General features: G+C 64.6%; 60 protein-coding genes, 2 pseudogenes and 1 riboswitch (2 of these 63 running past the window's edge). Of the genes and pseudogenes, 27 read left to right on the forward strand and 35 right to left on the reverse strand.

What is annotated here, in order from left to right:
- Both GGD65_RS09045 and GGD65_RS09050 read left to right on the forward strand, forming a co-directional pair.
- Positions 1–1,144: the 3' portion of a glycosyltransferase family 2 protein gene (locus tag GGD65_RS09045; protein WP_183235067.1), read on the forward strand. Its footprint begins 1,028 nt before the window's first position; 1,144 of the gene's 2,172 nt are visible here — the last part of the coding sequence; its start codon lies off the left edge, out of view; its stop codon occupies positions 1,142–1,144.
- Positions 1,145–1,408: 264 nt separating this feature from the next.
- Positions 1,409–3,238: a diguanylate cyclase domain-containing protein gene (locus GGD65_RS09050; protein WP_409362739.1), complete on the forward strand. Its 1,830-nt coding sequence runs from the start codon at positions 1,409–1,411 to the stop codon at positions 3,236–3,238.
- A gap of 30 nt (positions 3,239–3,268) precedes the next feature.
- On the opposite strand, the gene GGD65_RS09055 is transcribed toward GGD65_RS09050, so the two are convergent.
- Positions 3,269–4,492, reverse strand: a complete 1,224-nt coding sequence (locus tag GGD65_RS09055; RefSeq protein ID WP_092253594.1) for a polyhydroxyalkanoate depolymerase — start codon at positions 4,490–4,492, stop codon at positions 3,269–3,271.
- A gap of 158 nt (positions 4,493–4,650) precedes the next feature.
- On the opposite strand from GGD65_RS09055, the gene GGD65_RS09060 reads away from it, so the two are divergent.
- Positions 4,651–5,307, forward strand: a complete 657-nt coding sequence (locus GGD65_RS09060) for a glutathione S-transferase family protein (protein WP_183235069.1) — start codon at positions 4,651–4,653, stop codon at positions 5,305–5,307.
- Between the two features lie 279 nt (positions 5,308–5,586).
- Here GGD65_RS09060 and GGD65_RS09065 read toward each other — a convergent pair whose 3' ends face one another.
- A complete protein-coding gene (locus tag GGD65_RS09065; RefSeq protein WP_018318578.1) occupies positions 5,587–5,811 on the reverse strand; it encodes a hypothetical protein in 225 nt (74 codons plus the stop codon).
- A gap of 184 nt (positions 5,812–5,995) precedes the next feature.
- Between GGD65_RS09065 and GGD65_RS09070 the strand changes: the two genes are divergently transcribed.
- Complete coding sequence (locus GGD65_RS09070) at positions 5,996–6,349, forward strand: hypothetical protein (protein WP_183235070.1); 354 nt, start codon at positions 5,996–5,998, stop codon at positions 6,347–6,349.
- A 9-nt stretch (positions 6,350–6,358) separates the two neighbouring features.
- On the opposite strand, the gene GGD65_RS09075 is transcribed toward GGD65_RS09070, so the two are convergent.
- The gene (locus tag GGD65_RS09075; protein ID WP_183235071.1) at positions 6,359–7,462 is read right to left on the reverse strand and encodes a mandelate racemase/muconate lactonizing enzyme family protein; all 1,104 of its coding nucleotides are present in this window, start codon (positions 7,460–7,462) and stop codon (positions 6,359–6,361) included.
- Positions 7,463–7,634: 172 nt separating this feature from the next.
- On the opposite strand from GGD65_RS09075, the gene GGD65_RS09080 reads away from it, so the two are divergent.
- The 4 genes from GGD65_RS09080 (at position 7,635) to GGD65_RS09095 (ending at position 12,198) form a co-directional block, all read left to right on the forward strand.
- Positions 7,635–8,468 (forward strand): AraC family transcriptional regulator, encoded by an 834-nt coding sequence (locus tag GGD65_RS09080; RefSeq protein WP_183235072.1) that lies wholly within the window; start codon positions 7,635–7,637, stop codon positions 8,466–8,468.
- A 139-nt stretch (positions 8,469–8,607) separates the two neighbouring features.
- Positions 8,608–9,534 (forward strand): SMP-30/gluconolactonase/LRE family protein, encoded by a 927-nt coding sequence (locus GGD65_RS09085; RefSeq protein WP_018318582.1) that lies wholly within the window; start codon positions 8,608–8,610, stop codon positions 9,532–9,534.
- A 195-nt stretch (positions 9,535–9,729) separates the two neighbouring features.
- Positions 9,730–10,323 (forward strand): GNAT family N-acetyltransferase, encoded by a 594-nt coding sequence (locus GGD65_RS09090; protein WP_183235073.1) that lies wholly within the window; start codon positions 9,730–9,732, stop codon positions 10,321–10,323.
- Between the two features lie 228 nt (positions 10,324–10,551).
- Positions 10,552–12,198, forward strand: a complete 1,647-nt coding sequence (locus GGD65_RS09095) for a GMC family oxidoreductase (RefSeq protein ID WP_018318585.1) — start codon at positions 10,552–10,554, stop codon at positions 12,196–12,198.
- A gap of 843 nt (positions 12,199–13,041) precedes the next feature.
- On the opposite strand, the gene GGD65_RS09100 is transcribed toward GGD65_RS09095, so the two are convergent.
- Both GGD65_RS09100 and GGD65_RS09105 read right to left on the reverse strand, forming a co-directional pair.
- Positions 13,042–13,884 carry a MoxR family ATPase gene (locus tag GGD65_RS09100; RefSeq protein WP_018318586.1) on the reverse strand — a complete coding sequence of 281 codons (843 nt, stop codon included), beginning with the start codon at positions 13,882–13,884 and terminating at the stop codon, positions 13,042–13,044.
- A 108-nt stretch (positions 13,885–13,992) separates the two neighbouring features.
- Positions 13,993–14,238 carry a GlsB/YeaQ/YmgE family stress response membrane protein gene (locus GGD65_RS09105; protein ID WP_018318587.1) on the reverse strand — a complete coding sequence of 82 codons (246 nt, stop codon included), beginning with the start codon at positions 14,236–14,238 and terminating at the stop codon, positions 13,993–13,995.
- A gap of 123 nt (positions 14,239–14,361) precedes the next feature.
- Here GGD65_RS09105 and GGD65_RS09110 point away from each other — a divergent pair, with 123 nt between their 5' ends.
- The 3 genes from GGD65_RS09110 to sseA all read left to right on the forward strand — a co-directional run bounded on the left by GGD65_RS09110 (position 14,362) and on the right by sseA (position 17,266).
- Positions 14,362–15,537 (forward strand): VWA domain-containing protein, encoded by a 1,176-nt coding sequence (locus GGD65_RS09110; RefSeq protein WP_183235074.1) that lies wholly within the window; start codon positions 14,362–14,364, stop codon positions 15,535–15,537.
- A gap of 232 nt (positions 15,538–15,769) precedes the next feature.
- A complete protein-coding gene (locus GGD65_RS09115) occupies positions 15,770–16,183 on the forward strand; it encodes a rhodanese-like domain-containing protein (RefSeq protein ID WP_018318589.1) in 414 nt (137 codons plus the stop codon).
- A gap of 225 nt (positions 16,184–16,408) precedes the next feature.
- Positions 16,409–17,266, forward strand: a complete 858-nt coding sequence (gene sseA / locus GGD65_RS09120; RefSeq protein WP_183235075.1) for a 3-mercaptopyruvate sulfurtransferase — start codon at positions 16,409–16,411, stop codon at positions 17,264–17,266.
- 57 nt (positions 17,267–17,323) lie between these two features.
- Here sseA and GGD65_RS09125 read toward each other — a convergent pair whose 3' ends face one another.
- Positions 17,324–18,094, reverse strand: coding sequence for a hypothetical protein (locus GGD65_RS09125; protein WP_183235485.1), 771 nt, complete (start codon positions 18,092–18,094; stop codon positions 17,324–17,326).
- A 369-nt stretch (positions 18,095–18,463) separates the two neighbouring features.
- On the opposite strand from GGD65_RS09125, the gene GGD65_RS09130 reads away from it, so the two are divergent.
- On the forward strand, positions 18,464–19,669 hold the full coding sequence (locus GGD65_RS09130; protein WP_183235486.1) for a L,D-transpeptidase: 1,206 nt from the start codon (positions 18,464–18,466) through the stop codon (positions 19,667–19,669).
- 75 nt (positions 19,670–19,744) lie between these two features.
- On the opposite strand, the gene GGD65_RS09135 is transcribed toward GGD65_RS09130, so the two are convergent.
- A complete protein-coding gene (locus tag GGD65_RS09135; protein ID WP_183235076.1) occupies positions 19,745–20,707 on the reverse strand; it encodes a D-2-hydroxyacid dehydrogenase family protein in 963 nt (320 codons plus the stop codon).
- Positions 20,708–20,850: 143 nt separating this feature from the next.
- Positions 20,851–21,066, reverse strand: a complete 216-nt coding sequence (locus GGD65_RS09140; RefSeq protein WP_183235077.1) for a hypothetical protein — start codon at positions 21,064–21,066, stop codon at positions 20,851–20,853.
- A 234-nt stretch (positions 21,067–21,300) separates the two neighbouring features.
- On the opposite strand from GGD65_RS09140, the gene ettA reads away from it, so the two are divergent.
- Entirely contained in the window at positions 21,301–22,950 is a 1,650-nt protein-coding gene (gene ettA / locus GGD65_RS09145) for an energy-dependent translational throttle protein EttA (protein WP_018318595.1), read from the forward strand.
- Between the two features lie 7 nt (positions 22,951–22,957).
- The gene (locus GGD65_RS09150; protein ID WP_179736279.1) at positions 22,958–24,184 is read left to right on the forward strand and encodes a lytic murein transglycosylase; all 1,227 of its coding nucleotides are present in this window, start codon (positions 22,958–22,960) and stop codon (positions 24,182–24,184) included.
- Positions 24,185–24,263: 79 nt separating this feature from the next.
- Here GGD65_RS09150 and GGD65_RS09155 read toward each other — a convergent pair whose 3' ends face one another.
- Both GGD65_RS09155 and GGD65_RS09160 read right to left on the reverse strand, forming a co-directional pair.
- A complete protein-coding gene (locus tag GGD65_RS09155; protein WP_018318597.1) occupies positions 24,264–24,551 on the reverse strand; it encodes a hypothetical protein in 288 nt (95 codons plus the stop codon).
- A 238-nt stretch (positions 24,552–24,789) separates the two neighbouring features.
- A complete protein-coding gene (locus GGD65_RS09160; protein WP_018318599.1) occupies positions 24,790–25,113 on the reverse strand; it encodes a hypothetical protein in 324 nt (107 codons plus the stop codon).
- 134 nt (positions 25,114–25,247) lie between these two features.
- On the opposite strand from GGD65_RS09160, the gene GGD65_RS09165 reads away from it, so the two are divergent.
- From GGD65_RS09165 to bfr, 3 genes are all read left to right on the forward strand, one after another.
- Complete coding sequence (locus GGD65_RS09165) at positions 25,248–25,556, forward strand: hypothetical protein (protein ID WP_092253565.1); 309 nt, start codon at positions 25,248–25,250, stop codon at positions 25,554–25,556.
- 162 nt (positions 25,557–25,718) lie between these two features.
- A complete protein-coding gene (locus GGD65_RS09170; RefSeq protein ID WP_018318601.1) occupies positions 25,719–25,991 on the forward strand; it encodes a bacterioferritin-associated ferredoxin in 273 nt (90 codons plus the stop codon).
- Positions 25,992–26,124: 133 nt separating this feature from the next.
- Positions 26,125–26,613: a bacterioferritin gene (bfr, locus tag GGD65_RS09175; protein ID WP_008556076.1), complete on the forward strand. Its 489-nt coding sequence runs from the start codon at positions 26,125–26,127 to the stop codon at positions 26,611–26,613.
- A gap of 222 nt (positions 26,614–26,835) precedes the next feature.
- Here the strand turns inward: bfr and GGD65_RS09180 are convergent, their stop codons facing one another.
- A complete protein-coding gene (locus tag GGD65_RS09180; RefSeq protein WP_179736275.1) occupies positions 26,836–27,438 on the reverse strand; it encodes an MSMEG_1061 family FMN-dependent PPOX-type flavoprotein in 603 nt (200 codons plus the stop codon).
- A gap of 75 nt (positions 27,439–27,513) precedes the next feature.
- A pseudogene (locus GGD65_RS09185) lies at positions 27,514–28,188 on the reverse strand (alpha/beta fold hydrolase); the annotation flags it as partial.
- 129 nt (positions 28,189–28,317) lie between these two features.
- Between GGD65_RS09185 and GGD65_RS09190 the strand changes: the two are divergent.
- Complete coding sequence (locus GGD65_RS09190; protein ID WP_183235078.1) at positions 28,318–28,584, forward strand: DUF2277 domain-containing protein; 267 nt, start codon at positions 28,318–28,320, stop codon at positions 28,582–28,584.
- Positions 28,585–28,681: 97 nt separating this feature from the next.
- Entirely contained in the window at positions 28,682–28,900 is a 219-nt protein-coding gene (locus GGD65_RS09195) for a hypothetical protein (protein ID WP_183235079.1), read from the forward strand.
- Between the two features lie 159 nt (positions 28,901–29,059).
- Here GGD65_RS09195 and GGD65_RS09200 read toward each other — a convergent pair whose 3' ends face one another.
- Positions 29,060–29,575 (reverse strand): collagen-like protein, encoded by a 516-nt coding sequence (locus tag GGD65_RS09200; RefSeq protein WP_183235080.1) that lies wholly within the window; start codon positions 29,573–29,575, stop codon positions 29,060–29,062.
- Positions 29,576–29,732: 157 nt separating this feature from the next.
- Here GGD65_RS09200 and GGD65_RS09205 point away from each other — a divergent pair, with 157 nt between their 5' ends.
- Positions 29,733–29,975: a hypothetical protein gene (locus GGD65_RS09205; protein WP_026202046.1), complete on the forward strand. Its 243-nt coding sequence runs from the start codon at positions 29,733–29,735 to the stop codon at positions 29,973–29,975.
- Here GGD65_RS09205 and GGD65_RS09210 read toward each other — a convergent pair.
- Positions 29,972–30,220, reverse strand: a complete 249-nt coding sequence (locus GGD65_RS09210; RefSeq protein ID WP_018318607.1) for a helix-turn-helix domain-containing protein — start codon at positions 30,218–30,220, stop codon at positions 29,972–29,974. The genes GGD65_RS09205 and GGD65_RS09210 overlap by 4 nt on opposite strands.
- 286 nt (positions 30,221–30,506) lie before the next feature.
- Complete coding sequence (locus GGD65_RS09215; RefSeq protein ID WP_183235081.1) at positions 30,507–31,274, reverse strand: SDR family NAD(P)-dependent oxidoreductase; 768 nt, start codon at positions 31,272–31,274, stop codon at positions 30,507–30,509.
- Positions 31,275–31,385: 111 nt separating this feature from the next.
- Here GGD65_RS09215 and GGD65_RS09220 point away from each other — a divergent pair, with 111 nt between their 5' ends.
- Positions 31,386–31,883, forward strand: a complete 498-nt coding sequence (locus tag GGD65_RS09220; RefSeq protein ID WP_018318609.1) for a molecular chaperone DnaJ — start codon at positions 31,386–31,388, stop codon at positions 31,881–31,883.
- Positions 31,884–32,070: 187 nt separating this feature from the next.
- Here the strand turns inward: GGD65_RS09220 and GGD65_RS09225 are convergent, their stop codons facing one another.
- From GGD65_RS09225 to GGD65_RS09235, 3 genes are all read right to left on the reverse strand, one after another.
- A complete protein-coding gene (locus GGD65_RS09225; RefSeq protein WP_183235082.1) occupies positions 32,071–32,322 on the reverse strand; it encodes a hypothetical protein in 252 nt (83 codons plus the stop codon).
- A gap of 238 nt (positions 32,323–32,560) precedes the next feature.
- Complete coding sequence (locus GGD65_RS09230) at positions 32,561–32,821, reverse strand: hypothetical protein (protein WP_183235083.1); 261 nt, start codon at positions 32,819–32,821, stop codon at positions 32,561–32,563.
- 151 nt (positions 32,822–32,972) lie between these two features.
- A complete protein-coding gene (locus GGD65_RS09235) occupies positions 32,973–33,356 on the reverse strand; it encodes a RidA family protein (protein WP_018318612.1) in 384 nt (127 codons plus the stop codon).
- Between the two features lie 477 nt (positions 33,357–33,833).
- Here GGD65_RS09235 and GGD65_RS09240 point away from each other — a divergent pair, with 477 nt between their 5' ends.
- Positions 33,834–34,268 (forward strand): hypothetical protein, encoded by a 435-nt coding sequence (locus tag GGD65_RS09240; RefSeq protein WP_018318613.1) that lies wholly within the window; start codon positions 33,834–33,836, stop codon positions 34,266–34,268.
- 123 nt (positions 34,269–34,391) lie between these two features.
- Here GGD65_RS09240 and GGD65_RS09245 read toward each other — a convergent pair whose 3' ends face one another.
- A complete protein-coding gene (locus GGD65_RS09245; protein WP_183235084.1) occupies positions 34,392–35,087 on the reverse strand; it encodes a glutathione S-transferase family protein in 696 nt (231 codons plus the stop codon).
- Positions 35,088–35,329: 242 nt separating this feature from the next.
- Positions 35,330–35,976: pseudogene (locus GGD65_RS09250) on the reverse strand (glutathione S-transferase family protein).
- 334 nt (positions 35,977–36,310) lie between these two features.
- Between GGD65_RS09250 and GGD65_RS09255 the strand changes: the two are divergent.
- Complete coding sequence (locus GGD65_RS09255) at positions 36,311–36,748, forward strand: VOC family protein (protein ID WP_018318616.1); 438 nt, start codon at positions 36,311–36,313, stop codon at positions 36,746–36,748.
- Between the two features lie 332 nt (positions 36,749–37,080).
- Here GGD65_RS09255 and GGD65_RS09260 read toward each other — a convergent pair whose 3' ends face one another.
- Complete coding sequence (locus GGD65_RS09260) at positions 37,081–37,593, reverse strand: uracil-DNA glycosylase family protein (protein WP_018318617.1); 513 nt, start codon at positions 37,591–37,593, stop codon at positions 37,081–37,083.
- Between the two features lie 119 nt (positions 37,594–37,712).
- Between GGD65_RS09260 and GGD65_RS09265 the strand changes: the two genes are divergently transcribed.
- Positions 37,713–38,168: a hypothetical protein gene (locus tag GGD65_RS09265; RefSeq protein WP_018318618.1), complete on the forward strand. Its 456-nt coding sequence runs from the start codon at positions 37,713–37,715 to the stop codon at positions 38,166–38,168.
- A gap of 139 nt (positions 38,169–38,307) precedes the next feature.
- On the opposite strand, the gene thiC is transcribed toward GGD65_RS09265, so the two are convergent.
- The 6 genes from thiC to GGD65_RS09295 all read right to left on the reverse strand — a co-directional run bounded on the left by thiC (position 38,308) and on the right by GGD65_RS09295 (position 43,978).
- Positions 38,308–40,206: a phosphomethylpyrimidine synthase ThiC gene (thiC, locus tag GGD65_RS09270; protein ID WP_183235085.1), complete on the reverse strand. Its 1,899-nt coding sequence runs from the start codon at positions 40,204–40,206 to the stop codon at positions 38,308–38,310.
- A gap of 180 nt (positions 40,207–40,386) precedes the next feature.
- Positions 40,387–40,995, reverse strand: a complete 609-nt coding sequence (locus GGD65_RS09275) for a thiamine phosphate synthase (protein WP_183235086.1) — start codon at positions 40,993–40,995, stop codon at positions 40,387–40,389.
- Positions 40,982–41,764 (reverse strand): thiazole synthase, encoded by a 783-nt coding sequence (locus GGD65_RS09280; RefSeq protein WP_183235487.1) that lies wholly within the window; start codon positions 41,762–41,764, stop codon positions 40,982–40,984. Before GGD65_RS09280 ends, GGD65_RS09275 begins: the two co-directional genes overlap by 14 nt.
- Before the next feature lie 164 nt (positions 41,765–41,928).
- Complete coding sequence (gene thiS / locus GGD65_RS09285) at positions 41,929–42,126, reverse strand: sulfur carrier protein ThiS (protein WP_028145578.1); 198 nt, start codon at positions 42,124–42,126, stop codon at positions 41,929–41,931.
- A complete protein-coding gene (locus GGD65_RS09290) occupies positions 42,117–43,127 on the reverse strand; it encodes an FAD-dependent oxidoreductase (protein ID WP_183235087.1) in 1,011 nt (336 codons plus the stop codon). The genes thiS and GGD65_RS09290 overlap by 10 nt, the downstream gene beginning before the upstream one ends.
- Positions 43,115–43,243: riboswitch (TPP riboswitch) on the reverse strand. It overlaps the preceding gene by 13 nt.
- 177 nt (positions 43,244–43,420) lie before the next feature.
- The gene (locus tag GGD65_RS09295) at positions 43,421–43,978 is read right to left on the reverse strand and encodes a lytic transglycosylase domain-containing protein (RefSeq protein WP_092253535.1); all 558 of its coding nucleotides are present in this window, start codon (positions 43,976–43,978) and stop codon (positions 43,421–43,423) included.
- A 242-nt stretch (positions 43,979–44,220) separates the two neighbouring features.
- Between GGD65_RS09295 and GGD65_RS09300 the strand changes: the two genes are divergently transcribed.
- Positions 44,221–44,421 carry a hypothetical protein gene (locus GGD65_RS09300; RefSeq protein WP_018318626.1) on the forward strand — a complete coding sequence of 67 codons (201 nt, stop codon included), beginning with the start codon at positions 44,221–44,223 and terminating at the stop codon, positions 44,419–44,421.
- 1 nt (position 44,422) lies between these two features.
- Here the strand turns inward: GGD65_RS09300 and GGD65_RS09305 are convergent, their stop codons facing one another.
- Together GGD65_RS09305 and GGD65_RS09310 are read right to left on the reverse strand one after the other, a co-directional pair.
- Positions 44,423–45,745: an ATP-binding protein gene (locus GGD65_RS09305; RefSeq protein ID WP_183235088.1), complete on the reverse strand. Its 1,323-nt coding sequence runs from the start codon at positions 45,743–45,745 to the stop codon at positions 44,423–44,425.
- A 14-nt stretch (positions 45,746–45,759) separates the two neighbouring features.
- Complete coding sequence (locus GGD65_RS09310; protein ID WP_092253529.1) at positions 45,760–46,539, reverse strand: response regulator; 780 nt, start codon at positions 46,537–46,539, stop codon at positions 45,760–45,762.
- Between the two features lie 180 nt (positions 46,540–46,719).
- Between GGD65_RS09310 and GGD65_RS09315 the strand changes: the two genes are divergently transcribed.
- Together GGD65_RS09315 and GGD65_RS09320 are read left to right on the forward strand one after the other, a co-directional pair.
- Positions 46,720–47,292 carry a hypothetical protein gene (locus GGD65_RS09315; protein ID WP_018318629.1) on the forward strand — a complete coding sequence of 191 codons (573 nt, stop codon included), beginning with the start codon at positions 46,720–46,722 and terminating at the stop codon, positions 47,290–47,292.
- A 231-nt stretch (positions 47,293–47,523) separates the two neighbouring features.
- Positions 47,524–48,054 carry a PRC-barrel domain-containing protein gene (locus tag GGD65_RS09320; protein ID WP_179736250.1) on the forward strand — a complete coding sequence of 177 codons (531 nt, stop codon included), beginning with the start codon at positions 47,524–47,526 and terminating at the stop codon, positions 48,052–48,054.
- A gap of 105 nt (positions 48,055–48,159) precedes the next feature.
- Here GGD65_RS09320 and GGD65_RS09325 read toward each other — a convergent pair whose 3' ends face one another.
- The 6 genes from GGD65_RS09325 to GGD65_RS09350 all read right to left on the reverse strand — a co-directional run.
- The gene (locus GGD65_RS09325; protein ID WP_179736248.1) at positions 48,160–49,371 is read right to left on the reverse strand and encodes an ABC transporter substrate-binding protein; all 1,212 of its coding nucleotides are present in this window, start codon (positions 49,369–49,371) and stop codon (positions 48,160–48,162) included.
- A gap of 368 nt (positions 49,372–49,739) precedes the next feature.
- Positions 49,740–50,567 carry an ABC transporter permease gene (locus GGD65_RS09330; RefSeq protein ID WP_183235089.1) on the reverse strand — a complete coding sequence of 276 codons (828 nt, stop codon included), beginning with the start codon at positions 50,565–50,567 and terminating at the stop codon, positions 49,740–49,742.
- Positions 50,564–51,826: an ABC transporter permease gene (locus GGD65_RS09335; protein WP_183235090.1), complete on the reverse strand. Its 1,263-nt coding sequence runs from the start codon at positions 51,824–51,826 to the stop codon at positions 50,564–50,566. The genes GGD65_RS09330 and GGD65_RS09335 overlap by 4 nt, the downstream gene beginning before the upstream one ends.
- 22 nt (positions 51,827–51,848) lie before the next feature.
- Positions 51,849–52,907 (reverse strand): ABC transporter substrate-binding protein, encoded by a 1,059-nt coding sequence (locus GGD65_RS09340; protein ID WP_183235091.1) that lies wholly within the window; start codon positions 52,905–52,907, stop codon positions 51,849–51,851.
- Positions 52,908–52,949: 42 nt separating this feature from the next.
- Positions 52,950–54,059, reverse strand: a complete 1,110-nt coding sequence (locus tag GGD65_RS09345) for an ABC transporter ATP-binding protein (protein ID WP_183235092.1) — start codon at positions 54,057–54,059, stop codon at positions 52,950–52,952.
- Positions 54,060–54,195: 136 nt separating this feature from the next.
- Positions 54,196–54,251, reverse strand: partial view of a DUF4403 family protein gene (locus GGD65_RS09350; protein ID WP_183235093.1) — the 3' end only. Its footprint extends 1,510 nt past the window's final position; the window shows 56 of its 1,566 coding nt (coding positions 1,511–1,566); the start codon falls outside the window, past its right edge — the gene reads right to left on this strand; its stop codon occupies positions 54,196–54,198.

Raw genomic sequence — 54,251 nt, forward strand, 5'->3', positions numbered from 1 at the left:
GCGTGGCGCGATCCAGACTCTGTATCTCGCCGCCGGCCCGCTCGGCCCCGGACTGGGCTTGATGCATCGGCTTCTGTTCTTTCCGACTCATTGGCTCTCATTGGGCTTGCGAGCGCTCATGGTCGTGGTGGTTCCGATCGTGTTCATGTGGACCGGTCTAGCGCCTGTCGCCGACGTCACCCCCGAGGCGGTCTTCTTTTACTTGTTCCCCGCGATCCTGGCGCTCAACGGCGGCATCTCCTGGTTTGCGCCGCACGTGCACTTTCCGCTCGCCGCGCAGGTGTCGGCGACGATCCAGAGCTTCAAGATTCTGCCGACGGTGCTCGGGACTCTCGTCAAGCCGATGGGACATGCGTTCAAGGTGACGCCCAAGGGAGCTGCCGCGCGGTGCGCAAGCTACGCCGCGGAGATATTCTGGCCGTCGGCGGCGCTGATGGCGTTGACGGTTGTCGGCCTAGTTCTGAACACCATCCCGGAATGGCGGATGATCGATCATCCGGCCGCTTTACCGATGGTCGCCTTCTGGTCGGTGGTGAACGTCGTCGTGCTCTTCTTCGTCTGCATGACCTCGCTGCAAGCCCGGATGGGACGCGCCGAGGAGCGTTTCGACGTCGATGAATCGGTCTTGATCGAGACTGGGGCCGGCGAACGGCTTTCTGGTCGCGTGAGCAACATCTCCCTCTCTGGCGCTGGCGTTCTGCTCGGCTCCGGCATTGACTGTTCCGGCGCTGGAGAACCGCTGCGCGTGCACATCATGCAGGTGGGCTGGATCGACGCGATGATTGTGCAGCAACGAGGCCGGCTGGCCGGGATGCAGTTCCATTTGCCGCAATCGCTTGAACGAGACCTGCTGATTCGCAAGCTCTTTACCGTCGCCCGTCTGAAGGAGAACGGTGTCGTCGCATGCTCCGTGAACAGGGCGATGCTCAAGAACATCTGGTCAATGGCCGTGCCGTTGCCTCAAATTGTTACAACTGGCGCGAAGCCCACACCGCTTTCGCCGCCGCCGATGCGGTTGCCGGCAGAGAGCCTGGTCATTCGGCCTCAACCGCGGATCGACGATCTGGCACATCTTGCCGGAGTCCGAAGCCTGCATCCGGCCAGTTTCACTGAGCCTCACTTGGCCGAGTGGCCGGCACGCTGAGCGAGGCCGTCAAGTCGGGCTGATTGCTGTGGTGTCCTTCTCGCCCGACAGGTCGATGGGTTATCGATCGACGGTCAAGCCGCTCATCGATGCCGTCAGTCTTCCGAAGCCCTGCCAGAAACTCAACCGGAACGAGCAACTATCCCTGAGCCCAAGGCGTTTACGGGGCTGGGGTGGAGGGAACATCTCTTGATCGATCACCGTAGTGATGTTCGCCAGGGGCGTCTCACGTTCTGGGTCTCGGCATTCGTGGCGGTCGCCTGTATGGCGATTGTCGCGCTCAGCGGCTGGCGGGAATGGTCCTCGCGACTGGCGGTGCTGAAGGGTTCCGAAACGGACATGGCCAATCTGGCCCGGTCGCTGACGCAACACGCGGACGACACGTTCGAACTCGCGGACACCGTTCTGAACGTGCTGGTTGGTCAACTCGAACTGGAGGGAGCCGGGCCAGCGGCAATCGCCAAGATTCAGACCTTTTTGACCCGACGCAAAGCCGCGAACCGGATCCGCGCCGTATTCATCTACGACGAGACCGGCCGCTGGCTCGCAACCAGCGAGCCAGTGGATTTCGCCCGTCTCAACAACAGCGACCGGGATTATTTCCAGCATCATCGTGCCGTGGCGGACCGGGGGACCTTCATTGGGAATCCGGTGAAGAGTAGATCGGGCGGTCAATGGATCATCACCGCGTCACGGCGCTTCAATCATCCTGACGGCAGTTTTGCCGGAGTTGCCCTTACGACGATCGATGTCGACTATTTTCTGCAATTTTATCGCGGGTTCGACGTTGGCCGGAATGGTTCAATCGCTCTGGCGACCGCGGGAGGCATTGTCCTCGCGCGTACCCCGGACAACGGATACACGGGCCGCGATCTGTCGAGTGCTCCGCTTTTCAAGACTATTCGCGAGCGGCCGGCTGCGGGCGTCTACTACTTCACGTCGCCTCTCGACGGCGTTCGGCGTCTGAGCTTTTATCAACTCAGCAGCCGCTACCCCGTTCTCCTCGTTGCTACGGAATCAGAAGATGACGTCTTGGCCCCCTGGCGCAGAGCCGCGCTGACGCGCATTGCCGCAGTCCTGGCGCTGACAGGTGGGCTCGGTGTTGCCGGGCTCTTTCTGGTGCGCCAGTTGCACCTGCGGCAGAAGATGGCCGCTGCCCTGGTTGCCAAGGAGGCGGATTTTCGCCTCCTTGCAGAGCAGTCGGGAGACATGGTCATGCGCGTCGCAGTCGATGGACGGATCCTCTATGCGTCGCCGTCCACCGCTCGAATCCTTGGCTGGGCTCCGAACGAACTGGTGGATACATCAGCCCTCGCCGGCATCAATCCCGCGGATCTGGCCCGGGTTGAGCAAACGCTCTCCGCATTGATGAACGGCGAAGCCGAGGAGGCGAGAATCACGTATCGCACCCGTCATCGTGAGAAGGAAGAGATCTGGGTCGAAACTGCACTGCGCGTCACGAGGAGTGCGCAGAGTGGGCACATCAACGGCGTGGTGGCGATCTCGCGCGACATGACCGAACGCAAGGATCTGGAGGATAGGCTGGCGGCTCTCGCCAGTTCGGACGGCCTGACGGCCTTGGCAAATCGCAGACACTTCGACGAGCGGCTGGAGGCGGAATGGGACCGGGCCAGGCGGGAAGCAACGCCTCTGTCACTGCTGCTGATGGACGTCGATCATTTCAAGAACTTCAACGACCGGTACGGGCATCAAGCGGGCGATTCATGTCTCCGCTCAATCGCGGGGGTCCTGGCGCAGCAGGCCAGACGGCCGGCAGACGTGGCGGCCCGGTACGGTGGTGAGGAATTCGCCTTGCTGCTGCCGAATACCGACGCAGGAGGTTGCGAGCAGGTCGGTGAGCGAATCCGGCAGGCGATCGAGGACCTCGGCATCCTGCATGCGCTCAACCCGTCATCCAGGCAGGTCACCCTCAGTATTGGTGGCGCCACACATCATTCGTTCGGCGACAAGGCGGATTGCTCGTCGCTGATAGCGGCTGCGGATAAGGCGCTTTACGCCGCCAAGGAGGGCGGACGCAACCGCATGGTGATGTCAGGGCAAGTCGTCGCGTGGCCCGGCTCGATACGGGCTTGAAGAGCAATTCCAGCGCGCCGCGGCGTGGTGTCACGAATTCACGTGCACGAAATCCCGCAGCAGCGGATAGATCTCGTTATTCCAGCGCCGGCCTGAGAACACGCCGTAATGGCCAACGCCGGCCTGCATGTGGTGTACGCGCCGATAAGCGCGCACGCCGGTGCAGAGGTCCTGCGCGGCGAGCGTTTGGCCGATCGAGCAGATGTCGTCCTTCTCGCCCTCGACTGTCATCAGCCCCATGCGGCTGACGGCCTTGGTGTTCACCGGGCGGCCGCGATGCATCAGTCTGCCTTGCGGCAACAGGTGCTCCTGGAACACGTCGCGCACGGTCTCGATGTAGAACTCGGCCGGCAGGTCCATCACGGCGAAATATTCGTCGTAGAAAGTCTTGATGGTCGCGGCCTTGTCGTTCTCGCCCTTGGCGATGTGGTTGGCGAGATCCATGTGCTGCTTGATGTGGCGCTCGAGGTTCATCGAGACGAAGGCGGTGAGCTGCACGAAGCCGGGATAGACTTTCCGCAGCGCGCCGCGGCACTGCATCGGCACGTAGTTGATCAGGTTCCGCTCGAACCATTCGATCGGCTTGCTCTTGGCGAAGTCGTTGACCCTGGTCGGCTGGATGCGGGTGTCGATCGGCCCCGCCATCAGCGTCAGCGTCGCCGGGCGCGAGGGATGGTTGTCCTCGCACATAATCGCGGCGGCCGCGAGCGCCGACACCGACGGCTGGCAGATCGCCACCATGTGCGGGCGCGGGCCGAGCTGTCCGAGAAAATCGATCAGATGCTCGGTGTAGTCGTCGAGCCCGAAGCGGCCCTCGCTCCGCGGAATGTCGCGCGGATTGTGCCAGTCGGTGATGTAGACGTCGTGGTCCTGCAGCAGCGTCTGCACGGTGCCGCGCAGCAGCGTTGCGAAATGGCCGGACATCGGCGCCACCAGCAGCATGCGCGGCTGCTCCGTCACGCCGTCCTTCCTGAAGTGCAGCAGCGAGCCGAACGGTGTCGCGTAGGCGACCTCCTCGGTGACGGCGACTTCGCGATTGCCGACCATGACGCTGTCGATGCCGTAGGCCGGGCGATGATAGGTGAGGGTGGAGCGCGAGATCAGCTCCAGCGCCGCCGAGAGACGGCCGACGACCTGGTCCGACATGCCCTGCGGCACCAGATTGAGGAATTTGAGCGCGGACGAGGCCCCCGCCCGCCACGGCGCTGTCAGGTCCATCTGGTTCTGAAAGGCCTGATAATACATCGACATCATACTGAAGTGCCCACCTGTCCCCCCTTCGTGATGCAATATCGAAGCCAGATGGGAGCCGGACCGCCGGGAAAATTGGCACGTCGCTTGCTGCTCCTTGGGCGGGAAGGACGGGGCACGCACGCGCGGCAGTGCGCGCCCAGGCGTGAGGGAATGGCCATATGGCGAAGGCGACTCTGACCATCAGCAGCAAGAACTACTCGTCCTGGTCGCTGCGCGGCTGGCTGCTGACGAAATTCTCCGGGCTCGATTTCGAGGAAATCGTCACCGCGCCGGACGATCCGTCGGCGCGCGCCGAAATCCTCTTGCTGTCGTCGTCGATCCTGGTGCCGTGTCTGCGGCACGACGGTGCCGTGGTGTGGGATACGCTGGCGATCGCCGAATACCTCAACGAGGCGATGCCGTCAGCCGGCCTGCTACCTGATGACCGCGTGCAGCGCGCCCATTGCCGCTCGATCTCGGGCGAAATCCACTCCGGCTTCACCACGCTGCGCGCCTCGCTGCCGGTGAATCTGAAAGGACGTTTCCCCGGCTTCAAGATCTGGTCGCGCGCGCAGGCCGACATCGACCGGGTCTGGTCGATCTGGCGCGACTGCCTGGACAGGTCGGGCGGCCCGTTCCTGTTCGGCGAGCGGCGAACCATGGCGGATGCGATGTACGCGCCCGTGGTGACGCGCTTCGTCACCTATGACGTCAAGCTCGAGCCGCAGCTGAAGGCCTACGCCGACAGCATCATGGCGATGGATGAGATGAAGGAATGGATCGCGGCGGCGAGGGAAGAGCCGGCCGAGATCGAGGAGCTCGAGGTCGAATATTAGGCAGGCCTTGCCTGGCCCTGCCTGTTTCGGGGGCGGGGACCGACCACAGCGACTTGAGCGCTATGTCCTTGTCGCGATTAACCTTTGGCGCCCGTGCGAGGCGTGGGCCATCCACCGCGCTGCGCAGATATTGTACGCGCCGGCCAAGCCACGTCGACATCTAGCCGTGAACAGCTGCGTACGCGTCCATTCGGCTGATTCGGACGTGATTCGTTCGGGCCGCGTTCCGAAGGTTAAGACGGAGCGCGGCCCCGTTGCATTTTGGAACAAATATGGGCGTCAGGCGGCCCCGCGCTGCCTCACGCGCGGCAGGCGCCAGCCGATGACGGTCGCTTCGACCGCGATGCCGGCCTCGTGGTTCTGCCAGCGTCCCTCGACATAGCGGCAGGCGAACGGCAGTTGGTACGTTCCGCTGTGGTCCTCGCACAGCACTTCGAGCGCCAGGCCCGGCGGTGGTTCTCCGGCGCCGTCGAATTCCGCCAGTCGTCTATCGCGCGTTGCCATTCCAAAAATCTCCCCTAAACAAAGCCGCGGAACGAGCGCCCACTTCTTCCGCGTGCGGATCATCGTTCCCCGTCCAAGGGAACGATGCAAGCTCAACGCGAGAATGCGGTGCGAGTGTGGTAGCCTAGAGTGGCTGTGCGCAAACAGCGCACATTGCCGTGATCGATCGGCCGAGGAACTTTTCATGCTGCTTCGAAACGCCGGCATTTGTTTCGCGATATTGCTGCTCGCAACGCTGGCGAATGCGCAGGTGCACGCGCAGGACGTGCCCGGTATCGAGATCTGCACGGTCGAGAAGACCATGGAGCGGCGCACCAGCTGCCTGCAGAGCAATGTCGACTTCCTGCAGAAAACGATCACCAAGCTCGCGCTCGACAATCAGCAGAAGCTGGATGCAGCAAACCGCCAGATCGATGCGCTGAAGACGAACCTCGCCGGCCTGCAGAAGACGCTCGGCGATCTCCAGGCCGCCCAGGCGAAGACGGCCGATGATCTAAAGAAGAAGCAGGACGCGCCGGCAGCGAAGGACGCGAAATAAGCGCGCCGATCACGCCACGCGATATCGCTCCATCACGCCCCGATCGGGCTCATAGCCGAGCCCCACGCCGGCGGGCACCGCGACATGGCCGGTGGCATCGCTGTCCGCGCGGCCGCCCCAGAGGCAGGCTTCGCGCTTGAGATAGAACATTTCGACCAGCCCGTCGTCGCGTGTCGCCAGAAGGTGCAGCGTCGCGAGCAGGCCCGGACCGAAATACGGCGAGTGCGGAACGATCTTGACGCCGAGCTGATCTGCGAGCGCCGCGACCTTCAGAAATTCCGTGATGCCGCCAACCTTGGTCACCGACGGCTGGGCGTGGCTCACCGCGCCGGCCTGCATCATCTGGCGGAATTGATATTCCGTGCAGGCGTTCTCGCCGGCGGCAATCCCGAGCCCGCCTTTGCTGCGCACCTCGGCGAGCGCGGCGAAATCCTCCGGCGGCCAGACCGGCTCCTCCAGAAACATCGGCCGTGCGTCGCGGCATGTCGTGGCGAACGCGATCGCCTGCTCGGCCGTCAGCGGGCAGTTCATGTCGACCATCAGCGGAACGGTCGGCCCGATCGCCTCCCGGGCGGCGAACACCGCCGGCGCCGTGGTCTCGTGCAGCTTGATCGCGCCATAGCCGAGCGCGAGCGCCTTCCTGCATTCGGCCGCAATGTTGTCGGGCGAGCCGATCCGCAGCAGGCTCGCATAGGCGGGAATGGCCGTGCGCCTGGTCTCGCCGAGCAGGCGATGCAGGGGCACACCCTGCACCTTCGCCGCCAAATCCCACAGCGCGATGTCGAGCGCTGAGATCGCGAACATGGTGATGCCGTAGCGGCCGAACAGATGCAGATTGCGCTGGATCTGCTCCATGGCAGCGGGAATGCCGGCCGCATCGGGCACCTTCAGCCCGCGGGCCTGCGGTGCGATCATCTCCTCGACTGCGCTGCGCGCGGTGCGCGGGCAGACATAGGCAAAGGCGTCGCCCCAGCCGGTCAGCCCGGCATCGGTGATGACCTCGACCAGCACCATGTCGAGCGCGGTAATCGCGGACGCGCCCTGGCGAAAGCTCGCGACACCGGCGTCATAGGGGATGCGGATATGGTGTGCCCGCACATCGGTGATGTCCATGACGTGGGGTTCCTCTTTCTCGTGAGCGGTTCGAAACAGTCTAGCCGCGAACGCCGGGACGTTGCCAGTGGCTAATCCCGGACTATCCTCACGCGAGGACAGCAATGCCGATCAAGCGAAGCCGGCGCTGAGGGCGCATCATCGTCACGCTTCGAACGAGGGTTGAGCCGCTATGAACCCTGCCCAACGCGCGCTCTGGTATATCGAGAGCCATCTGGCCGAGCCGATGACGCTCGACGAGATCGCTGCGATCGCGGGCGTGTCGCGGTTCCACATCGTGCGCGCGTTTGCCGCAGCCACCGGACTTCCGGTGATGCGCTACGTCCGCGCGCGGCGGCTGACCGAGGCGGCGCGTCTTCTCGCGAACGGCGCGCCGAACATCCTCAGTGTCGCGCTGGAGGCCGACTACGGCTCGCACGAAGCTTTCACCCGCGCGTTCCGCGACCAATTCGGCACCACGCCCGAAGCGGTCAGGGCGGCGATGTGCGTCAATGACCTCAAGCTTCAGGAGCCGATCCTCATGGACTCCACCATGCTCGACCATCTCGCCCCGCCGCGTTTCGAGACCGCGCGGGCGTTGCTCGTCGCCGGTCCCGGCGAGCGCATCTCCTGCGACAACGGCGCAGTCATCCCCGGCCTCTGGCACCGCTTTCACCAGGAGGTCGCCGACATTCCATCGAGGGTCGGACAGGTCGCCTACGGCGTCTGCTGCAACGGTGACGATTCCGGCAATTTCGACTACATCGCGGGCGTCGAGGTCGCCGAGTTTTCGGACCTGCCGCGACGCTTCGCCCGCATCCGCATTTCCGAGCAGCGCTATGCGGTGTTCACGCATACCGAGCACGTCGCCTCGATCCGCCGCACCGTCAACACGATCTGGAATCGATGGCTGCCCGCCTCGGGATTGACCGCCGCGGACGCGCCGAGCTTCGAGCGCTACGACGAGGCCTTCGATCCCGCAACCGGGAATGGCAGCTTCGAGATCTGGCTGCCGGTGAAGCAGTAGGGCTTCCGCAACGCTGGCATACCATCCCGCTTGCTTGGCAAGCCGAGGCGACTTTGTCATAACCGCAGGCAAATCTTGCGTGTGGGGCCCGTGCCGGACATCCCGTGCAAGCCATAACAAGCAGCCGGGAGGGTCCCCAATGTCTGACGTCCGCGTTCTCGCCACCGACCTCGAATTTCCCGAAGGGCCGGTCGTGATGCCGGACGGTTCGGTGGTGCTGGTCGAGATCCGTGGCCAGCGCCTGACGCGCGTTTATCCCGACGGCCGCAAGGAGATCGTCGCGAAAATTCCGGGCGGCCCGAACGGTGCCGCGCTCGGCCCCGACGGCAAGATCTACATCTGCAACAATGGCGGCTTCTCCTGGATCCCGACCCGCAACATGATCATGCCGGGCCCGCAGCCGGACGATTACCTCGGCGGCTCGATCCAGCGTGTCGATCTGCAATCCGGCAAGGTCGAGACTGTCGTCACCAGATGCGGCGAGCACGATCTGCGCGGGCCGAACGATCTGGTGTTCGACAAGCAGGGCGGCCTGTGGTTCTCCGATCTCGGCAAGCGCCGCGCGCGCGAGATGGACGTCGGCGGCATGTACTACCTCAAGCCCGGGATGACCGAGCTCGTCGAGATCGTGCACGGCATATTGCCGGCCAACGGCATCGGGCTGTCGCCGGATGAGAATACCGTCTACATCGCGGAGACGCCGACCGGCCGGCTGTGGGCCTACGAGCTCTCCGCGCCCGGCACGCTGAAGCCGCGCGACGTGATCTATCGTGGCGAGCGCGGCAAGCCGATCTGCGGCCTCGGCGGCTACCAGATGTTCGACTCGCTCGCGGTGGAAGCCGGCGGCAATGTCTGCGTCGCCACCCTCGTCTCCGGCTGCATCTCGGTGATCGCACCCGATGGCACGCTGGTCGAGCAGGTCCCGACCGGCGACCGCGTCACCACCAACATCGCCTTCGGCGGCCCCGAGCTGAAGACGGCCTACATCACGCTGTCAGGCAAGGGCGAGCTGGTCGCCATGGACTGGCCGCGCAGCGGATTGCCGTTGAATTTTTTGAACAAGTGAGCCAAGCCGTCATTGTGCGGGAGGCGAGGTAACTCTCAGACCCTCACCCTGAGGAGCGCGCCCTTCGCGAGCGTCTCGAAGGGCGAGGCCACCAGCCGGGCCTTCATCCTTCGAGACGCGCGTTCCGCGCTCCTCAGGATGAGGATCTGGCACCCGGAATGCCTCGGCGCACAGTGACGTAAGGAGAGACCTCAAATGCCCTGGCCCGATCCCATCACCCTGCGTGGACAGCACGCCCGTCTCGAGCCGCTGTCGCATCAGCATCTCGACGGGCTGGTGACGGCCGTCAAGGACGGCGAGCTGTCAAAGCTCTGGTACACCGCGATCCCGCTGCCGGAGAACATGGCCAAGGAGATCGACCGGCGCCTCGGGCTGCAGGCCGCGGGCTCGATGTTGCCGTTCACCGTGTTCGACGCCGGCGGCAACGTCGTCGGCATGACCACCTACATGAACATCGATGCCGCCAACCGCCGCGTCGAGATCGGCTCGACCTGGTACGGCAAGAGCGCGCAGCGCGGCCCGCTCAACACGCAGTGCAAATTGCTGCTGCTGCGCCATGCTTTCGAGACGCTGAACTGCATCGCGGTCGAATTCCGCACGCATTTCTTCAACCACCAGAGCCGCCGCGCCATCGAGCGCCTCGGCGCCAAGCAGGACGGCATCCTGCGCAGCCACCAGGTCGCGCCGAACGGCACGCTGCGCGACACCGTGGTCTACAGCATCACCGCCGCCGAATGGCCGACGGTGAAGACGCATCTGGAATTTCAACTCAACGACAAGCCGCGCTAGCGATGAGCACGAGACTGAGTTCGATGTATCCGCGATCGAGCTGCGCTCCCTCTCCCGCTTGCGGGGGAGGGTTGGGGAGGGGGTGTCTCCGCGGTGGGACTCCCCGCGTGGAGAGAGCCCCAACCCGGCGCTTCGCGCCGACCTCCCCCGCAAGCGGGAGAGGTGGAGCGTGCTTGTGGCCAGCACCATTCGATCAATACTGATTGCGCGCTAAGGACGCGATTCATCATGGACAGATTTGATTATGTGATCGTCGGCGCGGGCTCTGCCGGTTGCGTGCTCACCAGCCGGCTGAGCGAAGACCCCAACACCAGCGTCTGCGTGCTGGAAGCCGGCCCGTCCGACTGGCATCCCTACATCCATCTGCCGGCGGGCTTCATCAAGACCTTCCACATGAAGAGCATCAACTGGGCCTACCAGCAAGAGCCGGGGCCCTGGACCGGTGGGCGCAGCATCTATGCGCCGCGCGGCAAGACGCTCGGCGGCTCGTCCTCGATCAACGGCCACATCTACAACCGCGGCCAGCGGATGGATTTCGACACCTGGGCGCAGATGGGCAATCGCGGCTGGGGCTATGCCGACGTGCTGCCCTACTTCCGCCGGCTGGAGAAACGCGTGGGCGAGGGCGAGGACACCTATCGCGGCCGCGAAGGCAGTCTCACCGTCACCACCATGGAGTGGCGCGACCCGCTGTGCGAAGCCTTCATGGAAGGCGCGGTCTCGCTCGGTATTCCCCGCAATCCCGACTACAATGGCAAGACCCAGGAAGGCGTCTCCTACTGCCAGCGCACCATCAACAACGGCCTGCGCGTCTCCGGCGCGACCGCGTTCCTCAAACCGGCGATGAAGCGGCCCAACGTGCATGTGCACACCCATGCGCACGCGACCGAGATCATCTTCGAGGGCAAGCGCGCCGTCGGCGTGCGCTACACCAAGGGCGGCCGCGGCGGCACGCCGGTGGAGGTGCGCGCCAACAAGGAAGTCATCCTCTCCGGCGGCACCTATAATTCGCCGCAGCTCTTGCAGCTCTCCGGGGTCGGCTCGCCCGATCTGCTGCAGCAGCACGGCATCGCGGTGCGTCACGCGCTGCCGGTCGGTGAGGGCCTGCAGGACCACTATGCCCCGCGCACGGTGGCGCGCGTCAAAGACATCAAGACCATCAACGAGCTTCGCCGCGGCTTCTCGCTGTGGATCGAGGCGCTGAAATGGGCGACCGCGCGCCGCGGCCTGCTCTCGCTGTCGCCGACCATGGTCTATTGCTTCTGGCATTCCGGCGAGAGCGCCGAGAGCTCTGACCTCCAGCTCACCTTCACGCCGGCGTCCTACAAGGAAGGCGTGCAGGGCCAGCTCGAGGACGAGCCCGGCATGACCGTGGCGTCCTGGCAGCAGCGCCCGGAGAGCCGCGGCTATGTCCGCATCCGCTCGTCCGATCCGTTCGCACCGCCGATCATCCAGACCAACTATCTCGATGCCGAGCTCGACCGCCGCGTCATCGTCGGCGGCATGAAGCTCGCGCGGCGCCTTTTGAAGTCCGCGCCGTTGTCGCCCTATTACGCCTACGAGGATTTCCCCGGCCCTAACGTCAACACCGACGACGAATTCTTGCAAGCCGCCACCGAGCGCGGCACCACCACCTTCCACCCCGGCTGCACCTGCCGCATGGGCCCGGCGGATTCGACCTGGGCCGTCGTCGACGACCAACTCCGCGTCCACGGCCTCGAAGGCCTCCGCGTCATCGACGCCTCGGTCATGCCGCGCATGATCTCGGCGAATTTGAACGCGTCGACGATGATGATCGCCGACCGCGCCTCGGACCTGATCCGCGGCAAGCAGCCGATGGAAGCCGCAAGGATTCCGGACGCCGCGGTGGCGTAGGGCTTCGTAGGGTGGGCAAAGCGAAGCGTGCCCACCTTCGGTTGAGACATTGTAGAGGTGGTGGGCACGGCGCAAGTGCGCCTTTGCCCACCCTACAAGCTTGCTGTGTCGCCGCTCGTCAACCCCTGCGCGCAAAAATATTCCACTTTACCGAAATTCGGAATTGCGGCATACATTGAAACAGCCCGGCCCGACGAAGAGGGGCGGTTCGCGAGTCGTTCGAAACGCGGGCCGGGTTGCGGTGGACGCGGCAGCGTCGGCACGAGACGGTAGCGGGCAGGGCGGGTATTCCCTGTGAGTTCGCGGCCGCGTGTAGACGAACGGCGCTGAGCGCGTACGGCAAAACCGTGTGGTCCTGTCCGTCGTTGCTACGGTCAAGCCCTTTGCGGAGATGCGCGCGAGCCCAACCGGGCAGACGGCATTGTCAATTCGCAGGGGCGAGGGAGGCCAGAGGGAAAGTTCGGCTCCCGGGAGATCACGGCATAAGCCGTCCGACCATCGCGCAGGGAAGGCCGTGTGTTCGGCACCACCTGTATGCTGCTGTGCGGTTTTCTGCGTGTGCCTTTTGCGCAGCAGACCGCGGGTGCGAGGTCAGCACCCGGCCTTCCCTGCGCCCTCGTTCTTGGAGGGCGGAGCGATTGAAGCAAAGCTCGGGCGAGATGCGCCGCGAGGACGCGAAGGCGTGTCTGCGATTCAAAACGCGACCGAAATGGTGAAGCTGTTGCCACATGCGCGAACATCGTAGGGATGGGCAAAACGCAGCGTGCCCACCAGAAGCAAATGGTGGGCACGGCGCTTTGCGCCTTTGCCCACCCTACGGCACCGTGCGTTACACGAGGCGTCTCATACTTCCCTTCTGCTCAAGAACGCCAGCCGCTCGAACAGATGAACGTCCTGCTCGTTCTTGAGCAGCGCGCCGTGCAGCGGCGGGATCAGCTTTCGCGGGTCGCGCTCGCGCAGCTGCTCGACGCTCATGTCCTCGTTGAGCAGCAGCTTGAGCCAGTCGAGCAATTCCGAGGTCGACGGCTTCTTCTTCAGCCCGGGCACCTCGCGCACTTCAAAGAAGATGCGCAGCGCCTCTTCCACCAGGCGCTTCTTGATGCCGGGGAAGTGGACGTCGACGATCCGATGCATGGTGTCGGCATCGGGGAACTTGATGTAGTGGAAGAAGCAGCGGCGCAGGAAGGCGTCCGGTAGCTCCTTCTCGTTGTTGGAGGTGATCATCATGATCGGGCGCTGCTTGGCCTTGATCGTCTCGCCGGTCTCGTAGACATGGAATTCCATGCGGTCGAGCTCGAGCAGCAAATCGTTCGGGAATTCGATGTCGGCCTTGTCGATCTCGTCGATCAAGAGCACCGGGCGCTGCTCGGCGGTGAAGGCTTCCCACAGCTTGCCGCGCTTGATGTAGTTCTTGATGTCGGACACGCGCGCGTCGCCGAGCTGGCTGTCGCGCAGGCGCGACACCGCGTCGTATTCGTAGAGGCCTTGCTGCGCCTTGGTGGTGGACTTGATGTGCCAGGTCAAAAGCGGCGCGTTCAACGCCTTCGCCACTTCCTCCGCTAGCACGGTCTTGCCGGTGCCGGGCTCGCCCTTGATGAGCAGCGGGCGCTCCAGCACGATCGAGGCATTGACGGCGACCTTGAGATCGTCGGTCGCAACATAGTCCTTGGTGCCGGTAAATTTCATTGCGTGTCCTTGGGTAATCGTCGGCGCGAGGCATTTGCCAATGTCATGGCCCCGGTCGCGACAAGGGAACGGCCGCTCGTGGCGGCCGTTCCCGGTTCGGTCAGGCTTTCAGACCCGTTTTATCAGCGAAAGGATGACGAGCACAATCACCGCGCCGATGGTGGCGTCCACGATGGCGCCGACCGTGCCTGTTGCCAGCTGAATGTGCAGCTGGGGCAACACCCAGCTTGCGACCAGCGCGCCGATGATGCCGACGACGATGTTGCCGATCAGTCCAAATCCCGCCCCGTGGACAATCTTGCCCGCAAGCCAGCCTGCGATCGCGCCGATGATGAGCGCTGCGACAATTCCCATTGCAAACGTCCCCAAAACAACCCCGTGAGAGCCCCAATTCTAGAGCAAAAAGCTTCCCGGTCCAGCACCCCGCGGCGGTCTCCGCCCCTTGACGTCAGCCACCCGACGGGCAATCTGTCACCCATGTTCCTGCAATTCTTCACCTCTCTGCGCGACGCGCAGGTCCCCGTGACGCTGCGCGAATACCTCACGCTGATGGAGGCGCTCGACGCCGATCTGTCGGATTATTCGGTCGAGAATTTCTATTACCTGTCGCGCACCTCGCTGGTGAAGGACGAGCGCAACCTCGACAAGTTCGACCGCGTCTTCGGCACGGTGTTCAAGGGGCTGGAAAACCTGCTCGACGCCATGGAGAAGGCGGAGATCCCCGAGGAGTGGCTGAAGAAGCTCGCCGAGAAATACCTGACCGACGAAGAGAAGAAGCAGATCGAGGTCATGGGCTGGGACAAGCTCATGGAGACCCTGAAGAAGCGCCTCGAGGAGCAGAAGGGCCGCCACCAGGGCGGCTCGAAGTGGATCGGCACCGCCGGCACCTCGCCGTTCGGCGCCCATGGCTACAATCCCGAAGGCGTGCGCATCGGCCAGGAGAAGAACCGCAACAACCGCGCCGTAAAGGTGTGGGACAAGCGCGAGTTCAAGGACCTCGACGGCAATGTCGAGCTCGGCATCCGCAACATCAAGGTGGCGCTGCGCCGTCTGCGCAAATTCGCGCGCACCGGCGCGCCCGATGAGCTCGATCTCGACACCACCATCCGCGAGACCGCCAATCACGGCTATCTCGACGTGCACATGCGCCCCGAGCGGCGCAATGCGGTGAAGCTGCTGGTGTTCTTCGACATCGGCGGCTCCATGGACGCGCATATCGAGCAGGTCGAGGAGCTGTTCTCGGCCGCGAAGAGCGAGTTCAAGCACATGGAGTATTTCTACTTCCACAACTGCCTCTATGAAGGCGTGTGGAAGCAGAACAAGCGCCGCTTCACCGACCGCACCCCGACCTGGGATGTGCTGCACAAATACCCGCACGACTACAAGGTCGTGTTCGTCGGCGACGCCTCGATGAGCCCTTACGAGATCATGGTGCCCGGCGGCTCGGTCGAGCACGTCAACGAGGAGCCGGGCTCGGTCTGGCTCGACCGCATCATCCGCACCTATCCGCATGCGGTGTGGCTGAATCCGGTCGCTCAGAAGCACTGGGACTATTCGGAATCGACCACCATCATCAAACGCATCTTCGCCAACCGGATGTACCCGATCACGATCGAGGGGCTGGAAGGTGCAATGAAGGAATTGACGCACTGATGCGTGAGTGAGCCCGGCTCGATAGGTAACGGGACTGCGCTCCCTCCCCCGCCTGCGGGGGAGGGAGTCTCCACAACGGGATAGTCCCCTAGAGGAGAGAGCCCTCACCCGCATCGCTCGGGACGATGCTTCGCATCGCCCGGCGCGCTGCGACCTCTCCCGCAAGCGGGAGAGGTGACCCCACCTCAGGCAGTTCGCTTGGGGACGATGACGTAACAAGAGGGAGAACCACATGCCCCAAAACATCACCCGAGGCATCAAGGCGCTGATCGACGAGGCCAATGCCGAGATCGAGACGCTCAACGCCAAGGACGCCATCGAGATCTCCAAGAACGGCGATGTCGTCATCGTCGACATCCGCGACCCCCGCGAGATCGAGCGCGACGGCCGCATCCCCGGCGCGTTCGCCTGCACCCGCGGCATGCTCGAATTCTGGATCGATCCGCAGAGCCCCTACGCAAAGCCGGTCTTCCAGGAGGACAAGAAGTTCGTCTTCCACTGCGCCGGGGGACTGCGTTCCGCACTCGCGGCCAAGACTGCGCAGGACATGGGCCTCAAGCCCGTCGCCCACATCGCCGGCGGCTACGCCGCTTGGCGCGATGCCGGCGGGCCGACCGAGCAGTGGGAGCCGAAGAAGAAGGGGTGAGGGGTGCTCCGCTATCTCTCCGGGCTCTGCTGTCATTCCCCGCGAAGGCGGGGAATCCAGTACGCCGCGGCCTCTCGGTTCCATCACAACCGCCTCTGGAATACTGGATCGCCCGTTCCTAGTGCGCAATTGCGCACTGGCCGGGCGATGACAGCGGAGTGCGACGCGCGCTGCTTCAGTCTCGCTCGCGCGGCGCATGCTCCGGAATGACAAGGAAGAAATCGCATGACCATCGCCACCGACCCCCTCGTCTCCACCGAATGGCTCGCCGCCCACATCAACGATGCCAACGTCAAGGTGCTCGACGCCAGCTTCAAGCTGCCGGGCGTGCTGCCGCTGCCGAAGGATGATTATCTCGCCGCACACCTGCCGGGCGCTGCGTTCTTCGACGTCGATGCGGTGTCGGATCATTCCAACCCGCTGCCGCACATGTATCCGAGCGCCGAGCAGTTCGGCCGTGACATCGGCAATCTCGGCATCTCCAACGCCGACACCGTCGTGCTCTACGATGCCGGCGGCTGGGTCGCAGCGCCCCGCGCCTGGTGGATGCTCCTGGCCTTCGGCCATAACAATGTGCGCATCCTCAATGGCGGCTTGAAGAAGTGGCGCGCCGAGGGGCGAGCGGTCGAGAGCGGCGAGGTGAAGCCGAAGCCGGCGACGTTCAAGGCGAGCTACGATCCGAAGCGCGTGCGCAGCATGCAGCAGCTCATCGCCAATGTCGAAAGCAGGAAGGAGCAGGTGATCGACGCCCGCGCCGCCGACCGCTTCGAGGGCCGTGCGCCCGAGCCCCGGGCGGGCATCCGCTCCGGCCACATCCCCGGCGCGCGCAACGTGCCCTACAATCAGCTGTTCGATGCCGCGACCGGCACGATGAAGCCGCTCGAGGATCTGCGCGCCGCCTTTGCGAAGGCCGGCGTCAAGCTCGATGCACCGATCGTGACGAGCTGCGGCTCGGGCGTCTCGGCCGGCGTGCTGACGCTCGCGCTCTATCGCCTGGGGATCACCGACACCGCGCTCTATGACGGCTCGTGGTCGGAATGGGGCCAGGAGGGCGGCCCGGCCATCGCAACCGGGCCGGCGTGAGCGCCACGGTGACGGTGCGCTCCCTCGCCGCAAGCGGGGCGAGGTGAAGCAAGCGCATCACCGCGCGCGCGTGGTCGTCGTCGCAAAGGTCTGCGGCTGACCGAACGGATCGAGCTGCTGCTGCAGCTGCTGAGGCGGCGGACGTCGCACCACGCGGTGTCGCTTCTTGGCCTTCGCCTTGCGCTTGGTCGCCTTGTCGTCGGCCTTGGTATCTGCCTTGCTCTCGGTCTTGGCCTTCGCCGGCGCATCCTTCACGGCCGTCGTCGCCGGCTCGTTCAGAGCGGCCAGCTTGGCCGAGGCGGCATCGAGTGCGGAGGAGGCCAGGGCCGCGCTGGGATCGACCGGCGCCGGCTCGCTGGCGGTCGCGGCAGGCTCGGTCGCGGGGATCGACGCCGTGGCGTCGGCAGCGGTGAGCGTATCGGCGGGCGCTGGCGCTGCGGCCTCCGTCGTCGTCTCCGCCTTGGCCGGTTCGGCGACGGGGACATCAGCCGGAGGTGCCGCGACCTGGGGCTGAGGCTCGGTCTCGGTCGTCAGGGCGGCGACCTGCTCGGGCTCGCTTTCGGGCAGTCCAATGGTCGGCACCCGGTCGCGTAGCGACGGCTCGGGCTCGGCGGTCAGCTCCGGCTCGGCGCGAAGGACCGCGAGCACCGGCTGGGCCGGCTCGGGAGCCTGCGCGAACACCTGCTCCTGCGGGCCGTTCCGCCAGGAGGGGTTGCTGACATACTGCTCATGGCTCGCCCGCAGCAGTGCGGCGGCGCCCAGGCCGAACACCAGGATGGAGACTGACAGCAGGATGGCGGCAAACAGGAAGCGAAAGCCGGGAAGCATCGAGCGGTTGCGAATTTCCGCCCCGGCGGCGAAGAGGCCAGGGCCCAAGAGCCATCTGAACGCGGTGACGGTACTGTTTGCCGCGTTCGCCACGCGGGGATCGGGAGCTCGAATGGGCGGCGAATCAGGCTGATTCGAACATACCGCAACGATTCCGAGCCGTTCCGCAAAAAACGGGGCCCAAGACTCCGGCAATTGACGTCATGAGTTGATTTCCGCCCCGTGATGCAACGGGGCAACGGTAGTCTTGCGGATCACAAATCGGCAGGTCCGGCGCAAATAAGCCTGATATGTCTTGAATGTGCCGCTATCTTCGGCCATCTGGCCGTTAACGGTCCGATCGGGCTTGGGGACTATACAAGAGCGATGATGATCAAACACTTTCTGACGATATGCGCTGCCGCGACAGTCGCTGCGGCGGGAACCTCGCTCGCGCAGGCTCAAAGCTATCCGGTTCAGCAGGCCCCGAGCTATGGCGCCCCGGCCGAATATCGGCCCGGCGACCGCACGCCAAATTTCGACGCGCTGGACGATGACGACGACGCGATGCCGCAGGCATCGCTGCCGCCGCCCGGCCCGGCCGACGATCCGCGCTATGGCCGTCCGGTCGGCGCTCCCCCGGTCTACTCCGCCGCGCCGCCGCAGGGTCCGGTGATGTCGCCGGATGATCCGCGTTATGGCCGTCCGGCTGGCGCTCCGCCGGTCTATTCGGCCCCGCCATCGCAGGGCCCTGTGATGTCGCCCGACGATCCCCGCTACGGCCGGCCCGCCGGTCCGCCGCCGGTGATCTACGCAAATCGCCCGGGTCAAGGTCAGGCCCCCGCCAATGACGGCATGCGTCCGCCGGAAGCCGTTGGTGGTCCCGCCGCGACCGGTACGGTCCAGGCCGGCCAGCCGCCCGTCGGCACCGATGGAAGACCGATGACGATGGCCGCGCTGCCGCCCGAGGAGCAGCCCGATGCTGCGCCGGTGCAGCTGCCGCAGAACCTGCGCCGCCAGGAGGTCGCGTTCCAGACCAAGGAGCCCGCAGGCACCCTCGTGGTCGATACCCCCAACACCTATCTCTATTACGTGCTCGGCAATGGCCGCGCGATCCGCTACGGCGTCCGCGTCGGCCGCGACGGCTTCACCTGGACCGGCGTGCAGAAGATCACCCGCAAGGCCGAGTGGCCGGACTGGCATCCGCCGACCGAGATGATCGAGCGCCAGCCTTATCTGCCGCGCTTCATGGCCGGCGGCCCCGGCAATCCGCTCGGCGCCCGCGCGATGTATCTCGGCTCGACCGTCTACCGCATCCACGGCACCAACCAGCCCTCGACCATCGGCAAGTTCGTCTCGTCCGGCTGCATCGGCATGTTGAACGAGGACGTCTCCGACCTGTTCGATCGCGTCAAGGTCGGCACCCGCGTGGTGGTGATGCCCGGTGGCCCGCCGCCGGGAACGGCGACGGCGTCCGCTGCGCCGGCGCCCGGTCCTGCCGCCGGTCCGGCTCCGATGGCCGCCCAGGCTGGTCCGGTCCCCGGCACCCAGCCGACGGTCGTGCCGCCGCTGCCCGCACCGGTCACCGTGCGCTAAGCGCGCCGCGAATATTCAGATTGCAAAAGGGCGTGCCATCGGCACGCCCTTTGTCATTCAGGCGAGCTTGGTCATTCAGGCCAGCTTGCGCGGCAGCTCGCTGCCTTTGGTGAAGGCAGTGATCGCCTCGACCATCTGGCCGTAATGGATGCGCAGGCCGTCCTCGGTGGCGTAGCCGAGATGCGGCGTCAGCACGAGGTTGTCGAGCTTGCGGAAGGGATGGTCGACCGGCAGCGGCTCGACCGAAAACACGTCGATGCCGGCGCCCGCGATCTTGCGCTGCTGCAAGGCCTCGAGCAGCGCCTGCTCGTCCACGATCGGCCCGCGCGCGGTGTTGACGAGGAAGGCCGTCGGCTTCATCCGCGCGAGATCTGCAGCGCCGACCAAACCACGCGAGCGCTCGCTGAGCACCACGTGGATGGTGACGACGTCGGCCTTGGCGAACAGCTCCTCCTTGGTAGCGTAGCCGACGCCGGCGGCCGCGCATTTCTCCGGCGTGAGGTTCGGGCTCCAGGCGATCACGTTCATGCCGAACGCCTTGGCGATCCCGGCCATCCTGCTGCCGAGCTTGCCGAGCCCGACAATGCCGAGCGTCATGCCCTCGATCTCGACGCCGGCAAAGGTCTGCCAGGGCTCGCCGGCATGCATGCGCGCGTTCTCGCGGCCGATGCCGCGGGTCAGCTCCAGGATCAGGCCCATGGTCAGCGGTGCCGTGGGATCGCGCGAATATTGCGTGCCGCCGACGGTGACGCCGCGCGCCTTTGCGGCTTCCGTGTCGATCGCGGCGTTGCGCATGCCTGACGTGAGCAGCAGCTTCAGCTTCGGCAAGCTCTCGAACAGGCTCTTCGGGAAGGCCGTCCGCTCGCGCATCGCGCAGATGATCTCGAAATCAGCCAGCGCGCTGGCTGCTGCCTGCTCGGAGGCAAAGGGATGGCTGAACACGGTGACGTCGAGGCGGTCGGACAGTTTCTGCCAGTCGGCGACGTCGAGCGCGAGGTTGAAATAGTCGTCGAGAATTGCACAGCGCAGCCGGCTCATCAGCGTTCATCCGGGGCCAGAGTTGATGGCGAGAGGTGAGGGCGCTGGGCGAGCGCCGCCGTCGGAATCAGGCCATGGTTGCGCGCAATCAGGACGGCGCGCAAGCCGCTTGCGTCTTCAAAAGTCCGATAGGAAGGAGGCGCTCAGAGATCCCTGGGCTTGAGCCGGAACGGCGCATCCATGCCGTGCTTGGCGCGCCAGGCGGGACCAGGGCCACGCATGTAGTGCAGTTCGGGCCGGTAGGGATTGAAGGCGGTGGCGAAGAAGCGCTTCCAGAACCCTGTGACCTCCGAGACGAGCCCGGAGACGTGGCCGGCTTCTGCCGGAACAGGAAGTGAGTTGGTCTCGATCAGAGCCATGATGCGGCCTCGCTGTGCTCCCGTTCGTTCTGAGCGGGTGGCGCTGTTTCCGCGCGAAACCGAGCTTTCGGCCTGATTTATTAAAAGATGGTTTCAATTGTCCGGATCGGTGGCCGGATGGTGTCCGTCCCGTATTCATCCGTGGTGAACGGACGGAAAACATTGCCCTTTGGGGGCGGGATCGTTACATCGGCGGCGAAGCAAATTTCCTCAAATCGAAGGTTTTCGGGACCTATGGCGCGCCAGTTCATCTATTTCATGCAGGGCCTGACCAAGAGCTACCCGACCCGGAAGGTGCTCGATAACATCCATCTGTCGTTCTACCCGGACGCCAAGATCGGCGTGCTCGGCGTCAACGGCTCGGGCAAGTCGACGCTGCTCAAGATCATGGCTGGCCTCGACAAGGAGTATAACGGCGAGGCTTGGGTCGCGCAGGGCGCCCGTGTCGGCTATCTCGAGCAGGAGCCGCATCTCGATCCGGCACTGAGCGTGCGCGAGAACGTCATGCTGGGCGTCGCCAAGCAGAAGGCCATCCTCGATCGCTACAACGAGCTGGCGATGAACTACTCCGAGGAAACCGCCGACGAGATGACCAAGCTGCAGGACGAGATCGAGGCCCAGGGCCTCTGGGATCTCGACAGCAAGGTCGACCAGGCCATGGACGCGCTGCGCTGCCCGCCTGACGATGCCGACGTCACCAAGCTCTCGGGCGGCGAGCGCCGCCGCGTGGCGCTGTGCAAGCTGCTGCTCGACCAGCCCGATCTGCTGCTGCTGGACGAGCCGACCAACCATCTCGACGCGGAGTCGGTGTCGTGGCTGGAAGGGCATTTGCGCAACTATCCCGGCGCGATCCTGATCGTCACCCACGATCGCTACTTCCTCGACAACGTCACGAGCTGGATTCTCGAGCTCGATCGCGGCAAGGGAATTCCCTACGAGGGCAATTACTCGTCCTGGCTGGTGCAGAAGCAGAAGCGGCTGGAGCAGGAAGGACGCGAAGACGCCGCGCACCAGAAGACGATTGCCCGCGAGCAGGAATGGGTCGCGTCCTCGCCGAAGGCGCGCCAGGCCAAGTCCAAGGCGCGCTATCAGCGCTACGAGGAGCTACTCAAGCAGGCGAGCGAGAAGCAGACCCAGACCGCGCAGATCATCATTCCCGTCGCCGAGCGGCTCGGTGCCAATGTGGTCGATTTCGAAGGCCTCAGCAAAGGCTATGGCGATCGCCTGTTGATCGACGATCTCACCTTCAAGCTGCCGCCGGGCGGCATTGTCGGCGTGATCGGTGCCAACGGCGCCGGCAAGACCACGCTGTTCAAGATGATCACCAAGCAGGAGACCCCGGACAAGGGCACGATCACGGTCGGCGAGACCGTGCATCTCGGCTATGTCGACCAGTCGCGCGACGCGCTCGACGGTAGCAAGAACGTGTGGGAGGAGATCTCCGGCGGCAACGAGCTGATCTTGCTCGGCAAGAAGGAAGTGAACTCGCGCGGCTATTGCTCGTCCTTCAACTTCAAGGGCGCGGACCAGCAGAAGAAGGTCGGCGCGCTCTCCGGCGGCGAACGCAACCGTGTGCATCTCGCCAAGATGCTGAAGTCCGGCGCCAACGTGCTGCTGCTCGACGAACCGACCAACGATCTCGACGTCGACACGCTGCGCGCGCTCGAAGAGGCGCTGGAGGATTTTGCCGGCTGCGCCGTCATCATCAGCCATGATCGCTGGTTCCTCGACCGTATCGCGACCCACATCCTGGCCTTCGAAGGCGACAGCCACGTCGAATGGTTCGAAGGCAACTTCCAGGATTACGAGAAGGACAAGATGCGCCGGCTCGGCCAGGACAGCATCATTCCGCACCGCGTGAAGTACAAGAAGCTGACGCGGTGATTTCGGCATGATGCGGCGGGCGCTCATCGCTGCGGTGATCGTGGTCACCTGCGGCTGGACGTCCGCGCGCGCCGCCGATGCCGCCTTCACCCAGTTCATCGCCTCGCTGTGGCCGGAGGCGCAGGCAGAAGGCGTCTCGCGCAAGACGTTCGACGAGCAGACGCGCGGGCTCGAGCCCGACTACAAGCTGCCCGATCTGATCCTGCCCGGACGGCCCGCGCTGGGTGCGCCGTCGCAGGCCGAGTTCGTGCAGGTGCCGGCCGATTACGTCAAGGAAGCCTCGATCGCGCGGCTTGCGGGCGAGGGGCAGCGGCTGCTGCAGAAATATCGCGCCTCGCTGAGCGAGATCGAGAAGAAGTCAGGCGTGCCGGCAACCGTGATGCTCGCGATCTGGGGCCGCGAGACCGATTACGGCCGCTACACGCTGCCGTATGATCTCGTTCGCGTGCTGGCGACGCAGGCCTATGTCGGGCGCCGCAAGGAGCAATACCGCACCGAGTTCATCCTCGCGCTGAAGATCCTCGGCGAAGGCGTGGTGACGCGCAAGGACATGCGCTCGTCCTGGGCGGGCGCCACCGGGCTGACGCAGTTCCTGCCGTCCGAATATTACAAGCACGGCGTCGATTTCGACGGCGACGGCCGCATCGACATCTGGCATTCGGTGCCGGACGCGCTGGCCTCGGCCGCGCAGCAACTCGTCAACAAGGGCTGGCAGGGCGGTGTGCGCTGGGCATACGAGGTGCAAGCACCCGCGAAGGTCGATTGCACCACCGGCGTGCCCGAGGTGACGAAGCCGCTCGGCCAGTGGTTGCGCGAAGGTTTTGTGCCGGTGCGCGGGCAGAAGCTGAGTGCCGCAGAGCAGGCGCAGCCGGCCTCGCTGCTGCAGCCGGAAGGCATCTATGGCCCATCGTTCCTGACGACGAAGAACTACTTCGTCATCAAGGAATACAATTTCTCCGATCTCTACGTGCTGTTCGTCGGCCACCTTGCCGACCGCATGACGAGCCCGGTGCCGTTCGCAACGCCATGGGCGGCCTCGAAGCAATTGCGCACCAGGGATGTCGAGACCATGCAGCGTGGGCTCACGCGCGTCGGGCTCTACAAGGACAAGATCGACGGCAAGGCCGGCATGCAGACGCGCGCCGCGCTCGGTGCCTATCAGAAGTCGGCGGGTCTCAAGGTCGATTGCTGGCCGAGCGAAGAGGTGCTGCGCTCGATCCAGGCGGCGCGATAGCGCGCGACCAAAGAAAAAGCCCGGCCGAGGTCTCGGCCGGGCTTCGATCGCGGCGCTCACGAGCGCCGGTGCGATCAGATCAGTAGCAGACGCGAACCGGGCGAACGACCCAGCCGTAACCGTCCCAATAACGCTGACGCTGCCAGTAGCAGGGCGGGGGCGGCGGGCCGGGCTCGGCGACGTAAACGGGGCCGCCATAGGCCGGACGGCTCGACGCGATGGCGCCGCCGACGATCGCGCCACCAATCAGGCCGGCCGCAATGCCGGCGCCGATGCTGCCGTCATGCGCCTTGGCGGACGGAGCGGCAGTCACCAGCGAACCGGCGATCGTCGCAACCGTGAGGGCGGCAACAAGAGTCTTCTTCATGCTCAGGGCTCTCCTGGGAGATGGGTTCCTCTTGTTAGAGGCGCCCGGGTTTCAAAGGTTCACGCACACGCTGATGGAATTGGCCGTGCAGCTAGGAAGCGCGCAATTGGTCAACCCACGGTAAACGCACACGGAGCTGTGACGAGAAAAAGCGGTCTTTTTCAGGCCCGGAGATGAACGGCGCACCCGTAGTGAACCGGCCAGCGAAGCAGTCGCGATGGACCGGGTTCGAGTCGCTTCAGCCGCAGACTCTGACGCGGCGGGCGCGCCAGGCATAGCCGTCCCAGAAGCGCTGCTTCTGCCAGACGCAGCCGCCGCCGTAATAGTCGTCAGAGACATAGCCCGGACCCGGCGCATAGTAACGGGGCGGGTAATAGCCGGGTTCGTAATAGCCGGGGCCAGGTCCGTAGTAATACGGAGAGGCCAGCGCGCCGCCGACAATGGCGCCGCCGATGATGCCGGCCGCCACGCCTGCCGCGACGCCGCGCTGGGCATGGGCCGGGGATCCGGCCGCAACGGCCAGGGAGGCGACGGCGGCGACCGTCAGGAGCAGCTTCTTCATTGGCTTGACCTTTCGTACGAACACGCGGGAACCCTTTGGGGCCAGAGTTCCATACTTCGCTTGAATGATCAATGAACGGCACCTTGGGGGCGGGCGACCAATTGATATGGACCGTAGGCCCGGCCAGGGAGGCGATGATGGGCAACGCGATGATCAATGCATTGATTGCGGCCGGGGTCGTGTCCGCGATCGGTTACGGCTGGATCACCCATCTTCAGAACCGCGGCCAGCGGCGCTCCCGCGCCGGGGCGGGCGGCGACGGCAGCAGCAGCGGCGACACCTATTCGGGCAGCAATAACGGCTTCTCGCTGGGAAGCTGGTTTTCCAGCGACAGTTCGGGCAGCCCGGCCGACGGCGGCAGCTGTTCCAGCAGCGATAGCGGCAGCAGTGGCGGCGATTGCGGTGGCGGCGGTGACGGTGGGGGAGGCGGTGGCGGCGATTAGGATCCGCTCCAATCTTGATCCAGCGCAACCCTGAAATTTAGGGCCGTTCTAGGCTGCTTTTGGGCCAGTTTGGAATAGCTTCAAATACCGCTTTTTCCTTTTGCATCCGGCGGGCCCGTTAAATATCGATGATGCCGCATCACCGAAGGGCCTGCCGCTTCCATGATCGTTTGTTCCTGTAACGTGCTGAGCGATGACGACATCCGCGCCGCCGTCGCCGAGTCCGACGACGCCGTGCGCCATGCCAAGCAGGTCTATGGATGCCTCGGCTGTAGCGCCGAATGCGGCCGCTGCGCCCGGACGATCAAGACCATCATCGACGAAGCTCTCGGCCCTTGCGCCCAGTCCTGCTGTGCCGGCTGCCCGCACAACCACACCGTGGCTGCCAATGACGAGGCGGCCGAGCCCGCCCAGTTTGCCCTCGCGGCCTGCTGAAAGCCTTCGCCAGCTCAGCTGAGCTTTTCCCCGGCTGCGCCGCCGTAGCCAGTTGCCCTCATTCGTAAACTGACTTAGAAGCATTCTAAATTCGGTTTTGGGCCGATTTGGACTGCAAGAGCTGGAGTGAACCATGCAGGGCGACGCAAAAGTCATCGACTATCTCAACAAGGCACTGCGTCACGAACTGACTGCGATCAACCAGTACTGGCTGCACTACCGCTTCCTCGACAATTGGGGCCTCCTCGACATGGCCAAGGTCTGGCGCAAGGAGTCCATCGAGGAGATGGAGCACGCCGACAAGCTCACCGCGCGCATCCTGTTCTTTGACGGCTTTCCGAACATGCAGGTGCTCGATCCCCTGCGCATCGGCCAGAACGTCAAGGAGATCATCGAGTGCGACCTCGCTGCCGAGATGAGCGCGCGTGCGCTCTACCAGGAAGCGGCGACCTACTGCCACGGCGCCAAGGACTACGTCACGCGTGACCTGTTCGAGAAGCTGATGAGCGACGAGGAGCATCACATCGACTTCCTCGAAACCCAGCTCGACCTGATCGGCCGCATCGGCCTTGAGCTCTACACCCAGAAGCACGTCGGCGGGCTCGAGGGCGAGGGGCATTAAGCTCGGGCGTCGCTGCGTACTCGGTGTCGTCCCGGCGAAGGCCGGGACCCATACCGCGTGATCTATCTGGATGCGCCGGTATGAGCACCGGGGCACGAGTTCTTCACTGTTAGTCTTCGCAAAACCACTCCCTGTGGTTATCGCGACGAGCGCAAGCGCTCGCGCGGAGGTCCCGGATCTGCGCTGCGCTTGTCCGGGACGACACCGTGATTGTCGTCCCAACTACAACTGCGTCTTGTAAATCTCTTCCACAGTTTCCTGGCTCGCCGGTTCGCCGAGGCCAGTCTGGTCGTGAATGACCGTGACGATGCTGGGCATCACCGAGCGCTGCACTTTCTCTGGCGACCACAGCTTCGAGCGCATCAGCGCCTTGCCGCAATGGAAATAGACTTCGCTCACAGCGACGTTCAGCACCGCCCGCGGCGGCTTGCCGAATTCGACCATCGCGGCGAGCAGATCCGGATCGGCCGACAGCGTGCCGCGTCCGCCGACGCGTAGCGTTTCGTCAATCCCGGGCACGAAGAACAACAGGTGCACGAAGCCCGAGCCTTCGACGACGTTGCGAAAACTGTCGATCCGGTTGTTGCCGGAGCGGTCAGGCATCAGCAATTGGTTGGGACCGGCGACGTGGACAAAGCCGGTGCCGCCGCCGCGTGGCGAGGCATCGACGCTGCCGTCCGCGCCCGACGTCGCGAGTACGCAGAACGGCGACATCTCGATGAACTTCTTCGCATGCGCATCGATCGCGGGCCGCGCTTTCGCGATCACGCGCGGGCTCGGCTTGGCATAGATGGTGGCGAGGTCTTCGGCGCAAAGATCGGTCAACGGCATGCCTCCGCTTCAGCTTGGCGGCAAGCTAGCCGATCGGGCCGCCTCCAGCCAATGGAATCGATAAAGACGCATGCCGTAGGCGGTGATGGCATATTTCATCATGCGCGGCTGGCTGGTGTAATTGCCGCCATTGTAGTCCGGGTCGTTGCGGATGGTGTCGAGCATGATCCGCCGCAGCATCCAGTTGCGCGACGCCATCTCGGTCGGCTGCGAGGCCATCGGGATCAGTGCGTCCATCGCGTTCGGATATTTCGCGCCCCACAGCCAGCTGTGCATGCCGCCCATCGAATTGCCGATGACGAGCCGCAGATGCTTGACGCCGAGGCCCTCCGTCACCAGGCGATGCTGCGCCTCGACCATGTCGTCGTAATCGTATTTCGGGAAGCTCGTCTTCATCCCGTCGGAGGGCTTCGACGATTTGCCATGACCGATGCCGTCGGGAAGGATGATGTAGTATTTGGAGGCGTCGAGCGGTTGCCCCGCGCCGAACAGCTCGCCGGCGAAGGCGGGTGACAGCATGCTTGCGCCCGAGCCGCCCGTGCCGTGCAGCACCAGCACCGGTTGGCCCGAGGGCTCGCCGATTGTGGTGTAGTGCAGCTTCAGCTCCGGCATGGTCTCGCCGGTGTGGAACTTGAAATCCCTGGCGATCCAGTCGCCCTGCTTCGGTGCCGGATAATCCGCGGCCAGGCCCGGTATTGAAAAGGACAGCAGGGCAGCCGACAGCGCGGCGCAGGAAGCCTTCATGCTTTTCTCCCCATTGCGGCTCATGGTCGGCGGCCGCGTTGCGGCGGGACTTAGCAGAAATGCACAGAAGGATGTAGGATTTCGGCTCCGCCGATCGTCTTCAAGGAAACATCCGGAAGAGGCCCCTGCATGTGCCGCAACATCAAGACGCTGTTCAACTTCGAGCCACCGGCGACGGAGGATGAGATCCATGCCAGCGCGCTTCAGTTCGTGCGAAAACTGTCCGGCTTCAACAAGCCGTCGCAGGCCAACGAGGCGGCGTTCGACCGCGCAGTGGCGGAGGTCTCGCAGGCCGCGCGAAATCTCCTGACCTCGCTGCACACCCATGCGCCGGCGCGGGACCGTGAGGTCGAGGCGGAAAGGGCCAGGGAGCGCTTGCGGCTGCGCTTCGGTTAGTGGCCTCGAGTAATCGTTCCGTGATCTGGCTCACGGTACGGGGGCGTCTCCTCCTGCAATGATGTGTGCCGGGGTTTTGACAGCCGGAGCACGACCCATGAGCCGCCCCCTTCTTCCTCTGAAAGCAGGTGCCATCGTCCTCACGCTATTATGGACCGCGTGGATGATGTGGTGGAGCGGCTCGTTCTCGAGCGCGAACGTGATCATCCTGGCCCTGTGCGGCGCAGCGGTGGGCTATCTCTGGTATCGCGCCATGCGCTGGCAATTCGAGCGCATGGGCATGCTGCCGCGCAAGGATGATTCATCGGTTTCCTAAACCGAGGCTCGTGTCCCGGACGCGGCGCAGTGCGTCAGCGCTGCGACGCAGAGCCGTGACCCAGAAAATCGCGAGAAAAGCTCTTGGTCAGATGGGCGCCGGCCCAGCAGCGCGTCACTGCGTGCTGCGCTGCGTCGGGGCACGGGCGCGCCACTAATCCTAGTGACCGTGCTTCTTCTTTTTCTTCTTTTTCTTGTGCGCGTCGCCTTCGCTGTCGTCGCTCGCGTCGTCGACGATGGCCTCATCGGGCTCCTGCACGGCGGCCTCCAGCGCCTCGCGTTCGGCGGCGTCGCGCTCGCGCTGGCGGCGGCGCTCGTCCCAGGCGTCGAACAGTTGCTCGAGCCACGGCAGCAGCTGTTCGATCGAGGGCAATTGACCGGCAGGCCCAGCCTCGCCGCGCGGGCCTTGCGGTCCCGCCGGCCCTTGTGGTCCGGCAGGCCCCTGCGCGCCGGCGGCCCCACGCGGGCCGGCCTCACCCTGCTTGCCTTGCGGACCGGGCTTGCCCTGAGGTCCCGCCTTTCCGAGCGGCCCCGGCTTGCCCTGCGGTCCCGGCTTGCCGCGCGCGCCGTCGGGACCGCGCCTGCCGGGATGACCCTGCGGTCCCGGCCGTCCCGGTTCACCCTGCCGTCCGCGCGGCCCTTGAGATCCCTGCCGTCGTCCCTGATCGTCTGCCACGCCACTGCTCCCCATGATCGGAAGCAAGCTACTTAGCGGCGTTTGACGACAGCAGCAATTCCGCCGGGACAGCTCAGAACGCTTGATCAACATCAATCGGCGGCACGCGCCGCTGTGTCATCGATCGTGCGGCCAGAACTGTTGCGAGGAGCGACCGATGCGCGCAGCGTGGAAAATCCTCTGCCTGTTCGCTGTCGTCCTTGCGGCGGCGCTTGGCCTCGCTCACCAGCTGGTACCCGACGTCGTGCCGGTCGCATTCGCCGAGGAGCCGCAGCCGTCATGGGCTGTCATGACGGCCTTCTTCCTCCGCGCGATCGAGATGATCGCAGCCTCGGTCGTGATGATCGCGCTCGCGGTCATCATCGGCGGACTGATCCAGCGGTGCGTCCTCGGACGCTAATCCTGATAGGCGGGCACCTCGATGCCGGACGCGGCATAGAGCTTGATCTTGTTGCGCAGCGTACGCACCGACAGGCCGAGCACGCGCGACGCGCGTGTGCGGTTGCCGTCGCAGCGCGCAAGCGTCTGAAGCACGAGCTCGCGCTCGACCTCGTCGACGGTGGCGCCGATCAGAAGCGGAACGATCTGGTTAGGAGCAAGGAATTGCGCGCCCGACTCGGACGCGGCGACATGAACAGTGGTCATCAACACACCTCCCGATCAACGCCCGCTGCCATCTTTGGAAGCGGATCGAGAACCAACGACCCCCAAGCCGTAGATCCACGGTGGGCGGGTTTGGTTAATGAAAGGTTAATCGCGGACGATCGCACCAATTGACCTCAGGAATGCCGCTAAGCCGCCGCGATTTGCGCCAGATGCATCGTGATGCGGGACTATCTCCTCCACACACGCGGTGTCATCGTCCGGTCCAGTGGCGCAATTGCCTACAAGGCGGACGATGATCTCGTGCTTCGGGATAGTGAGTCGCGCCTCACACCGTCCGATAGCCGCCGTCCACCATCACGATCGTTCCCGTGACATAGGCCGACAGATCCGACGCGAGGAAGATCGCGGGCCCGACGATATCCTCGGGCTTGCCGGTGCGCGCCAGCGGGGTGTGGTCGACGAAGGCCTGCACCAGCGCCGGATTGGTCGCGCGCACATTGGCGTTGATGTTGGTCTCGATGAAGCCGGGGCCGATCGCGTTGACGCGCACGCCCTCCTTGCCGAGCTCGACCGCGAGCGCCTTGGTAAAGCCGAGCACGCCGTGTTTCGAGGTCGTGTAAGCCGCCGAGCTTGGCGTGCGCAGATGCACGAAGGACTGGATCGAGCCGATATTGACGATGCGGCCTTTGCTCGCGCGCAAGGGTGCAAGGAAGGCCTGCGTCATGTTGAAGACGCCGTTGAGATTGAGCGAGATGATGTCGTTCCAGTCCTTCGCCACCGTCTCGGTCTCCGCGGTGAAGGCGTTGCGGCGGGTGATGCCGGCATTGTTGACGAGGATCGAGACCTGCCCGACCTCGCCCGCGACCTGCTTGGCGAGCGCCAAACAGTCCTCGCGCCTGACAACGTCGAGCGCAAAACTCTCGGCCCTGCCGCCCGCTTTGCGGATCTCCTGGGCGGCCTCCGCGACCGTGTCGGCATTGACGTCGAGCAGCACCACTTGCGCGCCCTCGCGGGCGTAGCCGGCGGCGATGGCGTGGCCGATGCCGGAACCGGCGCCCGTGACGACGGCGATGTGGTTTGCGAGCAATGCCATTACATTTTCCTCCCGATTTCGTTTCGAAGTTTCACGAAACGCTAACTCGAAATTAAGGGGTCGGAAACGGCAGCCTTGGCATACTGATATTCATTGCTAAACGTTGCGCGCATGATGGAACGGCTCGACTCCCGGCTCGACTCCTGGAAACCCGCCCTCGAACGCCTGCGGTCGGCGCAATCGGCCGATTGGGCCGAGGCGGGCCGGCTCGTGGCCGAGATCGCGCGGATGAGCAGCGATGCCACGCTGCGACAGGCCGCCGAGCAGGCGCTTCCGGTGCTGCGCCAGGCGGTCGACAATGACGATCACGGCGTCACGCTGGCGGCCCAGCGCCGCATCGGCGTCGTTCTCGAAGTCGTTCATGATCTGACCGCGCCGCGCTTCGGCCGCCGCAACGCCATGCCGAAACAGCTGTCCAGCGAGGATCGCGCCCGCAAGATGCTTGGTCTGCCGCTCGCGGTGCAGCTCACCTGCGAGGACATCAACCAGGCCTATCGCCGCGCCGCCAAGGGCATGCATCCCGACCACGGCGGCAGTGCGCAAGCCTTCATCGACCTCGCCGCCGCGCGCGACGTCCTGATCCATCCCGGCGCGCATAAGGATGCGTGAGCGGGCTTGACGATATCTCGTAGGGTGGGCAAAGGCGCGAAGCGCCGTGCCCACCATTTGCCCGTTGTTGAAAGGCGTGGGCACGGCGCGCGAAGTCCGCGCCTTTGCCCACCCTACGGCATCTCGGAAAAACAAGCGGGCAAGGACGCATGGTCCTTGCCCGCTCTTCGTCCGCCGATCGAAAATCTTACCAGGTGCACTGACCGTTCTTCAGCGCGGCATCCTTCACCGCGAGGGCGTCGATGAAGGTCGGCACGGATGCGCTGGCGCGATGATAGCCGGCCGGCCACGGTGTGGTCGAGATGCTCTCGTCCCAGATCTGGCACAGGCCCGTGTCCTGCCAGCGGATCAGGTGATAGCTGGCTTCCGCAGGGCTCGCCGCGACGAAGGCGGTGACGGCAAGACCGGCGGCAGCGCACAGCACGGAAATACGACGCATGATCAGCTCCTCAAATGAATGATGTGATGTGCCTCCCGGCAATGACGGGGAGGGCTGGTGCGGGACGTCTTGGGGAATGCGCCCCGGACAAGATGTGAGTAGTTCCGCAGGCCGGTCAGGTTCAAAGCGCGCGGGCGGGACATGGCTGAATTCGGCCGGAAAGCGCGCGGGTCCCGCCAAAAGAAGAAGGCGGATCGCTCGCGCGACCCGCCCTCGAAATCCGGTCCGTTGCAAAAGCTCAGAGCGTGCAGCGGCGCTCGGTGCGCATCTTGATCTGGACGTCGGAAGCGGCCTGGAAGGTCGGGAGCGGCTTGCTGACGACCTTGTAGGTCGACACCCCAATTTGAAGCGGCTTGTATTGCAGGTCCTCGTTCCAGACCTGGCAGATGCCGGTGTTGTCCCAGCGGATCACGTAATAGCCGACCTTGGCGGATGCGGGCACGGCGAACACGGAACTTGCGATGCCGGCAACGGCACAGAGGGCGAGAACGCGACGCATGAAATATCTCCTTGTGGGGAAGTGGGACGCAAAAATTCGTGCGGTAAAAGCAGGCCCTTTGCAAGCTGGTGAGCTGCCGTTCACGGACATGTCAGCTGTTCCCCAAGCATTTGGTTCGGCCGCGTGCCCGGCAAGCCACACGCTCCGTGGCTCACTTCGCCAGCGAGGCCACCGCCTCGATCTCGATCAGCATCTTCGGATCGGGCAGGGCCTGCACCACGCAGGTGGTGCGGGCCGGATAGGGCGGCGGGCCGAAGGCGCCGGCATAGAGCGCGTTCATGGCGGCGACGTCGGAGGCGCGGGTCAAGAGCACGTTGACCTTGACGAGGTCGCGGACACCGGCGCCGGCCTCGTCCAGCACGCGCTTGATGTTGACGACGACATTGGCGAACTGCGCCTCGAAACCGTCGGGCAGCGCACCATTGGCATCGAAGCCCGGAATGCCCGAGACGAACAGGAGATCACCGACGCGCGTCGCAAAGGACAGCGGCGGCGCCTTAACATGCGGCGGGGGCGCGAAATGCTGGATCGGCATGGCATCACCTCGAATTAGGAGCGGGCGCGTAGCCCGCATGAGCGTAGCGACATGCGGGAGACTTGCAATCGGGTTGCGGAGACGGGCAAGAACAAAAACGCGAAAACAACCCCATGCACAGTAGAGATCATGCGGAGATCATTGAGTTTTTTATAATTCGATAAAGGCTAAACACTCAAGTTGCTCCGTCGGGCAAAACAAGGGCAGAATGGGATGATGGCGATGCGCGACCTTGTGCCCGAGCCTCCGCCGTCATGCCCCGGCTTTGACCGGGGCATCCAGTACGCCGCGGCCTCTCGGCTCAATCACCGCCGCCTCTGGTACTGGATCGCCCGGTTGAACCGGGCGATGACTGTTGAGTGCGACGCTGCACCTTGTGTCTCAGGGCAGTCCCATCATGTTGCCGCCGCGATCGATCGGATAGATTCGATGCGTCTGATTCGAATCCCCCTTGAAAAATAGCCCCCGGAGACGCCCATGAAGATTGCATCCACCTTCCGCGCCGCGCTGGTCGCCATTGCCGCCCTGGCCGGGCTCTCGACCTCGGCGATGGCCGACAGCGGTTTCGTGACGCTGACGATCTACAAGGCCGGCTGGATCATCGGCGGCTCAGGCGGGAGCGGCGTGCTCAACTTCCGCGGCCGCACCTATGGGCTCTCCACCGGCGGCCTCGACTACGGCCTCGTCTTCGGCGGTTCAAAGACGGTGCTGCGCGGCCGCGTCTCCAACATCAACCGTCCCTCCGATGTCGCCGGGGTCTACGGCGCCGCCGGGGCGGGCCTCGCCGTTGGCGCCGGCGCCCGTGCCATCGTGCTCACCAACCAGAAGGGCGCCGTGCTGGAGCTGACGGGCACGCAGGTCGGGTTGATGGCGAATGCGGATCTCAGCGGCCTCGCGATCACGATGCGGTAGGCCAGGGTGCCGTAGGGTGGGTTAGCCGCTTGGCGTAACCCACCACTTCTGTCACCGCGGAAAGAGAAGAGGTGGGTTACGCGCATCGGCCCGCGCTTCGCGCAGCCGCTGCGCTAACCCACCCTACGATTTTCCGACCGCCGCATGAATCCGCTCGCAATGCGCGACGAGATTCTTCTGCGCATCCACGAACGCCTTCAGCGGTGTCGGGATCGGAAAATAATAGATGTTCGCGACAAAGCCGTAGATGCCGGCATCGACGCTCGTTGGCGCCGCGCCGTGCACGAAGCCCGCGGCGGGTGCGATCTCGGCCAGCACCTGCAAATCGGCGAGCCCGCGCGCGTAAGCCTGCTCCGGCGTATAGCGGCCGATGCCCTGGTAATGATAGCGCTGCGCATTATACGCCTTCGCCTTCTCGAATCCTTCCGCACTCACTTGCGGATGCTGCGCAATGAAGCCGTCGCGGAACGCCGGATAGAAGCGCTCGTCCTTCCAGCGCGAATACGACATCACCCAATAGAGATCGTCGAGCATGCGCGTGACGAGGAGATTGGTGCGACGCTGCTCCGGTGAAAGTCCGGCATCGATGGTGAGGCGATATTTCGCGATCGCATGCGCGATGATGGTCTCGCTGTCGCCGATAGTCTCGCCGTCGTCGACGACGTAAGGCAGCTGCCCGCGCGGTGCGGCCGAGGCATCGAAGATATGCTCGTGCACGAACGACACGCCTGCGAGCTTGAGGAAGGCGTAGACCTTGAGGCCGTAGCCGTTGTTGTCGGCGACGCCGAACAGTTGCGGGTAGGAATAGAGGGTCAGCATGGGCGGGCTCCCTGGGGTGGCGGAGGCCAGCATGAAGGGGCGCTGGGGTGCATGCAATGGGGAGAAGACGGAGCAGGTGCGTCGTTCGAAGCTCTCGTAGGGTGGGTTAGCCGTTCACAAACTCGATCTCCCAACACGATTCCGGCGCAAGGCGTAACCCACCAAGTCTGCATCCGCGGCGACAGAAGCGGTGGGTTACGCCACGCGGCCTGCGCTTTGCGCAGCCGCGCGGCTAACCCACCCTACGAACGCGATGCAGCCTTGAACACCGCAAGCTGCGCATCGAAGGCGCGCTGGAACGCCGGCCGCGCTTCACCGCGCGCGATATAGGCGGCGATCTCAGGATATTCGTCCAGCAGGCCAGATGTGTTCAGCCGCCGCAGCACCGTCACCATCATGAGATCGCCGGCGCTGAAGGCGCCGTCGAGCCAGTCGGCTTCACTGATGTGGCGGGACAGTTCGCCGAGCCTGGTGCGGACGCGATCCTGCAAGCCGGGCAGCCGCTCCGCGTACCAGCTCCTGTCGCGCTCGAACAGCATGGCCATGCCGACTCGACGATCGGCGGCTCCAGCGTGTTCAGCGCGGCAAACATCCACGCGATCGCGCGGCTCCTGGCGTTGGCGTCATCAGGCAGCAATCCGGCATGACACTCGGCGATGCGCAGCACGATCGCACCGGTTTCGAACAGGGCGAGATCGCCATCCTCGAAGGTTGGAATCTGCCCGAACGGATGCAGCGCCAGATGCGCCGGCTGCTTCATCGCCGCGAACGAGACGAGGCGGACATCGTAGGGCTGGCCGACCTCCTCCAGCGCCCAGCGAACCCGCATGTCGCGCGCCTGCCCGCGGCCGCGGTCGGGTGAGTTTTCGAAGGCGGTGATGGTGGGCATGGGAGGCTCCGGGGTGGTTGCGGTGTTGGTCCAAAGGACGAATGGTGGGGGCGGATTCCGACAATGCGCCCGCTTTCATTTTAGTCGCAGCTTTTTGCTCCACCCAAGGTGTCGTCCCGGCGAAGGCCGGGACCCATACCGCGTGATCGCCGTGTTGCGGACGGTCGCAGTACCGAGCAACCAGTCTCCGCCAAACTCCTCCCTGTGGTTATGGGTCCCGGCCTTCGCCGGGACGACGGCGGAGTGGAAAAAGTGGGGCTCCCTGTCGGAATGCCGCGCGCTCTTTCGTCCTTGGGACACCGGCGCCGCGCCCGAGCCGAAAGGAGCCCCATTCATGACCTCGATCACGCCGTTTCTCTGGTTCGACAACAACGTCCCCGAGGCCGTCGCGTTCTACAAATCGGTGTTTCCCAATGCCAAGGTCGAGACCGTCAGCGACTTCATGGCGGTGTTCGAGCTCGAAGGCCAGCGCTTCCACGCGCTCAATGGCGGGCCGCACTACCGCTTCAACGAGGCGGTGTCGTTCTTCATCAGCGTCGAGACGCAAGAGGAGGTCGATTACTTTTGGCAAGCGCTCACCGCCGACGGCGGCGAGGAATCGAGGTGCGGCTGGCTCAAGGACAAATTTGGCCTGTCCTGGCAGGTGATCCCGACGGCGCTCGGCCGCTATCTCGGCGACCCCGACCGCACCAAGGCGAACCGCGTGATGCAGGCGATGATGGGGATGCGGAAGATCGTGATCGCGGAGCTCGACAAGGCGTATGCGGGGTGAGGCGACGGTGCCGTAGGGTGGGCAAAGGCGCGCTCTTCGCGCCGTGCCCACGCACTGCTGGGACTCGCGAAGAAATCGTGGGCACGGCGCTGACGCGCCTTGCCCACCCTACGAGGCTTCGTGTTTGAGCAGGACCTCGAGTCAAACCCACGATGTCGTCCCGGCTTAGTGCGTAATTGCGCACGGGGGCCGGGACCCATACCGCGTGATTTATGTGTTGCGGATGGTCGTAGTACCGGGCGACCAGTCTTCGCCAAACTCCTCCCTGGGGTTATGGGTCCCGGCCTGCGCCGGGACGACGGCGGAGTGTGACGCGCTATCATTCGCCGATCCTACGCCGCGATCCAAGCCGCCAACTCCCGCCACGGCTCCAGTGTCCAACTCCCCGACGCTGCACCGGACGGCGAGGGCAGCACGAAAATCTCCGGCCAGCTCCCATCCCGCTCTTGCCGCCCCAGCGCAATCGACGCCGACGGCCGGCCGTAAAACAGGCTCGCCGCCTTCTTGCTCGTGAACGCAATCGTCCGCGGCCGGTACTTTTCCATCTTCGCCCTGAAGCCCGGCACGTCGATCGCCTCCGCCGCGATCTGGTGATCCATCCCCGCGCCCGACTTGGAGAGATCGGTGAAGCCGATCCCGAGCTCGATCAACTCCGCAAACTCGCTTGGCTGATAGCGCCGCGGCGTGATCCCGGCCTCATGGATCGCCCGCCAGAAACGGTTGCCGGGATGGGCGTAGTAATGCCCGAGCTCAGCCGAGCGCGTCGAGGCGGCAGTGCCGACGAAGACGAGGCGGAGGTTGGGGCGGAGTTGGTCGGGGAGGCGGTGGGGAGTGGGCCCGGGCAATGTCAATGATCCACGTGTAGCCCGCATGAGCGGAGCGATATGCGGGACGACAAAGACACCAGACCTCGCTACGCTTATCCAGCTTTGCCTACCGGCGGTAAAACGGGAAGACGATAGAAATGGCAATTGGATTTAGCGAACGCTTTGATTTTGGTCCCATCATAGGATGGGAACTCTATCAGGTGACGATCGACAAGTATCACATCATGTTCTGGTTTGAGGACGAGCATGCCTTGTTGAATGTCGCGGACCGTTTCTCGTTTCGATCCTCCGATGGTGCGGTCAATTTCTCTTACGAGATCTACGGCAACGAAAAATCCTTGAATGTTGATCGCATTCTACGAACGAAAATCGTCGAGACGAGGATTGTCAGCAAGGATCAGCTCGATCTCATGTTTGAAAATGGAGACGTGCTATCCATCTACGATAATCCAGAGCTTAGGTCCTGGTGGTTCCTCGGCGGTCGCCAAAATGATCCGGTCATCCAGAGAACGGGTTGGTCACTTGCAATCGGAGATCGAGATCCAGAGGACCTCACAGAGCAAGAGTACCAAGGTCGGCGCACCCAATGTTAACCGCTGGCCGCATGTTTCTAGCATCTTGTTTGATCGACGCCGTGCCAAATTAAAAGAGGCCAGGCTTTTGCCCGGCCTCTCAATTTTCGGATGGATGCCCGGGGCAAGCCCGGGCATGACGACAAGCGCGTGAAGCCCCTCACAGCACCCGATTGCTCTCCTTCACCTTCTCCGCATCCAGATAAACGCTGCTCCCCATCTCCTTGAACTTCGCGCTCATCTTGGCCATGCCGTCCTCGGCGGTGCCGCTGATCGACATGCCCACGCTGTTCGGATCGTTCAGCGTCGCCGCGTAGTCCCGCACGTCCTGGGTGATCTTCATCGAGCAGAATTTTGGGCCGCACATCGAGCAGAAATGGGCGACCTTGTGGGCTTCCTTGGGCAGGGTCTCGTCGTGGAAGTTCTTCGCGGTATCCGGATCGAGGCCGAGGTTGAACTGGTCGCTCCAGCGGAAGTCGAACCTCGCGCGGGAGAGGGCGTCGTCGCGCAGTTGCGCGGCGGGATGGCCCTTGGCGAGATCGGAAGCGTGGGCTGCGATCTTGTAGGTGATGACGCCGGTCTTGACGTCGTTGCGGTCGGGCAGGCCGAGATGCTCCTTCGGCGTGACGTAGCAGAGCATGGCGCAGCCGAACCAGCCGATCATGGCCGCGCCGATCCCTGAGGTGATGTGGTCATAGCCCGGCGCGATGTCGGTGGTCAGCGGTCCAAGCGTGTAGAACGGGGCTTCGCCGCACTCCTTGAGCTGCTTGTCCATGTTGATCTTGATCTTGTGCATCGGCACGTGGCCGGGGCCTTCGATCATGACCTGGCAGCCCTTGTCCCACGCGATTTTTGTCAATTCGCCGAGCGTTTCGAGTTCGGCAAATTGTGCGCGATCATTCGCGTCGGCGATCGAGCCGGGGCGCAATCCATCACCCAGCGAGAACGAGACGTCATACTTGCGCATGAGGTCGCAGATCTCGTCGAAATGCGTGTAGAGGAAGCTCTCCTTGTGATGCGCCAGGCACCACTTCGCCATGATCGAGCCGCCGCGAGAGACGATGCCGGTGACGCGGCTGGCGGTGAGGTGGATGTATTGCAGGCGCACGCCGGCGTGGATGGTGAAATAGTCGACGCCCTGCTCGCACTGCTCGATCAGCGTGTCCTTGTAGAGCTCCCAGGTCAGCTTGACGGGATCGCCGTTGCACTTCTCCAGCGCCTGATAGATCGGCACGGTGCCGATCGGCACCGGCGAGTTGCGCAAGATCCATTCGCGCGTGGTGTGGATGTTGCGGCCGGTCGACAGGTCCATCACGGTGTCGGCGCCCCAGCGGATCGCCCACACCATCTTCTCGACCTCTTCCTCGACCGACGACGTCACCGCCGAGTTGCCGATATTGGCGTTGATCTTGGTCAGGAAGTTGCGGCCGATGATCATCGGCTCGAGTTCGGAATGGTTGATGTTGGAGGGGATGATGGCGCGGCCGCGCGCGATCTCGTCGCGCACGAACTCCGGGGTGATGAAGGCGGGCACCGAAGCGCCGAAGCTCTCGCCGTCGGCGAGGGCTGCTTCCGCGCGCTCGAGCTGCTGCTTGCGGCCGAGGTTTTCGCGGGCGGCGACGTAGATCATCTCCTTGGTGATGATGCCGGCGCGGGCGAATTCGAGCTGGGTGATCTTGTGGCCGTCGAGGCCGCGCAGCGGCTGGTGATAGGCGCTGAACGCGCGCGCGGCGTTGTCGGTGGAGACGCTGCCGTTGTCCTCCGGCTTGATCTGCCGGCCCTGATATTCCTCGACGCCGCCGCGCTCCAGCACCCATTGCTTGCGATTGCGGGCAAGGCCGGCGTTGACGTCGATCGTCACGCTCGGATCGGTGTAGGGGCCCGAGGTGTCGTACACCGGCAGGTTCGGCTCGCCCGCGCCTTCGGACAGGATGATCTCGCGCAAGGGCACGCGCAGATCGGGCGCAGCGTCCGGCGAGGCGAAGATTTTTCGCGAGGAGGGCAGGGGGCCGGTGGTGACGGCGGGGACGGTTTTCTCGGGATTGGAGCGGATGTTCATGGGATCCTCCGGTTTAATTCGTTAGTTTCGCTGCGCGAGAGGCAAATGCAGCTGTCATCCCCGCGAAAGCGGGGATCCAGTATTCCGCGGCAGTGCGGCTAGAGCCGAGAAGCCGCGGCGTACTGGATCGCCCGGTCAAGCCGGGCGATGACAGTGGGGTGTGGGGAGAGAGTGGGGGCATCACGCAGCCTCCGTGGACAGGCCGAGCCATTGCCGCACGCGGGCATCGGGGTCGGCGTTTTGCGTCACGTCGGACACCACCGCGATGGAATCCGCGCCCGCCGCAAAGATCTCCGCGGCTTGCTCGAACTTGATGCCGCCGATCGCGACCAGCGGAATGGCGCCGATGCGCTTCTTCCATTCGGTGATCTTCGGAATGCCCTGCGGCTCGAAGCGCATCGATTTAAGCGTGGTGAAGAAGATCGGGCCGAGCGCGACATAGTCGGGCTTGGCCTCGAGTGCGGTTTCAAGCTCGGCATCGTCATGAGTGGAGATGCCGAGCGAAAGGCCGGCCTCGCGGATGGCCTTGAGGTCGGCTTCCGCCAGATCCTCCTGGCCGAGATGCAGATATTTCGCGCCGGCGACGACGGCGGCGCGCCAATAGTCGTTCACGACCAGCCTGGCTTGCGTGTCCTTGGTGATCGCCAGCGCGTCGGTGACGATCTGCAGCGCGTCGGCGTCGTTGAGCTCCTTGGCGCGCAGCTGGATGGTGCCGACGCCGAGCTTTGTCAGTCGCTCGACCCATTTGAGGCTGTCGACGACGGGATAAAATCGATCAGGATACGGCATGCCAGAACGGAGTCCCAACGACAGGGGTGGAGGGGGAGGCGAAGTCGCGGGCGTTCATCAGCCCGGCTTCATAAGCGGTGCGGCCGGCATCACAGCCGAGGCGGAAGGCGTTCGCCATCGCGACGGGATCGGCGGCTTTTGCGATCGCGGTGTTGAGCAGCACGGCGTCATAGCCGAGCTCCAGCGCCTCGGCCGCGTGGCTGGGCGCACCGATGCCGGCGTCGACCACCAGCGTGATGTCGGGCAGCCGCTCGCGCAGCAGCTTGAGCGCGTCACGGTTGGTGATGCCCTTGGCGCTGCCGATCGGAGCTGCCCACGGCATCACCACCTTGCAGCCGGCATCGATCAGGCGGTTGGCGACCGAGAGATCCTCGGTGCAATAGGGGAACACTTCAAAGCCGTCCTTGATCAGGATGGTGGCGGCTTCGACGAGGCCGACGACATCGGGCTGCAGCGTGTCGTTGTCGGCGATCACCTCGAGCTTGATCCAGCTCGTCCCGAACAATTCGCGCGCGAGCTTTGCCGTGGTCACGGCCTCGCGCACGCTGCGGCATCCCGCGGTGTTCGGCAGCACGGTGACGTCGAGCTCGCGGATCAGCTTCCAGAACGCGTCCCCGGTCTTGCCGCCGGCGGATTCGCGCCGCAGCGACACCGTGACGATGTTCGAGCCGGAGGCGCGGATCGCTTCCTGCATGATCGCAGGCGAGGGATAGAGCGCGCTGCCGATCAGCAGGCGGGAGGCGAAGGATTTGCCGTAGAAGGTCACCATGGCTTCAATTTCCTTGCGGGCGACTTGCACAGACCGTCATCCTGAGGTGCGCGCACTTGCGCGCCTCGAAGGATGACAGCGCCGCTTGCGGCCATCCTTCGAGGCGAGCCGAAGACGGCTCGCACCTCAGGATGACGGCGTCGTTTGTGGCGACAGGCATCACCTCACCCTCCCTGCCGCGGCGTGATGATCTCGATCTCGTCGCCGGCTTTCAGCGCCGTCTCGGCCCAGCGGCTCTTCGGCACGACGTCGTAGTTCAGCGCGATCGCAAAATGCGTGCCCTCGTAGTCGAGCTCCGAGAGCAGCGCATCGACGCTTCCCGAAGTCACCTCGCGCTGCTCGCCGTTGACGATCAAACGCATCGCATCACCTCGTTGTCGATCTGGCCGCGCTCGACATAGGCGAGCGTCAGCTCGGCGAGCGCCGGCGCGATCAGGAAGCCGTGGCGGTAGAGTCCGTTGACGGAGATCGTCTTACCGCGAATGCCGATGCGCGGCAGATTGTCGGGGTAGGCGGGACGCAGCCCCGAGCCGAATTCGACGATGCGGGCCTCGCCGAAGGCGGGGTGCACGGCGTAAGCGGCGCCCAGTAGCTCCAGCGCGGAGCGGACGCTGACGCCGGTGTCCTCGGCCTCGATCGAGGTCGCGCCCAGCATGAACAGATTGTCCTCGCGCGGGATCACGTAAAGCGGCCAGCGCGGATGCATCAGCCGCACCGGGCGCGCCAGCTGCACCTCGTCTGTCTCGATCAGGATCATCTCGCCCTTGACGCCGCGAAGCTCGCTCTGCTCGTCGCGGGCGCCAAGGCCGCGGCAGTCGATCACGATGCCGTCGAGATCCCCGGCTGCGACGTCGCTGGAGAACTTGATGGTGCCGCCGGCGGCGCGGATGCGATCGTGCAACTGCGGCAGCACGCGGCGCGGCTCGACATGGCCCTCGGCCGGGAAGAACAGCGCGTCGCGGAAGCGGCCCTCCAGCGAGGGTTCGAGCGCGGCGAGGCCTGAGGCATCGAGCCGGCGGTGGTCCTCGGTCATGCGCGCAAAACGCTCGAAATCGTTGCGTTCGCGCGGATGGGCGACGACCAGCGAGCCGTTGAAGGGCGTGTCGGGCAGCTCGCGCCGCCAGAGGTCGAGCGAGCGCAGCCCCAGGCGGCTGATGATGGGTTCGGCGACCTCGGCCTCGCAATAGGGCGCGAGCATGCCGCCGGCCCAATGGCTGGTGGCGTCCGTCATCGCCTCGTCACCGCGCTCGTGCAAGGTCACGGCATGGCCGGCCTGCGCGAACAGCAGGGCTTGCCAGGCTCCGGCGATGCCTGCGCCGATGATGGATACCGGTGAATCCGGTCGCTTGGTCGTTTGCAACATCCCTGTCCCTTCGCCGGCATGACCCGGATCAGGTTCAAAGGGTCACCGCGGTCCTGGGCGGTATTGCCCATTTAGCGGTATCTCAGCTCCTCCTCGGAGCACCCCTCGGAACGGCTCTAATGTATGCCACGGAGGCGGGGTGGTCAACGCGTGTTGCGGGAACCCTCATGCCCCGGACGCAGCGCATCACGCAGTGCTGCGCTGCTGAGCCGGGGCCCATGCTGATGCAGGGATGCTGGTCCCGGCTCTGCGCAGCAACGCTACGAGCTGCAGCGCGTCCGGGACACGAGCGGCTATTGCGAGGCTTGCGCCCGCGCATTGCGGACACGCTGGGCCAGCTTCCTGTGCGGAGTGGCGCCGAACATCGGCTGCGGGTTGCCGTTGGGCTCGAGCCAGGGTTGGCCCATATTGCCCATATTGGTATCGCCCATATTGGCGATTTGCACGGCCTGCTGCCGCTGGCGTTTGGCGGCGTAGTAATAGCCGCCGGCGAAATAACGCACGGCCCGGGCATGGTCGCCATTGGCGGCGCGATAGGCGCCGGCGAGGTATTTCACGGCATAAGTGAGGTTGGTGTTGGGATCGCGCAGGCCGGCGGCGTCGCCGGTGTAGCCGACCCCGCGGGCGGTCGCGAGCTTGATCTGCATCAGCCCGATGGTGCCGCCGCGGCCGACGAGGTGCGGCTGGTAGCGGCTCTCGCGCATGATCACGCGATGCACCAGCGCTTCCGGCACGCCGTTGGCGCGGGCATGTGCCGCGACCATCTCGGCATATTCGGCTTCGCCCGCAACTGCGGCCTGCGGCAATGTCAATCCGGCCGCGAGCAGCGCGGCAATGCATAAAATTTTCATCAGATATCCCTGAGGTCCCCTAGGTGACCTGCGCCCAGCCGCCGTTAGGCCTTCCGAACGCGGCGATGATGTGACCAAACGCCGCCATCGCCCGATTTTGCGGTGCCGAGCCGCGGTTACGACTCAAAGCTGGCGCAAGAGAGCTTCGGGGACGGACGATCCCCGCTCGCGGCAGCACGCCTGTCTATTCGCGCGTGCCAGCGAAAGCGAGTAAGAAGACGCTGCAAATCGGGAGAGGTGCCATGACAAAAGCAAACCTCGGCGACATCCCCAGACAGAACCCCTGTGCTCAATGCGGCACGCCGATTCCAAAGCCTGACTGGATCGAGCCGGGCGAGGGACGCGTCTCCTATCTCTGGAATTGCCACGCCTGCAATTATCGCTTCGAGGCCGTGGCTATCTTCGACGAGACCGCGATCGAGCACCCGCCGCTCGCGGCTTGAGTCAGGCGGCGAGCCGCGGCTGCTGCCAGAGCGGCAATTGCATCCGTACGATCAGTCCATGTGGGTTGCGGTCGTGCAGCGACAGCTCGCCGCCATGGGCGAGCGCGATGGCGCGCGCGATCGACAGGCCGAGCCCGAAGCCGGTGGATTCGTCCATGGTGCGCGCATCGTCGCCGCGCACGAACGGCTCCAGCATCTCCTGCTTTCGCGCATCCGAAATGCCGGGGCCGTCGTCCTCGACGTCGATGACGAGCGTGGTGCCCGAGATGTCGAGGCGGATCGTCACCTCGGCGCCGAAGCGCACCGCGTTCTCGACCAGGTTGGTGACGCCACGATGCAGATCGTCGGGCCGCGCGGCGGCGGTCGCGGACGCCGGCCCGTCATAATGCACGACATGGCCCATGTCGCCGAACTGGTCGGCGACGAGCTGCAGCGTGCTGGCGATGTCGACCAGCGTGACCGCCTCGACCTTGCGGTCGTTGCGCAGCAGCGACAGCACCGATTCCAGCATCGCGCGCATCTGGTCGAGGTCCATCAGCATGCGCTTGCGGTTGCCCTCGTCCTCGATGAATTCGGCGCGCAGGCGCAGCCGCGTGATCGGCGTGCGCAGATCGTGGCTGATCGCGGCGAGCATCCGGGTGCGATCCGACATCAGCCGGGCGATCCGCTCATGCATGCGGTTGAGCGCGCGCGCCACCGAGCGGATCTCTTCCGGGCCGCGCTCCGGCAGCGGCTCCGCCTCGCCGTCGACGCTGAAATTCTCGGCGGCCTTGGCGAAAGACGATAGCGGTGCTGCCAGCGCGCGCGCCGCCCACAGGCCGAGCACGCTGACGCAGATGAAGGCGGTCATCAGCGCCGTCAGCCAGGGGCCGCCCCAGAACCACGGGCGCGGGCCGCCCTCGACATGTCCGGCGATCACGGTGCCGTCGGGCAACTCGACGCCGACGCGGGATGCTGTGCCGCCCGAGGTCAGCTGGACCGCCCTGTAGCCGCGTCCGAGATGACGGCGCATCCCGCGCAGATGCTGATTGTCGCTCTCTGCGACGCTTGCGGTGCCAGGCGCGAGCATTTCGATGCCGAGCTTGGGGAAGGCGCGCGCGAGATCGGCGACGAGGCGCGGACGCTCGCCGGCCTCGGCCGAGCCGAGCAGCAGCGCGGCATCGGTCAGCTGATGCGCTCCGTCCGGCGGCGTGTCGGGGCGGTCGGGCCGGCTGATCAGGAAGGCGGTGGTGACGACGAGATGGAGCGCGACGGTCGAAGCCAGCACCAGCGCGGCGATCTGCCCGCCGATCCCCTTGAGGTGGAAGAATCCGATCGGCTTCATCGTTGGCGTCCCCTTCAACTGCTCAGGGGCGCCGCAACCGCTTCAATGCTCGCTGCTTGAGTGCCTTGAGGACTCGCCACCTGCGTTCGCGGCGTGAACAGATAGCCGCCGGAGCGCACCGTCTTGATGAGAGTGGGATCGGTTGGATTGGGCTCGATCTTGCGGCGGATGCGGCTGACCAGCACGTCGATGGAGCGTTCGAACGAACCGGTGCTGCGCCCTTGCGTGAGGTCGAGCAGGCTGTCGCGCGACAGCACGCGGCCGGGCCGTTCGCAGAACGTGCGCAAGAGATCGAATTCGGCGCTGGTCACCGCGACGCGTGCGCCTTCGGGATTGCGCAATTCGCGCAGGCGCAGGTCGATGTGCCAGCCCTCGAAGGTGAGCGTGGAGGCGCCTTCGATCGAGCTCGCCGCCTGGGCCGCGGCCTGGCGGCGCAGCACCGCGTTGATGCGGGCGAGCAGCTCGCGCGGGTTGAACGGTTTCGGCAGATAGTCGTCCGCGCCCATCTCCAGGCCGACGATGCGGTCGACGTCCTCGCCGCGCGCGGTCAGCATGATGATCGGCGTCTGCGCCTCGGCACGCACCTTGCGGCACAGGCTGAGGCCGTCCTCGCCCGGCAGCATGACATCGAGGATGATGAGGTCGACGCGGTGATCGGCCATGGCGCGCGACATCTCGCGGCCGTCGCTCACGGCGGTGACGTTGCAGGCGTTGTTGCGCAGGTACTTCGCAATCAACGTCCGGGTTTCGCGGTCGTCTTCGACGACCAGGATGTTGGGATTGGGAACGGCCATGCGCTTTGTTTGTCCAGGATTCGGGCCAAATGGCGAAGATTTTTGTTTCGGATTGTTTCTGCCGGGCTTCCCGCAACAGGCGGCAATCGCGCCATCGCGAAGCGGCAAGGTCTCGTTAAGGCCGTTAACCATAGCGTGGCGTGGTCCGCGACGAAACCCCGCAAAATCCACGGAGCCATCATGACCTCGATTTCGGCGGCCTCCGCCAACAACCACCCCTCGCCGCTGCAGCGGCTGCAGCAGGAATTGCAATCGGAAGTGTCCGCCGGCACGATCTCGTCGTCGGACCAGTCAGCGCTCTCGACGGCGCTGACCGACATCGACACGGCACTCCAGCAGAGCCGCTCGAGCGACCAGTCGAGCGGCACGCGTCCCTCCAAGGAGGACATGAAGTCGAAGATCGACGACCTCATCTCGAACGAGGTGTCGAACGGCACGCTGACCTCGGACCAGGCCGAAGCGCTCAAGGGCGTGTTTCAGTCCGCCTTCGCGAGCGGTCCGGGCGGGCCGGGTGGCGCCGCCGGTGCAGGCGGACCTCCGCCCGGTCCGCCGCCGGACGACAGCGCTTCGGATTCGGCGTCGTCTGCGGACTCGACCAGCAGCACGTCGACCGATGCCTCCACGGCCGAGATTCTCCAGCAGTTCCTGCAGGCGCTGCAGCAGTCGCAATCATCGAGCTCGTCCTACGGCGCCAACGGCAGCTCGTCCGGCAATTCCGACCTCTCCGCGCTTCTGATCGACTACAAGAGCTGACCCTGAGCGACGCGGGTCGGCGCGAGTCCTCGCCACGATCGTGCTTCACCCAGGGCGCATGATCGTCGGCGGGGAACCGTGCGCCGCAAAATGTTCCTGGGTGACGCAGGAACAGTCCCTGCGAGGTTTCCGCACTCGCGCATCGCGCGACGAAATTGCGGCGCGCACGGAACTGCGTGTGATCAGCGCTGTTTTCTCCACACGAGTTTTTTCTGTGAAGGAGAGGACAACATGCTGACGAAATCCATCGCCGCCGGCCTCGCCGGCACCGCACTGCTTGCGACCATTGCGTTCGCGCAATCGCCGACCGCCACCACCGACAAGGCGCCGACCGCGGCAACCGCGACGACGGCCACCACGACCGCTTCCGGCGAGTGGCGTACGTCGAAGATGTCGGGCCTGAAGGTCTATAACGAGGCCAACGAGAACATCGGCTCGATCAACGAGCTGCTGATGGACAAGAGCGGCAACGTCAAGATTGCCGTGATCGGCGTCGGCGGCTTCCTCGGCATGGGCGAGCATCTGGTCGCCGTGCCCTATGAGAAATTGAAGTTCGTCAACGAAGCCGTCGCCTATACCGGCACTGGCACGAACCCGGGCGCCAAGCCCGCCGCATCCACCACGACAGGCGCTGCGACCGGCACCGACAGGCCGGCTGCGACCACGACGTCGTCCACCTCGAAGTGGTATCCGGACCACGCCGTGTTCAATGCCAGCAAGGACGAGCTGAAGAACATGCCGGAGTTCAAGTACGCGGAGTAATGCAGCCCGCGTAACTGCCTAAACGAAGCGCGCCTGGTTTTCGCCGGGCGCGCTGTCGTGTCTATTTCTTACCTCGTCCCGCTAGCGGGGCGAGGGAGACGGCTCTCAGTGCGTCACCAGCGGGCAGCCGCCCTTGTCGAGCGGGCGGAAGGCCTCGTCGCCGGGCACGGTGGCGATCAGCTTGTAGAGGTCCCACTCTCCCTTGGATTCCTCGGGCTTCTTGACCTCGAACAGATACATGTCGTGGACCATGCGGCCATCGATGCGGATCTTGCCGCCTCTGGCGAAGAAGTCGTTGACCGGCGTCTTGCGCATCTGCTCCATCACCTTCGGCGCCTCGTCGCTCTTGATGGCGTCGATCGCCTTCAGATAGTGCATGGTCGCCGAGTAGAGCCCGGCCTGGATCATGGTCGGCATGTGGCCGACCTTCTCGTTGAAGCGCTTGGAGAAGGCGCGGGTCTCCTCGTTCATGTCCCAGTAGAAGGCGTCGGTGACGATCAGGCCTTGGGTTGCCTTGATGCCGAGCGAATGCGTGTCGGTGATCTCCTGCAGGAGCGCGATCATCTTCTGGCCGCCCTGGGTCAGGCCGAACTCGGACGCCTGCTTCAACGCGTTGGTGGTGTCGCCGCCGGCATTGGCCAGCGCGACCACCTTGGCCTTGGAGGCCTGGGCCTGGAGCAGGAACGAGGAGAAATCCGACGAATTGAGCGGATGGCGGACTTCGCCGAGCACCTTGCCGCCGCTCTCCTTGACGACGTTGGCGGCGTCGCGCTGCAGCGCCATGCCGAAGGCGTAGTCGGCGGTGACGAAGAACCAGCTATCCTCGCCGCGCTTGACCATCGCCTTGCCGGCGACGTTCGACAGCGCATAGGTGTCGTAGGTCCAGTGCACGGTGTTGGGCGAGCAGGCGGTGCCGGTGATGTCGGACGAGCCGCCGCCGGAATTGATGTTGATCCTGTTCTTCTCGCGCGTCAGCGCCGAGACCGGCAGCGCCACCGATGACGTCGGCACGTCGAAGATCGCGTCGACTTTGTCGTTGTCGTACCAGTTGCGGGCGATGTTGACGCCGACGTCGGGCTTGTTCTGGTGGTCGGCGGCGACCACCTGCACGGGCTTGCCCGCGACCTTCGCGCCGTAATCGGCGACCGCCATCTCGACGGCGGCGAGCGAGCCCTTGCCGGTCGCGTCCGCGTAGAGGCTGGACATGTCCGTGAGCACGCCGATCTTGACGACATCGTCGGAAATCTGCGCCTGCGCCGCGCCGGACGTAGCGGCGAGGGCGAAACCGGCCGCGACGGCGGCGATGAGTTTTTGCATGGTTGTTCTTCTCCCCGTGTTGTTGTTCGGGCTTTGTTGCGGGGACTGTTCTAGCGACAATCGACCGCGGCAGCTAAGCGATGCGCGCCATAGCGGAATGCAAAAAGAGAAGGGGCGGGCAGTGTTCCCTTCGCCTCTCCCCGCAGCTGATGAGGCTCAGCAGGATCAGCGAGCTCAGGATCGTAGGGTGGGCAAAGGCGCACTTGCGCCGTGCCCACCATCTCAGCATGATCGAGGGACATGGTGGGCACGCTTCCGCCTTCGCTCTTCGAGCTACGGCGGACAAGTCGCTTTGCCCACCCTACGATACTGCCGTCGTCCTTGCGAAGACTTCCCCTCACCCTGCAATCGTGGAGAAGGAAGAGCGCTCAGTCGCCACCCTTGAGCCGTTCATTGCGGCGGCGCAGGCCTTCGAGGGTGGCGAGGAGGATCACCGAGACCGCCGTCAGGATCACCGCCGCTGCCGTAATCGTCGGGCTGATGTTCTCGCGGATGCCGCTGAACATTTCGCGCGGCAGGGTGCGCTGCTCGGGACCTGCCATGAACAGAACGATCACCACCTCGTCGAAGCTGGTTGCGAAGGCGAACAATGCGCCCGAAGCGAGGCCGGGCAGGATCAGCGGCAGGATCACACGGCGAAACGCCTCCAGCGGCGAGGCGCCGAGCGAGGCGGCGGCGCGCGAAAGATTGGTGTCGAAGCTCTGCAGCGTCGCGCCGACAGTGATCACCACGAAGGGCGTCGCCAGCGCGGTGTGGGCCAGGATCAAGCCGAGATAGCTGCCGGTCAGCCCGATCGGCGCGAAGAAGAAATACAGGCCGACCGCGGTGATGACGCCGGGAACGACGACCGGCGACAGCACGAAGGCCAGCACGAGCGGCTTGAACCTACTCTTCCACTGCGCCAGGCCGAGCGCCGCGAGCGTGCCGAGCACCATGGACAGCAGCGTCGAGGCGACGCCAATGATCATGCTGTTCTTCAGCGAATTCATCCAGCGCGGCGAGCTGATGAAGTCGTGGTACCAGCGCAACGACAGGCCCGGAAGCGGATAGGTCAGGTACGAGCCCGAACTGAAGGACAGCGGCATGATCGCCAGGATCGGCGCGATCAGGAAGATGAACACCAGCGCGGAGACAATGATGGTTGCGGTCCACGCAATGCGCTGGCTCGGCGTGCGGAGGGAAGCATTGTCGCTCAATTCTTCATGCCTCCCGTGACCTGCTGGCCCTGCACCAGCTTGCCGTAGACCAATGCCAGCAGAATGGTGGCGAGCAGCAGCACCGCACCGAGCGCCGAAGCAACACCCCAATTGGCTGTTTCGGTGGTGTAGAGCGCGATGAAGTAGCTGATCATCTGATCGGCGGCGCCGCCGATGAGGGCCGGTGTGATGTAGTAGCCGAGCGCGAGGATGAAGACGAGCAGGCTTCCTGCGCCGATGCCGGACAGCGTCTGCGGCAGGTAGATCCTCAAGAAAGCGGTGAACGGCGGCGCGCCGAGCGAGGCGGCGGCACGCATGTAAGCAGGCGAGATCGCCTTCATGCTGCTGTAGAGCGGCAGGATCATGAAGGGCAGGAGAACGTGGGTCATCGCCACGCAGACGCCGAAGCGGTTGTAGATCAGGCGCAACGGCTCGTCGATGATGCCGAGCCAGTGCAGGCTGTCGTTCACGACGCCCTTGCTTTGCAACAGCACGATCCAGGCGCAGGTGCGAACCAGGAGCGACGTCCAGAACGGCAGCAGCACGAAGATCATCAGCAGGTTCGATCGTCCCGGCGGCAGTGTCGCCAGGAGGTAGGCGACCGGGAAGCCGAGGATCAGGCAGAGCGCGGTGACGCTGAGGCTGATGATAAAGGTGCGGGTGAACAGGCTGCGATAGATGGCCTGGTCCGGCGGGGCCGCGACGATCGCGCCGTCGACGTTCCTGACCAAGTCGAGCGCCGCCAGCAGGTAGAAGCCCGTGATGGGGCCGCTGGCGTCCCTGATGGTCGTCCAGGTGGCGCGTTCGCGCCAGGCCGCATTGATCTTGCCGAGCGTCTCCTTGGCCGAGCCTGGCTCCGGCATCGTCTTCAGATTGCGTGCCGTGCTGGTCAGGATCGTGCGAAAACCGTTGAGTGCGTAATTCAGCCGCTTCGCCGCAATCGCGATGGTGCCAGAGGCGCGCGCCGCCACGATGTCGCTTGCCAGCGCAGCGTACGCCTTTTCGTCCGGCAGGTCCTTGCCGTCCCAATCGGCGAGAGCCGCGACGGTCTGCGGCAGAACCTGACGCACCTCCCTGTCATCGACCGCGCGCCACAGCATGCCGGCGATCGGGCCTGCAAAGGTGAAGAGCAGAAAGACGAGAAGCGGCAGGACCAGCGCCAATGCCTTGACCTGGCGTGTCCGCTCCGCGCGCCTCAATCGGCGCTTGAGCGGCACCTCGGTCGACGCATTGCCGCCGGTCAAGAGCGCATCCGTCATGGGGCGAGCCTTGCGGCGCGCGCTATTTCGCGGCCCATTTGTTGAAGCGCTCGGTCAGGCGGTCGATGTTCTCGAGCCAGAAGCCGACGTTGATCTCGACCGCGTTCTTGATGTTGTCAGGCGCCGTCGGCAGGTCCTTCAGAACGGCGGGCTGCAGCTTGCCGGCGGCGTCCTTGTTCGAGGTGCCGTAGGCAATGTTCTCGGAAAGCTTGGACTGGTTCTCCGCCTTGCCGACGAAATCCAGGAATTTGTAGGCCGCGTCCTTGTTCGGGCTGCCCTTCAGGATCACCCAGCTGTCGAGGGTGAACAGCGCGCCGTCCCAGACCATGCCGAAGTTCTTCTTCTCGTTCTTGTTCGCGGTATCGATGCGGCCATTGTAGACCGAGGTCATCGCGACTTCGCCAGAGGCGAGCAGCTGCGGCGGCTGGGCGCCGGCCTTCCACCAGACGAGGTCGCTCTTGATGGTGTCGAGCTTCTTGAACGCGCGGTCGACGCCCTCGTCGGTCGCCAGCACCTTGTATACGTCCTTCGGCGCGACGCCGTCGGCCATCAGCGCGATCTCCAGCGTGGTCTTCGGGCCCTGACGCAGGGCGCGCTTGCCCGGAATCTTCTTGGTGTCGAAGAAGTCGGCCCAGCCGCTCGGAGCCTGCTTCAGCTTGTCCTTATCGTAACCGAGCACGAAATCGTAGAGGATGGCGCCGACGCCGCAAGCGTTGACCGACGGCGGGATGTAAGCGGCCTCGCCGCCGATCTTGGAATAGTCCATCTTCTCGAACAGACCTTCCTCGCAGCCGACCGCCAGTTCGTCGCTCTCGACCTGTACGACATCCCAGGTGGCGGCGCCGCCCTGCACCTTGGCGCGCAGCACGCCGACGCCGCCGTCCCAGGACTCGTCATTCATGGCAATTCCGGCCGCCTTCTTGAACGGCTCGAAATAGACCTTCTTCTGGGCATCCTGATACGCGCCGCCCCACGACACGACGGTGAGATCACGCGCCTGCCCGACCGTGGCCAGCGCGGCGCTGGCGGTGAAGGCCGCGGCGAAACCCAGAGCAATCTTGCCAATCTTCAGCATGGTCATTGTTCCTTCTTCATATGCGTTGCATTGAGTTCGATCGCTGGATCAGACGGGATCGAGGGCGAGGCAGTCCTCGGGGCGAAAGGTGACGAACACGTTTGCACCATGTGTCAGGCTGTCATGTGCGCCGGGCTGAAGCTTGACCATGAATTCGGCATTCCCCGAGACATCCAGCACGGCCAGCGCGTGGTCGCCGAGATAGATGGTGTTCTGCACCTTGGCCGGCAGCCGGTTCGGTCCGTCACTGGAGCTGCCGTCCGGAATAATAGTGATCCGCTCCGGCCGCACCGACAGCGAGGTCGATGCGCCCGCGCCTGATATGTTGATCGCCCGCGCGGTGACAGTGCCGCCGCCAGCCAGCGCGACGCGGCAATAATCCTTGTCGACCGTCTCGACGGTGCCGGCCAGCACATTGTTCTCGCCGATGAAATGGGCGACGAAGCTGTTCACCGGGTGCTCGTACAGCGCGTCGGGCTTGTCGATCTGCTGCACGATGCCGTCATTGAACACGGCGATGCGGTCCGACATGGTGAGCGCTTCACTCTGATCATGGGTGACGTAAACGACGGTGATGCCCATCGTCTCGTGCAGTTGCTTGATCTCCAACTGCATCTGCTCCCGCAGGCGCTTGTCCAGCGCCCCTAGCGGCTCGTCCATCAGCACGAGTTGCGGATTGAAGACCAGCGCGCGCGCCAATGCCACGCGCTGCTGCTGGCCGCCGGACAGCTGTCCGGGCCGCCGGTGCGCCAGGTTTTCCATCTTGATCATGCGTAACGCCGACCCGACGCGCTCCTGCACGTCCGCCTTGTTCGTCTTGCGAACGGAGAGCGGGAAGGCGATATTCTCCGCGATCGTCAGGTGTGGAAACAAGGCATAGTTCTGGAACACCATGCCGATGTCGCGTTTGTGCGGCGGCATGTTCTTGATGGGCCGGCCTGACAGGTAGATCTCGCCATGGGTCGGAACCTCGAAGCCGGCCAGCATCATCAGCGTGGTCGTCTTGCCCGAGCCCGACGGGCCGAGCAGGGTGACGAACTCGCCCTTCCTGATGTCGAGGTCGAGGTTCTTCACCACGAGATGCTCGCCATCATAGGTCTTCTGAATGCCGGAGAAGCGCACCAGTGCCGGCGCAGGCGTGACCATGCCGGCTTCCATCTTGTCCCTCGCGTTACCCAATACAGTGCTGTCAGCACCTCATTCGAGGTTGCGAGGAACAGCTTAGCACCCTCCGATCAGAATGCCAGCGGCGCAACCGATCAAGAGGCGCCCAGATACGGCGAGCGAAGGCGAGCTACATCCCCGACAGCTTCGTCACCGACACATTCAGCGTGCCGCCGGCTTCCGCGA

It is taken from the genome of Bradyrhizobium sp. CIR18, assembly GCF_014198295.1.
In the GTDB taxonomy this organism is placed as follows: Bacteria; Pseudomonadota; Alphaproteobacteria; order Rhizobiales; family Xanthobacteraceae; genus Bradyrhizobium.

Coding starts and splice junctions, on each gene's coding strand:
- GGD65_RS09080 (WP_183235072.1), top strand. CDS start 7,635: ATGAACCCTGCCCAACGCGCGCTCTGGTATATCGAGAGCCATCTGGCC.
- GGD65_RS09310 (WP_092253529.1), bottom strand. CDS start 46,539: ATGGCCGTTCCCAATCCCAACATCCTGGTCGTCGAAGACGACCGCGAA.
- GGD65_RS09290 (WP_183235087.1), bottom strand. CDS start 43,127: ATGTTGCAAACGACCAAGCGACCGGATTCACCGGTATCCATCATCGGC.
- GGD65_RS09170 (WP_018318601.1), top strand. CDS start 25,719: ATGATCGTTTGTTCCTGTAACGTGCTGAGCGATGACGACATCCGCGCC.
- GGD65_RS09305 (WP_183235088.1), bottom strand. CDS start 45,745: ATGAAGCCGATCGGATTCTTCCACCTCAAGGGGATCGGCGGGCAGATC.
- GGD65_RS09335 (WP_183235090.1), bottom strand. CDS start 51,826: ATGACGGATGCGCTCTTGACCGGCGGCAATGCGTCGACCGAGGTGCCG.
- GGD65_RS09110 (WP_183235074.1), top strand. CDS start 14,362: ATGTTCCTGCAATTCTTCACCTCTCTGCGCGACGCGCAGGTCCCCGTG.
- GGD65_RS09325 (WP_179736248.1), bottom strand. CDS start 49,371: ATGCAAAAACTCATCGCCGCCGTCGCGGCCGGTTTCGCCCTCGCCGCT.
- GGD65_RS09130 (WP_183235486.1), top strand. CDS start 18,464: ATGATCAAACACTTTCTGACGATATGCGCTGCCGCGACAGTCGCTGCG.
- GGD65_RS09060 (WP_183235069.1), top strand. CDS start 4,651: ATGGCGAAGGCGACTCTGACCATCAGCAGCAAGAACTACTCGTCCTGG.
- GGD65_RS09275 (WP_183235086.1), bottom strand. CDS start 40,995: ATGCCGTATCCTGATCGATTTTATCCCGTCGTCGACAGCCTCAAATGG.
- GGD65_RS09190 (WP_183235078.1), top strand. CDS start 28,318: ATGTGCCGCAACATCAAGACGCTGTTCAACTTCGAGCCACCGGCGACG.
- GGD65_RS09345 (WP_183235092.1), bottom strand. CDS start 54,059: ATGGAAGCCGGCATGGTCACGCCTGCGCCGGCACTGGTGCGCTTCTCC.
- GGD65_RS09255 (WP_018318616.1), top strand. CDS start 36,311: ATGACCTCGATCACGCCGTTTCTCTGGTTCGACAACAACGTCCCCGAG.
- GGD65_RS09265 (WP_018318618.1), top strand. CDS start 37,713: ATGGCAATTGGATTTAGCGAACGCTTTGATTTTGGTCCCATCATAGGA.
- GGD65_RS09225 (WP_183235082.1), bottom strand. CDS start 32,322: ATGCGTCGTATTTCCGTGCTGTGCGCTGCCGCCGGTCTTGCCGTCACC.
- sseA (WP_183235075.1), top strand. CDS start 16,409: ATGACCATCGCCACCGACCCCCTCGTCTCCACCGAATGGCTCGCCGCC.
- thiS (WP_028145578.1), bottom strand. CDS start 42,126: ATGCGTTTGATCGTCAACGGCGAGCAGCGCGAGGTGACTTCGGGAAGC.
- GGD65_RS09165 (WP_092253565.1), top strand. CDS start 25,248: ATGATGGGCAACGCGATGATCAATGCATTGATTGCGGCCGGGGTCGTG.
- GGD65_RS09315 (WP_018318629.1), top strand. CDS start 46,720: ATGACCTCGATTTCGGCGGCCTCCGCCAACAACCACCCCTCGCCGCTG.
- GGD65_RS09135 (WP_183235076.1), bottom strand. CDS start 20,707: ATGAGCCGGCTGCGCTGTGCAATTCTCGACGACTATTTCAACCTCGCG.
- GGD65_RS09340 (WP_183235091.1), bottom strand. CDS start 52,907: ATGACCATGCTGAAGATTGGCAAGATTGCTCTGGGTTTCGCCGCGGCC.
- bfr (WP_008556076.1), top strand. CDS start 26,125: ATGCAGGGCGACGCAAAAGTCATCGACTATCTCAACAAGGCACTGCGT.
- ettA (WP_018318595.1), top strand. CDS start 21,301: ATGGCGCGCCAGTTCATCTATTTCATGCAGGGCCTGACCAAGAGCTAC.
- GGD65_RS09095 (WP_018318585.1), top strand. CDS start 10,552: ATGGACAGATTTGATTATGTGATCGTCGGCGCGGGCTCTGCCGGTTGC.
- GGD65_RS09220 (WP_018318609.1), top strand. CDS start 31,386: ATGATGGAACGGCTCGACTCCCGGCTCGACTCCTGGAAACCCGCCCTC.
- GGD65_RS09085 (WP_018318582.1), top strand. CDS start 8,608: ATGTCTGACGTCCGCGTTCTCGCCACCGACCTCGAATTTCCCGAAGGG.
- GGD65_RS09150 (WP_179736279.1), top strand. CDS start 22,958: ATGATGCGGCGGGCGCTCATCGCTGCGGTGATCGTGGTCACCTGCGGC.
- GGD65_RS09280 (WP_183235487.1), bottom strand. CDS start 41,764: ATGGTGACCTTCTACGGCAAATCCTTCGCCTCCCGCCTGCTGATCGGC.
- GGD65_RS09105 (WP_018318587.1), bottom strand. CDS start 14,238: ATGGGAATTGTCGCAGCGCTCATCATCGGCGCGATCGCAGGCTGGCTT.
- GGD65_RS09155 (WP_018318597.1), bottom strand. CDS start 24,551: ATGAAGAAGACTCTTGTTGCCGCCCTCACGGTTGCGACGATCGCCGGT.
- GGD65_RS09295 (WP_092253535.1), bottom strand. CDS start 43,978: ATGAAAATTTTATGCATTGCCGCGCTGCTCGCGGCCGGATTGACATTG.
- GGD65_RS09205 (WP_026202046.1), top strand. CDS start 29,733: ATGCGCGCAGCGTGGAAAATCCTCTGCCTGTTCGCTGTCGTCCTTGCG.
- GGD65_RS09115 (WP_018318589.1), top strand. CDS start 15,770: ATGCCCCAAAACATCACCCGAGGCATCAAGGCGCTGATCGACGAGGCC.
- GGD65_RS09240 (WP_018318613.1), top strand. CDS start 33,834: ATGAAGATTGCATCCACCTTCCGCGCCGCGCTGGTCGCCATTGCCGCC.
- GGD65_RS09065 (WP_018318578.1), bottom strand. CDS start 5,811: ATGGCAACGCGCGATAGACGACTGGCGGAATTCGACGGCGCCGGAGAA.
- GGD65_RS09125 (WP_183235485.1), bottom strand. CDS start 18,094: ATGCTTCCCGGCTTTCGCTTCCTGTTTGCCGCCATCCTGCTGTCAGTC.
- GGD65_RS09070 (WP_183235070.1), top strand. CDS start 5,996: ATGCTGCTTCGAAACGCCGGCATTTGTTTCGCGATATTGCTGCTCGCA.
- GGD65_RS09055 (WP_092253594.1), bottom strand. CDS start 4,492: ATGATGTCGATGTATTATCAGGCCTTTCAGAACCAGATGGACCTGACA.
- GGD65_RS09140 (WP_183235077.1), bottom strand. CDS start 21,066: ATGGCTCTGATCGAGACCAACTCACTTCCTGTTCCGGCAGAAGCCGGC.
- GGD65_RS09210 (WP_018318607.1), bottom strand. CDS start 30,220: ATGACCACTGTTCATGTCGCCGCGTCCGAGTCGGGCGCGCAATTCCTT.
- GGD65_RS09050 (WP_409362739.1), top strand. CDS start 1,409: ATGGCGATTGTCGCGCTCAGCGGCTGGCGGGAATGGTCCTCGCGACTG.
- GGD65_RS09100 (WP_018318586.1), bottom strand. CDS start 13,884: ATGAAATTTACCGGCACCAAGGACTATGTTGCGACCGACGATCTCAAG.
- GGD65_RS09090 (WP_183235073.1), top strand. CDS start 9,730: ATGCCCTGGCCCGATCCCATCACCCTGCGTGGACAGCACGCCCGTCTC.
- GGD65_RS09300 (WP_018318626.1), top strand. CDS start 44,221: ATGACAAAAGCAAACCTCGGCGACATCCCCAGACAGAACCCCTGTGCT.
- GGD65_RS09230 (WP_183235083.1), bottom strand. CDS start 32,821: ATGCGTCGCGTTCTCGCCCTCTGTGCCGTTGCCGGCATCGCAAGTTCC.
- GGD65_RS09215 (WP_183235081.1), bottom strand. CDS start 31,274: ATGGCATTGCTCGCAAACCACATCGCCGTCGTCACGGGCGCCGGTTCC.
- GGD65_RS09245 (WP_183235084.1), bottom strand. CDS start 35,087: ATGCTGACCCTCTATTCCTACCCGCAACTGTTCGGCGTCGCCGACAAC.
- GGD65_RS09195 (WP_183235079.1), top strand. CDS start 28,682: ATGAGCCGCCCCCTTCTTCCTCTGAAAGCAGGTGCCATCGTCCTCACG.
- GGD65_RS09235 (WP_018318612.1), bottom strand. CDS start 33,356: ATGCCGATCCAGCATTTCGCGCCCCCGCCGCATGTTAAGGCGCCGCCG.
- GGD65_RS09320 (WP_179736250.1), top strand. CDS start 47,524: ATGCTGACGAAATCCATCGCCGCCGGCCTCGCCGGCACCGCACTGCTT.
- GGD65_RS09160 (WP_018318599.1), bottom strand. CDS start 25,113: ATGAAGAAGCTGCTCCTGACGGTCGCCGCCGTCGCCTCCCTGGCCGTT.
- thiC (WP_183235085.1), bottom strand. CDS start 40,206: ATGAACATCCGCTCCAATCCCGAGAAAACCGTCCCCGCCGTCACCACC.
- GGD65_RS09075 (WP_183235071.1), bottom strand. CDS start 7,462: ATGGACATCACCGATGTGCGGGCACACCATATCCGCATCCCCTATGAC.